50 protein-coding genes (2 of these 50 cut by a window edge) are annotated in these 57,671 nt (G+C 43.9%); 29 read left to right on the top strand and 21 right to left on the bottom strand.

Features of this window, described 5'->3' with window-relative positions; genetic code table 11:
• The 10 genes from IRJ18_RS18715 to IRJ18_RS18670 all read left to right on the top strand — a co-directional run.
• Window positions 1-447: the 3' portion of a sialidase family protein gene (locus IRJ18_RS18715; RefSeq protein WP_194107811.1), read on the top strand. The gene continues 822 nt to the left of window position 1, outside the view; 447 of the gene's 1,269 nt are visible here — the last part of the coding sequence; its start codon lies beyond the left edge, outside the window; the stop codon is at window positions 445-447.
• Window positions 448-531: 84 nt separating this feature from the next.
• Entirely contained in the window at window positions 532-1,701 is a 1,170-nt protein-coding gene (locus IRJ18_RS18710) for a sialidase family protein (RefSeq protein WP_194107810.1), read from the top strand.
• A gap of 83 nt (window positions 1,702-1,784) precedes the next feature.
• Window positions 1,785-5,150 carry a SusC/RagA family TonB-linked outer membrane protein gene (locus IRJ18_RS18705; protein ID WP_194107809.1) on the top strand — a complete coding sequence of 1,122 codons (3,366 nt, stop codon included), beginning with the start codon at window positions 1,785-1,787 and terminating at the stop codon, window positions 5,148-5,150.
• Window positions 5,151-5,169: 19 nt separating this feature from the next.
• Window positions 5,170-6,615 (top strand): RagB/SusD family nutrient uptake outer membrane protein, encoded by a 1,446-nt coding sequence (locus IRJ18_RS18700; protein WP_194107808.1) that lies wholly within the window; start codon window positions 5,170-5,172, stop codon window positions 6,613-6,615.
• 29 nt (window positions 6,616-6,644) lie between these two features.
• The gene (locus IRJ18_RS18695) at window positions 6,645-7,424 is read left to right on the top strand and encodes a phytanoyl-CoA dioxygenase family protein (RefSeq protein WP_194107807.1); all 780 of its coding nucleotides are present in this window, start codon (window positions 6,645-6,647) and stop codon (window positions 7,422-7,424) included.
• Window positions 7,425-7,488: 64 nt separating this feature from the next.
• The gene (locus IRJ18_RS18690; protein ID WP_194107806.1) at window positions 7,489-8,424 is read left to right on the top strand and encodes a dihydrodipicolinate synthase family protein; all 936 of its coding nucleotides are present in this window, start codon (window positions 7,489-7,491) and stop codon (window positions 8,422-8,424) included.
• Window positions 8,424-9,377 carry a 6-bladed beta-propeller gene (locus tag IRJ18_RS18685; protein ID WP_194107805.1) on the top strand — a complete coding sequence of 318 codons (954 nt, stop codon included), beginning with the start codon at window positions 8,424-8,426 and terminating at the stop codon, window positions 9,375-9,377. The genes IRJ18_RS18690 and IRJ18_RS18685 overlap by 1 nt, the downstream gene beginning before the upstream one ends.
• A gap of 118 nt (window positions 9,378-9,495) precedes the next feature.
• Window positions 9,496-9,831 carry an ArsR/SmtB family transcription factor gene (locus IRJ18_RS18680; protein ID WP_194107804.1) on the top strand — a complete coding sequence of 112 codons (336 nt, stop codon included), beginning with the start codon at window positions 9,496-9,498 and terminating at the stop codon, window positions 9,829-9,831.
• A complete protein-coding gene (locus IRJ18_RS18675; RefSeq protein WP_194107803.1) occupies window positions 9,821-10,273 on the top strand; it encodes an SRPBCC family protein in 453 nt (150 codons plus the stop codon). The genes IRJ18_RS18680 and IRJ18_RS18675 overlap by 11 nt, the downstream gene beginning before the upstream one ends.
• 11 nt (window positions 10,274-10,284) lie before the next feature.
• Entirely contained in the window at window positions 10,285-11,064 is a 780-nt protein-coding gene (locus IRJ18_RS18670) for an alpha/beta fold hydrolase (RefSeq protein ID WP_194107802.1), read from the top strand.
• 9 nt (window positions 11,065-11,073) lie between these two features.
• Here the strand turns inward: IRJ18_RS18670 and IRJ18_RS18665 are convergent, their stop codons facing one another.
• The 5 genes from IRJ18_RS18665 to IRJ18_RS18645 are packed head-to-tail and all read right to left on the bottom strand — an operon-like array spanning window position 11,074 to window position 13,751.
• Window positions 11,074-11,730 carry a metallophosphoesterase family protein gene (locus tag IRJ18_RS18665; protein ID WP_194107801.1) on the bottom strand — a complete coding sequence of 219 codons (657 nt, stop codon included), beginning with the start codon at window positions 11,728-11,730 and terminating at the stop codon, window positions 11,074-11,076.
• Window positions 11,727-12,383: an aquaporin gene (locus IRJ18_RS18660; protein WP_194107800.1), complete on the bottom strand. Its 657-nt coding sequence runs from the start codon at window positions 12,381-12,383 to the stop codon at window positions 11,727-11,729. Before IRJ18_RS18660 ends, IRJ18_RS18665 begins: the two co-directional genes overlap by 4 nt.
• A complete protein-coding gene (locus IRJ18_RS18655) occupies window positions 12,380-12,796 on the bottom strand; it encodes an arsenate reductase ArsC (protein ID WP_194107799.1) in 417 nt (138 codons plus the stop codon). Before IRJ18_RS18655 ends, IRJ18_RS18660 begins: the two co-directional genes overlap by 4 nt.
• A 10-nt stretch (window positions 12,797-12,806) precedes the next feature.
• A complete protein-coding gene (locus tag IRJ18_RS18650) occupies window positions 12,807-13,373 on the bottom strand; it encodes a DUF6428 family protein (protein ID WP_194107798.1) in 567 nt (188 codons plus the stop codon).
• A gap of 48 nt (window positions 13,374-13,421) precedes the next feature.
• Window positions 13,422-13,751: an ArsR/SmtB family transcription factor gene (locus tag IRJ18_RS18645; RefSeq protein ID WP_194107797.1), complete on the bottom strand. Its 330-nt coding sequence runs from the start codon at window positions 13,749-13,751 to the stop codon at window positions 13,422-13,424.
• A 169-nt stretch (window positions 13,752-13,920) separates the two neighbouring features.
• Here IRJ18_RS18645 and IRJ18_RS18640 point away from each other — a divergent pair, with 169 nt between their 5' ends.
• Window positions 13,921-14,679 carry a hypothetical protein gene (locus IRJ18_RS18640; protein WP_194107796.1) on the top strand — a complete coding sequence of 253 codons (759 nt, stop codon included), beginning with the start codon at window positions 13,921-13,923 and terminating at the stop codon, window positions 14,677-14,679.
• Window positions 14,680-14,764: 85 nt separating this feature from the next.
• On the opposite strand, the gene IRJ18_RS18635 is transcribed toward IRJ18_RS18640, so the two are convergent.
• The 6 genes from IRJ18_RS18635 to IRJ18_RS18610 form a co-directional block, all read right to left on the bottom strand.
• Entirely contained in the window at window positions 14,765-16,015 is a 1,251-nt protein-coding gene (locus tag IRJ18_RS18635; RefSeq protein WP_194107795.1) for an MFS transporter, read from the bottom strand.
• A 1-nt stretch (window position 16,016) separates the two neighbouring features.
• Window positions 16,017-17,105 (bottom strand): Kelch repeat-containing protein, encoded by a 1,089-nt coding sequence (locus IRJ18_RS18630; RefSeq protein ID WP_228072950.1) that lies wholly within the window; start codon window positions 17,103-17,105, stop codon window positions 16,017-16,019.
• A gap of 25 nt (window positions 17,106-17,130) precedes the next feature.
• Window positions 17,131-18,066 carry a dihydrodipicolinate synthase family protein gene (locus tag IRJ18_RS18625; RefSeq protein WP_194107794.1) on the bottom strand — a complete coding sequence of 312 codons (936 nt, stop codon included), beginning with the start codon at window positions 18,064-18,066 and terminating at the stop codon, window positions 17,131-17,133.
• 230 nt (window positions 18,067-18,296) lie between these two features.
• Window positions 18,297-19,004 carry a FadR/GntR family transcriptional regulator gene (locus tag IRJ18_RS18620; protein ID WP_194107793.1) on the bottom strand — a complete coding sequence of 236 codons (708 nt, stop codon included), beginning with the start codon at window positions 19,002-19,004 and terminating at the stop codon, window positions 18,297-18,299.
• A gap of 95 nt (window positions 19,005-19,099) precedes the next feature.
• Window positions 19,100-20,653: a rhamnogalacturonidase gene (locus IRJ18_RS18615; RefSeq protein WP_194107792.1), complete on the bottom strand. Its 1,554-nt coding sequence runs from the start codon at window positions 20,651-20,653 to the stop codon at window positions 19,100-19,102.
• A 100-nt stretch (window positions 20,654-20,753) separates the two neighbouring features.
• Window positions 20,754-21,110 carry a glyoxalase superfamily protein gene (locus IRJ18_RS18610; protein ID WP_194107791.1) on the bottom strand — a complete coding sequence of 119 codons (357 nt, stop codon included), beginning with the start codon at window positions 21,108-21,110 and terminating at the stop codon, window positions 20,754-20,756.
• Window positions 21,111-21,347: 237 nt separating this feature from the next.
• On the opposite strand from IRJ18_RS18610, the gene IRJ18_RS18605 reads away from it, so the two are divergent.
• The 4 genes from IRJ18_RS18605 to IRJ18_RS18590 all read left to right on the top strand — a co-directional run bounded on the left by IRJ18_RS18605 (window position 21,348) and on the right by IRJ18_RS18590 (window position 25,324).
• Window positions 21,348-22,067: a 3-keto-disaccharide hydrolase gene (locus tag IRJ18_RS18605; RefSeq protein WP_194107790.1), complete on the top strand. Its 720-nt coding sequence runs from the start codon at window positions 21,348-21,350 to the stop codon at window positions 22,065-22,067.
• Window positions 22,068-22,089: 22 nt separating this feature from the next.
• Window positions 22,090-23,823 carry a GMC family oxidoreductase gene (locus IRJ18_RS18600; RefSeq protein ID WP_228072949.1) on the top strand — a complete coding sequence of 578 codons (1,734 nt, stop codon included), beginning with the start codon at window positions 22,090-22,092 and terminating at the stop codon, window positions 23,821-23,823.
• An 11-nt stretch (window positions 23,824-23,834) separates the two neighbouring features.
• On the top strand, window positions 23,835-24,461 hold the full coding sequence (locus IRJ18_RS18595; protein WP_194107788.1) for a gluconate 2-dehydrogenase subunit 3 family protein: 627 nt from the start codon (window positions 23,835-23,837) through the stop codon (window positions 24,459-24,461).
• Between the two features lie 128 nt (window positions 24,462-24,589).
• Window positions 24,590-25,324 carry a LolA family protein gene (locus tag IRJ18_RS18590; protein ID WP_194107787.1) on the top strand — a complete coding sequence of 245 codons (735 nt, stop codon included), beginning with the start codon at window positions 24,590-24,592 and terminating at the stop codon, window positions 25,322-25,324.
• A gap of 106 nt (window positions 25,325-25,430) precedes the next feature.
• On the opposite strand, the gene IRJ18_RS18585 is transcribed toward IRJ18_RS18590, so the two are convergent.
• From IRJ18_RS18585 to cobA, 3 genes are all read right to left on the bottom strand, one after another.
• Window positions 25,431-27,530, bottom strand: coding sequence for a hypothetical protein (locus IRJ18_RS18585; RefSeq protein WP_194107786.1), 2,100 nt, complete (start codon window positions 27,528-27,530; stop codon window positions 25,431-25,433).
• A 78-nt stretch (window positions 27,531-27,608) separates the two neighbouring features.
• On the bottom strand, window positions 27,609-27,962 hold the full coding sequence (locus tag IRJ18_RS18580) for a DUF7009 family protein (RefSeq protein WP_194107785.1): 354 nt from the start codon (window positions 27,960-27,962) through the stop codon (window positions 27,609-27,611).
• On the bottom strand, window positions 27,959-28,696 hold the full coding sequence (cobA, locus tag IRJ18_RS18575; RefSeq protein ID WP_194107784.1) for a uroporphyrinogen-III C-methyltransferase: 738 nt from the start codon (window positions 28,694-28,696) through the stop codon (window positions 27,959-27,961). The genes IRJ18_RS18580 and cobA overlap by 4 nt, the downstream gene beginning before the upstream one ends.
• 308 nt (window positions 28,697-29,004) lie before the next feature.
• On the opposite strand from cobA, the gene nirB reads away from it, so the two are divergent.
• Together nirB and nirD are read left to right on the top strand one after the other, a co-directional pair.
• Complete coding sequence (nirB, locus tag IRJ18_RS18570) at window positions 29,005-31,494, top strand: nitrite reductase large subunit NirB (protein ID WP_194107783.1); 2,490 nt, start codon at window positions 29,005-29,007, stop codon at window positions 31,492-31,494.
• Between the two features lie 78 nt (window positions 31,495-31,572).
• Window positions 31,573-31,923 (top strand): nitrite reductase small subunit NirD, encoded by a 351-nt coding sequence (gene nirD / locus IRJ18_RS18565; RefSeq protein ID WP_194107782.1) that lies wholly within the window; start codon window positions 31,573-31,575, stop codon window positions 31,921-31,923.
• Window positions 31,924-31,925: 2 nt separating this feature from the next.
• On the opposite strand, the gene IRJ18_RS18560 is transcribed toward nirD, so the two are convergent.
• A complete protein-coding gene (locus tag IRJ18_RS18560) occupies window positions 31,926-32,636 on the bottom strand; it encodes a Crp/Fnr family transcriptional regulator (protein WP_317174105.1) in 711 nt (236 codons plus the stop codon).
• A 467-nt stretch (window positions 32,637-33,103) separates the two neighbouring features.
• Here IRJ18_RS18560 and IRJ18_RS18555 point away from each other — a divergent pair, with 467 nt between their 5' ends.
• Genes IRJ18_RS18555 through IRJ18_RS21165 form a run of 4 tightly spaced genes read left to right on the top strand, consistent with a single transcriptional unit; the run spans window position 33,104 to window position 40,919 of the window.
• Window positions 33,104-34,642 (top strand): alginate export family protein, encoded by a 1,539-nt coding sequence (locus tag IRJ18_RS18555; protein ID WP_194107781.1) that lies wholly within the window; start codon window positions 33,104-33,106, stop codon window positions 34,640-34,642.
• 22 nt (window positions 34,643-34,664) lie between these two features.
• A complete protein-coding gene (locus IRJ18_RS18550) occupies window positions 34,665-35,954 on the top strand; it encodes an MFS transporter (protein ID WP_194107780.1) in 1,290 nt (429 codons plus the stop codon).
• 14 nt (window positions 35,955-35,968) lie between these two features.
• On the top strand, window positions 35,969-39,490 hold the full coding sequence (locus tag IRJ18_RS18545) for a nitrate reductase (protein ID WP_194107779.1): 3,522 nt from the start codon (window positions 35,969-35,971) through the stop codon (window positions 39,488-39,490).
• A gap of 1 nt (window position 39,491) precedes the next feature.
• Window positions 39,492-40,919, top strand: coding sequence for a rubredoxin domain-containing protein (locus IRJ18_RS21165; RefSeq protein WP_194107778.1), 1,428 nt, complete (start codon window positions 39,492-39,494; stop codon window positions 40,917-40,919).
• A 76-nt stretch (window positions 40,920-40,995) separates the two neighbouring features.
• On the opposite strand, the gene IRJ18_RS18535 is transcribed toward IRJ18_RS21165, so the two are convergent.
• The 5 genes from IRJ18_RS18535 to IRJ18_RS18515 form a co-directional block, all read right to left on the bottom strand.
• On the bottom strand, window positions 40,996-41,373 hold the full coding sequence (locus IRJ18_RS18535) for a hypothetical protein (RefSeq protein ID WP_194107777.1): 378 nt from the start codon (window positions 41,371-41,373) through the stop codon (window positions 40,996-40,998).
• Between the two features lie 93 nt (window positions 41,374-41,466).
• Window positions 41,467-42,066 carry a tRNA-(ms[2]io[6]A)-hydroxylase gene (gene miaE, locus IRJ18_RS18530; protein WP_317174103.1) on the bottom strand — a complete coding sequence of 200 codons (600 nt, stop codon included), beginning with the start codon at window positions 42,064-42,066 and terminating at the stop codon, window positions 41,467-41,469.
• Window positions 42,067-42,210: 144 nt separating this feature from the next.
• A complete protein-coding gene (gene nadD / locus IRJ18_RS18525; protein ID WP_194107776.1) occupies window positions 42,211-42,786 on the bottom strand; it encodes a nicotinate (nicotinamide) nucleotide adenylyltransferase in 576 nt (191 codons plus the stop codon).
• A 46-nt stretch (window positions 42,787-42,832) separates the two neighbouring features.
• Window positions 42,833-43,402, bottom strand: coding sequence for a guanylate kinase (gene gmk, locus IRJ18_RS18520; RefSeq protein ID WP_194107775.1), 570 nt, complete (start codon window positions 43,400-43,402; stop codon window positions 42,833-42,835).
• Between the two features lie 78 nt (window positions 43,403-43,480).
• Window positions 43,481-44,356: a YicC/YloC family endoribonuclease gene (locus IRJ18_RS18515; protein WP_228072947.1), complete on the bottom strand. Its 876-nt coding sequence runs from the start codon at window positions 44,354-44,356 to the stop codon at window positions 43,481-43,483.
• A gap of 124 nt (window positions 44,357-44,480) precedes the next feature.
• On the opposite strand from IRJ18_RS18515, the gene IRJ18_RS18510 reads away from it, so the two are divergent.
• The 3 genes from IRJ18_RS18510 to IRJ18_RS18500 all read left to right on the top strand — a co-directional run bounded on the left by IRJ18_RS18510 (window position 44,481) and on the right by IRJ18_RS18500 (window position 49,212).
• Window positions 44,481-45,233 carry a hypothetical protein gene (locus IRJ18_RS18510; RefSeq protein WP_194107774.1) on the top strand — a complete coding sequence of 251 codons (753 nt, stop codon included), beginning with the start codon at window positions 44,481-44,483 and terminating at the stop codon, window positions 45,231-45,233.
• Window positions 45,234-45,457: 224 nt separating this feature from the next.
• Window positions 45,458-47,746, top strand: a complete 2,289-nt coding sequence (locus tag IRJ18_RS18505; protein ID WP_194107773.1) for a GH92 family glycosyl hydrolase — start codon at window positions 45,458-45,460, stop codon at window positions 47,744-47,746.
• A 2-nt stretch (window positions 47,747-47,748) separates the two neighbouring features.
• On the top strand, window positions 47,749-49,212 hold the full coding sequence (locus IRJ18_RS18500) for a glycoside hydrolase family 28 protein (RefSeq protein WP_194107772.1): 1,464 nt from the start codon (window positions 47,749-47,751) through the stop codon (window positions 49,210-49,212).
• A 36-nt stretch (window positions 49,213-49,248) separates the two neighbouring features.
• Here IRJ18_RS18500 and IRJ18_RS18495 read toward each other — a convergent pair whose 3' ends face one another.
• Window positions 49,249-50,274, bottom strand: a complete 1,026-nt coding sequence (locus IRJ18_RS18495; protein WP_194107771.1) for a LacI family DNA-binding transcriptional regulator — start codon at window positions 50,272-50,274, stop codon at window positions 49,249-49,251.
• 208 nt (window positions 50,275-50,482) lie between these two features.
• Between IRJ18_RS18495 and IRJ18_RS18490 the strand changes: the two genes are divergently transcribed.
• The 5 genes from IRJ18_RS18490 to IRJ18_RS18470 form a co-directional block, all read left to right on the top strand.
• The gene (locus IRJ18_RS18490) at window positions 50,483-51,373 is read left to right on the top strand and encodes an inositol oxygenase family protein (protein ID WP_194107770.1); all 891 of its coding nucleotides are present in this window, start codon (window positions 50,483-50,485) and stop codon (window positions 51,371-51,373) included.
• A 52-nt stretch (window positions 51,374-51,425) separates the two neighbouring features.
• Window positions 51,426-54,467, top strand: coding sequence for a SusC/RagA family TonB-linked outer membrane protein (locus IRJ18_RS18485; RefSeq protein ID WP_194107769.1), 3,042 nt, complete (start codon window positions 51,426-51,428; stop codon window positions 54,465-54,467).
• 17 nt (window positions 54,468-54,484) lie between these two features.
• Window positions 54,485-56,152 carry a RagB/SusD family nutrient uptake outer membrane protein gene (locus IRJ18_RS18480; RefSeq protein WP_194107768.1) on the top strand — a complete coding sequence of 556 codons (1,668 nt, stop codon included), beginning with the start codon at window positions 54,485-54,487 and terminating at the stop codon, window positions 56,150-56,152.
• Window positions 56,153-56,245: 93 nt separating this feature from the next.
• Window positions 56,246-57,481 (top strand): acyltransferase family protein, encoded by a 1,236-nt coding sequence (locus IRJ18_RS18475; protein WP_228072945.1) that lies wholly within the window; start codon window positions 56,246-56,248, stop codon window positions 57,479-57,481.
• 46 nt (window positions 57,482-57,527) lie between these two features.
• Window positions 57,528-57,671, top strand: the 5' portion of a protein-coding gene (locus IRJ18_RS18470; RefSeq protein WP_228072943.1) for an alpha-N-acetylglucosaminidase. The gene runs 2,067 nt beyond the window's last position; 144 of the gene's 2,211 nt are visible here — the first part of the coding sequence; it begins with the start codon at window positions 57,528-57,530; its stop codon lies off the right edge, out of view.

Here is a 57,671-nt window from a genome sequence, read left to right as displayed (position 1 = left end):
ATACGTAACGACCGTGCAACATCAACGCAGGATTCGGCCCGGCGGGTAGCTTATGGCAGTTTGTCCGATCATTTTCCAACCTGGATATCTGATGCCCATTTGCCCGACCCCAAATGCGAGGGTTCTATTATGCGCTACAACGATCCGAAGCCAAACCGTATCATATTCCTTAATTCGGCAAGCAAAACAATCCGTACGGCCATGCAGGTTAAAATAACTTATGATGAGGGCAGCTCCTGGCAAATTTTCAAATCGTTTACTAACCATGGCACGGGTAAGCTGGGCGGCTATTCAAGTCTGGTAAAAACTTACGATAATAATATTGGCGCGCTGATAGAATACAATGAAAACGATGATATTAAAACCAGGTGGCACATGTCTATCGAGTTTCACAAATTTGGGTTACCGTGGATAATAGGCACCCAAACAGAACCGACGGGATACTAAAAAAAATTTTAACAAATAATTAGTAGTTATGTACTACATAATAATTAATTATTTATACATTTGTTATCATCCAATTATACTATAATGCTTCATACTAAAACAGCCAGAAAAATAATGCGTGTGTGTATTTTTTTAGTAGTGTTTACGCTTGCCTTAAAACCTATGACGGTCAGGGCGGCGAACGTTCAGGCACCAGCTGAAGATGTATTGAACTATATTTATAAACCCGGCGATAATGGCTACGCCTGTTTCCGTATCCCCGCAATAATTACAACTAAGCGCGGTGTACTGCTGGCATTTGCCGAAGGCCGAAAAAAAGATTGCGGCGATTCGGGGGATATTGACCTGGTACTACGCCGATCGGCCGATGGTGGTAAAACCTGGGGCCCCATGCAGGTAATATGGAGCGATTCCACTAACACCTGTGGCAACCCGGTACCTATACAAGATAATAGCACCGGCAAAATATGGCTGATCAGCACCTGGAACCTGGGTCCCGACCATGAGAAGGACATCCGCAGCCAGGTAAGTAAAAAAGGGCGCCATGTATATGTACTTTCATCAGACGATGAAGGCCAGACATGGTCGGCCCCGAAAGAAATTACCAATGATGTAAAACTGCCCGGCTGGACCTGGTATGCCACCGGCCCATGCCACGGTGTACAAATATCGGCAGGGAAATATAAAGGCCGCCTGGTAGTGCCGGTAAACCATGTGGAAGCAGCCTCGGCAAAAAACTTTGCCCACATCATTTACTCCGACGACCATGGCGCTACCTGGAAATTAGGTAACAACACACCACAGGATAAAACAAACGAAACAACCGTTGCCGAACTTAGTGGCGGTAACCTGATGCTGAATATGCGCAACAGCGATCGTGCGCATAAAACCCGTCTCACCTCTGTTAGCGCCGATGGCGGGGAAACCTGGGGCGATGTGCAAACCGATACTACGCTTATTGAACCAATTTGCCAGGGCAGCTTGCTTAACTATGCCATCTCGAAAAAAAGAACTGTTTTGCTGTTTATTAACCCTGCCAGCAAAACTACCCGGTCAAACGTAACCCTAAGGGCCAGTTTTGATGATGGGAAAACCTGGACCAATAGTGTGGTGGTATATCCGGGCCCCTCGGCCTATAGCGATATAGCGGTTTATAAGAAGCAGGTAGCTTGCCTGTATGAGGCCGGTAAAATAAAACCCTATGAGGGCATTGCCTTTAAAACTATACGCTTAAAGCAGCTGATACAACCTTAATAACCAATGCATTCTTTTTAAACCAAATTTATACCTAATTACCAATTAATAATATGTAGTACATCACTACTAAAGCACCAGTTATGAAAAGAAGATTTATTTATTTAATGCTCCTCACCTGCTGCCTGGCTATATGCAAGGCGCATGGCCAGTCAAACACTTTTGCAGTATCGGGGACAGTAACCGATGGCGCCAGGAACGAAACATTGCCCGGTGTAAGTGTAAGTGTAAAGGGCACCACCATTGGTGTAACTACCGATGTAAATGGTAAATACAGTATTAAAGCCCCATCGCCTGATGTTACCCTTGTGTTCTCGTTCGTAGGGTTCGATGCGCAGGAAGTGCCGTTAAAAGGCCGGGCACAATTAAATATTACCATGGCTGCCACCAGTCAGGCGCTAACAGAAGTTGTGGTAGTGGGCTACTCGCAACAAACCCGCGATAAAAACACCGCAGCCGTTTCTAAACTAGATACCAAGCAATTGGTAAATACGGCCAACCCAAGTCCGTTAGCGGCTATACAAGGTAAAATTGCCGGTGTATCTATTCCGTTATCAAATGGACAGCCCGGGGCGGCGCCGGTAAATGTTATTATCCGTGGTGGTTCAAAAACCAACGTATACGGACAGGGCACGGGTAACGCCAATGGTAACCCGTATCTGAATTCGGATGGATCGAGCCCGTTGGTGGTTATTGATGGCGTTTTCCGTACGCTAAACGACCTGAATCCTGACGATATCGAATCGTTGCAGGTAATGAAAGATGCGGCATCAACCGCTATTTACGGTGCACGTGGCGCCAACGGCGTTATTGTGGTGAAAACTAAAAGCGGCAAGTTCGGTTCTGGCAAAGCAAACATCACTTTTAACTACCGCACCAACCGTGAGGTGCCAACCGGCAAACAAAACTACATGTCGGCCGCGCAGTATCTTACTTTAGCTCGTACCACCATTCAAAACACATCCGATCAGCTGAATAAGAGCGATTTTCTTACCAATGCGGCCTTTTCTGCCGGGTATAAAATATTTACCCAAAAAGGCCAGTATGGCATATCAACCTATACCACCGCGCTCTTAAGCAACATTGTAGCGGTTGAAGGCCAGGCTTATGTAGATAACTTACTGGCGCACGGCTACCAAACCATGACTGACCCGGTAAACCCAGCCAACACCCTGTTATTTTATGATAACAATTACCAAAACCTGCTGTGGAACCCCGTTAACACCCAGAATTACAATTTAGGTATAGATGGTGGCAGCCAAACCACCAGCTATAATGTATCGTTCAATTATATTAACGAGCCGGGCACCTTTGCCGGGACTAAGTATAAACGCTACACCGGGCTTACCAATTTCAGCTTTAAAGCCAGTAACAATGTACAGATCAATACCTCTGTAAATTATCAAAACATAATGCCTAATTATGTTAATGGTTACACCAACGATATAGTGAGGGCAACCAGGATTACCCCGCTAATAAGGTTGTTTAAAGACGATGGCACACCAACTACCGGCGAAAACATGACCACCCGTAACCGTTTCCACGCGTTAGCTTACGATAATTTCAAAATATCGACAGAAAGGGTAGTATCAAAAGTTGATCTGGACTGGAATATTACTAAAGGGTTGCATTTCAGGCCGGCGGTATCATACGTAATGACCGATTATAGCAACCAGTTTAACCGCAAGGCTTTCCCCGATGCTATCCAGTTTCCTACACAAAGGCTAAAAGTAGATAGTACAAATACCCAGCGGCAGTTAATGATAGATCAGATATTACAGTACGATTATACCTACAAGGTCGATCATCACTTTATGGTGCTTGCCGGGTTTAACTACACCCAAAACAGCAGTCATTATGTAGATGTAAGTTCGCAGCGCGGTACTAACGATTATATTACTACCATTAGTGAGCCGCCACTTACTACAGTTAACGGTGTTACTGTAACCAACATAATTGCCGCTAATTATGGCACAAGTTCAAGTCTTAATAAAACGGCCAGCTTTTTTGCGCAGGCCGGGTACGATTATAAAGCGAAATACCTGGTAAATGCAACTATCAGGCGCGATGGTTTTTCGAACTTTGCACCTAATAACCGGTATGCAACATTCCCTTCGGCATCTGTAGGATGGAATATTTATAAAGAGAGTTTCTGGAAACCGAACAGCCCGGTAAGTACGCTTAAACTGCGTGGCAGCTGGGGCCAGGCCGGTTCAAGCGATCTGAGTTATACCGATACTTATGGTGGCTATTCAGCAACGGTGTATGATCAGCTGTCGGGGGTACAGCGTGCTAACCTGGCCAACCCTAACCTTAAATGGGAAACCACACAAACCACCGATGTAGCCATTGATGCCGGCTTTTTGAATGACCGCATTAACCTGACCGTCGACTTTTATAACAAACTGACCAAAGACAGGCTTGATTCAAAACCATTGCCTGCCGAGGCGCCTTTTTCGTCAATTATCTTTAATAACGGCACCCTGCAAAATAAAGGGGTGGAAATTGAACTGGGCGCAACAGTGTTACGCATGAAAGACTTCCAGTGGCGTACCAATATTGCCTATGCATACAATGCGCAAAAGATTATTTCATTACCCTATAACGGCCGTTTGAAGAACAGGCAGGGCGGCGGCGTAATTGCCGACCCGGTTACCGGCAAGGATATGGAAGTAGGCGGCTTTGCCGAAGGCGAACGCCCGTATGGCTATTATGCATGGCAGGTAGTAAAAGTTTTCAGTACCGATGCTGAAGCTGCTGCCTGGAATGCAACACATAAGGACCTTATATCAACCACAGCTGGTTTGGCGGTAGGTAAAAAGGCCGGCGATTACCAGTTTCAGGATGTGAACAATGATGGTGTGATAGATAGCAAAGACCTGGTTTTCCAGGGATATAAAACACCAGATGTTACCGGCGGTATGCAAAATACTTTCACTTATAAAAACTTTACCATGCGCTTTAATATGGATTTTGCTTTAGGTCATGTAATCGGAAATGGCAACCTGGGACGTGAGCTGGGCCAGGGCCGTGCCTATAACGAAGGCGCGCCTATTGAAGCTTTAGGTAACGATATCTGGCAAAAACCAGGCGATGAAGGTAAAAAATATGCCCGTTTCTCGTTTGGTGATGCTGATATCGGCCAAAAGAACTTTATAAGACAGGCGGCAAGCGATGTGGGTACAGGCAGCGCATACGGGGCGGACGTTTCTTCCCTAATCACTAAAGGCGATTTCCTTGCCTTCCGCGAACTTTATTTAAGTTATGATCTGCCTAAAAAAATCATCTCAAGAATTAAAGCAACCGGCTTAACCGTGTTTGTAAGCGCTACCAACATGGGTTATGCTACTGCCTACAAAGGCCAAAACCCCGAAACCTATGTGGGCTTCGATCCGGGCGGTTATCCACGCCCTAAAATTTACACGTTTGGCGCTACACTAAGGTTTTAATTTTAATAGCATCATGAAAATGAAAAAGATATTTATAGCAGCAAGCCTGGTGGCTTTAATGCTTACAGGTTTAACTTCCTGCAAAAAGTTATTAGATGTTACACCGCAATCGCAAATAACCGGGCAGGTGTATTTTAAAAACGAAAGCGATTTTGAGCCGTATGTTATAGGCACCTATACTTCTATCCGTGCTTTCGCCAACTCAATTACCTATGGCGAAGAACGCAGCGAGGAACTGATACAGGGGCCGAACTCGCGCCTGTCTACAGTGTGGGCGCAGCAATTAACGCCAACCGTTAATACGCTAAACTATAACGGGCAATACAAAGCCATTGGCGCCTGTAATTTATTGTTAGCACAAATAGAGCCGTTCGCATTCTCGAACGCTGCACTTAAAAACAGGCTGAAAGCCGAGACCCTGTGCCAGCGCGCTTACACTTATTTTTTCCTGGTGCGTGTAATTGGCGATACACCCTTAATGTTGGACCCGATCACGGACGACAACGTGCCATTGCTGCCACGCGCCAAGGCTACGGATGTATTGAAACAAATATTTACCGACCTCGATCTGGCCATCAGCCTGTTTCCGGAGAAAACCTATGTAAACAAATACCGCTTCTCGTACGGCGCGGCCCAGGCTTTAAAGGCCGAAGCCAAATTGTGGAGCGCTAAAGTAAATGGTGGCGGCGACGCGGCTTTGAACGATGCTATTGCTGCCGCGCAGGCTGTTGAAACAACCGGCGTAAGCTTGCTATCCAACTTTGGTGCTATAACAACTACCCGCGCCAATGCCGAGGTAATTATGGCGGCCTATTACCAGCGCGATGAAACCGGGTCAAACTATGGTGTCAATGCGTTGCCTTTCCTTGCTACTGTGCAGGGGGCAGCCAACCTGGATAGTATCCCTTATTGCCTTACTTCTACCTACGGGCAAAGCGGGTATGAGATCAGTTTGAAAAGCCGCCAGTTGTTCAGCGGTTTAACAAGCGATAAGCGTGTGCCCTTTACCTTTATTATTGAGCGCCAGGGTACCGTTCAAAAGAATTTCTGGGTAACCAAATTGCCCGGCAATAAATACACCGACGACCGGGTATCCGACAACGATATTATTATGTGGCGCCTGGCCGATGTTTATTTGATGGAAGCCGAAGCTTATGCCGCACTGAACAATACCACCCAGGCCATTTCCTATCTTAACAAGGTACGCGTGCGTGCAGGCAATGGCAATTATACCGGCGCTACTGATAAAGCTTCGGTTGAACTGGAAATATTTAAAGAGCGGGGGCGCGAAATGTTTTATGAGAACAAGCGCTGGTATGATATTGTACGCTTCCATTTTGGCGGCACCATAAACGCTTATACCTATGTACCAAATCTGGTGGGCAAAACAACGCCGCTGTTCTGGCCGCTATCGGCTACTGTATTGGCGGCAAACCCCAACCTGGTACAAACCCCCGGATATTAATTGAAATTGATAATTAAATATAATGCAGTATGAAAAAGGAAGAGATGTTTAACTATAAAAAGTTAACAGCTGAGGAACTGAAACAATTTAATGATGAAGGCTTCCTGGTACTTAAAGGCGTATTAAAACCCCAAGGGCTGGAGCAGATGCGTAAAGAATGTATGGCAGCTTGGGCAAAGGAAAAAGAAGCATTTGACCCTAATAAAAGCTGGCTGCAAAACTCGCTGCTGGTAAATATACACCACCAGGCGCCAACCGTACGCGATTATTATTTTGATGGCCCAATGGTAGATATTGCTACCCAGTTAATTGGCCCCAATGTAAAAGGCGCTACATCACAGCTTACTTTTAAAATGAAGGGAAATACCAAACCTTTTGGTTGGCACCAGGATAACGGTTATGGCGAATTAGAGCCTTACAATGCTTTAACCACCCTTACCGCGCTTGATGATACCGACCGGGGCAATGGCTGCCTTTGGTTAATACCAGGCAGCCATAAGCAAGGCCAGATAAGGGTGCAGCAAAGCGAGGAACAAAAGAAAAGCCAGTCGGAAATTGTAGTGGAGGCTGATGATAACCTGGCCGTGCCAATGGAAATGAAAGCTGGCGACGCGCTGATATTCAATTGCTGGATGCTGCATAAATCTGACGGGAACTACTCTACCGACCGCGACAGGCGTATCTTGTTTTTGCGCTATGCCGATGCCGACGCTATTGAAGTTTATAATAACGGCAGGCCGCGCTTGGGTAAACTGGTGAGGGGGAATAGTAAATTTGATGAAGTAAAACAGTTCGAGTCGGACATTTAATAACTATATTATTACCAGCGGTTTGATAATGCTGGTAAAGCTTATTTATACTAAACACATATACATGAAAATACAAGGGATTGTTGCAGCCACATTTGCAGCCTTTCATAACGATGGTTCGCTTAATACGGATATTATACCAACACTGGTAGATAAATTGATAGCTGATGGGGTTTCGGGGGTTTATATATGCGGTACTAATGGCGAAGGCCCCAATATGACGGTTGAAGAGCGTATGGCTATTGCCGAAGCTTATGTTAAGGCGGCTAATAAACGGGTACTGGTGTTGGTGCACGTTGGGCATACCTCTATCCGCGAAAGCCGAAAACTTGCTGCACATGCTGCGCAGATAGGCGCTGATGCTATTTCGTCGGTAGCGGCGTTTTACTTTAAACCGGTATCGGTACAAAATCTGGTAGATTGCATGGCCGAAATTGCCTCGGCTGCGCCCCAATTGCCATTCTATTATTACCACATGCCTGCTTTAACAGGTGTAGGGATGGATATGGTGGAGTTTTTGGCCCTGGGCGAAAAAAAGATCCCTAATCTGGCCGGTATTAAATATACCGCATCAACCCTGCACGAATATCAGGCTTGCCTTAATTTTAAGGACGGCAAGTTTGAAGTATTGTTTGGGTATGATGAGATGCTGCTGCCTGCCCTGGTTGTTGGGGCCATAGGCGCCATTGGAAGCACCTATACCTTTGCCGCACCGGTTTATCTGGATATCATTAAAAACTACCGTGAAGGAAATGTAGATGAGGCCCGACAGTTACAGGCCAAAGTTGTCGACTTTATCCGGTGCATTATCAAACATCCGTCCATTGCCGCGCAACGGGCCATTATGAAAATGCTGGGTGTGGATATGGGCAACCCCCGCTTGCCATTAACTTCCTTATCGGATGCTGCTTACCAGCAGTTACAGAACGATTTGAATGATGTCGGTTTTTTCCGATTATTGGCAGATCATTCACAACATAAAACCGTAGCCGCCAATTAATGCAGCATCATAATATTATCGGTCACAATAATTTTAAATACAAGGTAAATGCTGCCTGGGGTATCCCTCCCGGGCAGCAATACCCGGTAAACGATTGCCATGAAATGGTGATGAGTAAAACCGGGCTGCTTTATATGCTGACCAACGAAACACACAACAATATATTAGTTTATAATAAGGACGGGCAGGTTAAAAGTAGCTGGGGCCATACTTATCCCGGCGGCCACGGGCTGACATTAAGCAATGAGGGCGGCGATGAGTTTCTTTACATTACCGATACCGTGCGCCACCAGGTGATCAAGACCACACTTATGGGCGATGAATTGCTGGTACTGGATTATCCTAAAGAAATACCCCTATATACAGCTGCCGATGAATATAAGCCTACCGAGACTGCCATAGCCCTTAATGGCGATATTTACGTAACCGATGGCTACGGACATCAGTTTGTTATTCAATATGATAGCAAAGGCAATTATATCCGCCATTGGGGAGGCCGGGGAAATGAGGCTGATCAATTTGATTGCGTGCATGGCATAGCCATTGATAACCGCGGCGCAGAACCTGCATTACTCATCACATCACGCAATCACAATGCTTTGAAATGCTTTACTATGGACGGAAAATATTTAAGCACCATCCACTTGCCCGGCTCTTTTATTTGCCGGCCTGTTATAAATGGTAAAAACGTTTATGGCGCGGTTTTTCGCTCGGGCACTAACATGAATTTCGGATCAGGATATATTACTATTCTCGACGAAAACAACAAGGTAGTATCCACACCCGGCGGTACTGAACCAGTTTACATGGATGGTGTTTTACAAACTCAATCTAAAGGCGACGATACCTTTGTTCACCCGCATGATGTTTGTGTGGACGAGAACGAAAACCTATACGTTCCGCAATGGAACTCGGGTAAAACCTATCCGGTAATGTTGGAGCGGGTGAAGTAATTAGCGTATCAAATTCTCTCAGTCAATAATCGTTTTCACAAACAAGAAATAAATTTTACATACACTATTGCGCAAGTAAATACTTGCATGTATATTTGCAAGCAATTACTTGCATATTATGAAAGCCAGGCGCGATGTATACCAGGCCATAGCCGACCCAACACGAAGAGCAATCATCAGCATGATTGCTGCTGAGCCCCACAATGTAAACACTATTGCCGAAAAATTTGATGTTACCCGGCAAGCGATATCGCTGCATATTAAAATTTTAACTGATTGCGGCCTGCTTGCTGTGAAACAACGCGGCCGTGACAGATTTTGTGAAGCCCGGTTAGACCGCCTGAGCGAAGTGGCGGCTTTTGTAGATCAGTACCGTCAACACTGGGAAAACAAATTGGATAGTTTAGAAACCTATTTAGATAAACTTAAAAAAGAAAGAAACCATGGAAAATAACACAAAAGACAGGGAACTGCTGATAACCCGGACACTTAACGCGCCGGTTGAACTGGTTTGGGAAGTATGGAGCAAGGCTGAACATATTGCACAATGGTGGGGCCCAAATGGTTTTACAAATACCATAACCAAAATGGACTTTACACCAGGCGGCGAGTGGGACCTGGTAATGCATGGTCCCGATGGGACCGACTATAAAAATAAAAGCGTTTTTACCCAAATAATCCCATTCAAAAAGATAGTTTATGAGCACGTATCATCGCCAAAATTTGTAGCTACTATTACATTTGAAGCGCAGGGTGAACAAACCTTAATTAACTGGCATATGCTGTTTGAAACAGCGGAGCAATTTATTCAGGTGGTAAAAACATTTAAGGCAGATGAAGGCTTAAAACAAAACCTGGAAAAACTGGACACATACTTAATTGGGTTTAAAAGCTAACTTAACTACTTATGGAAAAGCAACAAACAACAGGGCATGCGCCGGTTAATGGTATCAGCATGTATTACGAGATACATGGCGAAGGCGATATGCCTTTGGTATTGATACACGGTGGTGGGTCGACCATTGAAACAACCTTTGGCGAAATTTTGCCCATGCTGACATTGAACCACAAGGTAATTGCGGTTGAATTACAAGCCCACGGCCGCACAACCGACAGGGATACTCCAGAAACATTTGAACAGGATGCCGATGATGTTGCGGGGTTATTGAACTACCTGGGTGTTACCAGCGCCAATATTATAGGCTTTAGCAATGGTGGTACAACTACCTTGCTCCTGGCCAATAAATATGCTCAACTAGTGCATAAAATAGTAGTAATTGCGGGTGCTTATAAACGGGATGGCTTCTTCCCGGGATTTTTTGACTTTATGCCAAACGCTACTATAGACAATATGCCCGAAGCACTAAAAACAGCTTATTTAAAAGTAACCCCCAGCCAGGATGGCTTGTTGAATATGTTTAACAAGGATAAAGCACGCATGGTAAACTTTAAAGATTATAGCCATGATTTGCTAAAGAGCATAAAGGCTAAAACCTTGTTTATGGTTGCCGATAAAGACGTAATATCGGTTGAGCATACCCTGCAAATGTCGCGTTTGGTAGAAGGTGCGCAATTAGTTGTACTACCTGGTACCCATGGCGCGTTTATTGGCGAGGCCGGAACCGCTATACCTGGCAGTAAGTTACCGGGGATAACGGTTGAATTAATAAATGATTTTTTAACTTAACTGTAAAGCTTAATACGCCTTGCGTAAATGATCGGCCAGTTCATCCGGCAAAGGGCTGGCTTCAATCGCCTGCGCGGCTTTTTCTACATCATAAACAAAACGTATAAAATCTACCTTAATATCGTCTTCAATATTCAATAAAACATAGCAGCCCATTGGGTTACCATCTTTGGGTTTACCAACGGAGCCGATATTTATTACATGCTTGTTAGCAATAATGCGATGATAGGGCAAATGCGAATGACCAACGCAAAGCACGTCTGCTTTGGCTTCATTCATCATTTCTATTACATCGCCTTCATTCATGTCTTCCAGCACATACTCGATAATGCTGCGGGTACTGCCATGCGCCAATACAATATTCAAGTGCGTATGCTTGCGCTGATGTTCCAGTTTAATATGTGCAGGAAGTGTATTTAAATAGGTGCGGTTATGTGCCGAAACCAGTTCATAAGCATAACCTTTGGTCTTTTGGTCATGGTTGCCCGCTAACGTAGCTATGCGCCGCCTGCGTATTTCCGAAATGATCTCATTAGGCCAGATGTTATAACCGATCAGATCACCTAAACAATATACAGCGTCGGGGTTACGGCTATCCATATCGGCCAAAAAAGCTTCAAAAGCGGGCAGGTTGGCGTGTATATCAGAAAAAAGCGCGACTTTCATGATCTATTCGAAGTTTCACTGGTTAAATATTTCCACACGGGTATAGCGGTGACGGCGCCAAGTGGCGTAGCCAGCAGGTACACCCAAATATTTTCAAGGTGCCCGGAAACAAGCGCAGGTGCGAACGATCGGGCGGGGTTCATAGATGCGCCACATATTGGTCCTGCAAACATCGCCTCAAGCAATACAACGGAGCCAATGGCTAAACCTGCCATAATACCTTGTTCTTTACTACCTGTAGCGACGTGGATAATTACGAGCATAAGGAAAAAAGTAAGGAGAGCCTCGAGTATAAATGACTGCATGGCGGTACCTGCCGGAAGCGTTGCCCCAAGTAGTTCATTACCAGGGAACAGGAAGCGGAGTACGAGGCTTGCCATAATAGCGCCACCAAACTGGCTGATGATATAAGGCAACAGTTCCCTTACCGGGAAACGCTTCGCTACAGTAAACGCGATGCTGACCGCAGGATTCATATGCGCGCCGGAAACATTGCCCAATGCATAGATCAAACTCATCACAACCAGTCCCCAGGTAACCGCTACACCCACGTGCGTAACCGCTCCGCCGGTTTGCTGGTCTATGATCATTGCGCCTGTCCCGCAAAACACCATAATGAACGTACCGAGAAATTCAGCAAGGTACTTTCTCATTTTAAATGTTCTTGTACAAAATCGCGGGCGTAGGTTTTTATCATATCCCGCACACGGCGAAACTCGTTCATGATCTCCTCGGGTGTTCCGGTTGCCTTAGCTGGGTCGGGAAAATTATAATGGAAGCGTTGTACATTGCCCGGAAAGTAGGGGCAAGCTTCGTTAGCGTTATCACAAACGGTTATCACCATATCAAACGGAATGTGCAGATACTCGTTAACATTGTTGGAGGTGTGTTTGGATATATCTATCCCATCCTCGGCCATTACTTGTATGGCTTTAGGGTTCACGCCATGGGTTTCAATCCCCGCACTGTAAATATTTGCTCTATTGCCGGCAAAATAACGCAGGTAACCTTCGGCCAGCTGGCTACGGCAACTGTTACCGGTACATAGTACTAATATATTTTTCATCACGTTTAATTTAGCAGCAGCCACCGCCCGGTGTACAACAGGCATCAGCAGCAACGGCAAGGTTTATTAATTGTTTTTTTGGTTTTTCGGTGGCAGGAGTACAGCATTCCTCGCCTTTATCATTAGTACCGCAACTACCTCCGCGGCTAATAGCTTTACATTGTACGGCATCCGGGCGCAAATCAATAACCAGGTTTTCGCCGTCAATGATCATTTCATTCGGGAACATCTGGCGGGTATCGAATTCGGAGTTGCCAAATTCTATTTTAACTGTACCCTCCGCATCAAGCGGCAGCATTTTTTCTACAATATCAATTATTGATAGCGCTTTACTTACTTTCATAGCGCGGTACTGCCCGGCTTGCTCAGGTACCCACAGTTGCATGATGATCTCGGTCCACTTATTCATCACCCCGCCGCAATCCACCGATGTGATGGGCGCTTGCTTAATTTCGGTAATATGGTACGATGCATCCACCAACTTATTTTCCGCATACCTGAATTGCAGATCGAGATGGGGATGTTGCAGCAGCATTTGCTTAAATGCCCCCCACTTTATTGCTTCTATGTTATTCATGATCCCTTTATTTAATTGTAATATTACGATATATTAATTCAAAAAATTTTAGCGGCAGTTGGTCTTTAATTGATAATCAGAAAAGAAAGCATTTAGTTCCTTGCCTAATTTGCCCCATACCGTTGGGTTTATGCAATAACAAACGCTCACGCCTTCAATGGTACCCTGTATCAATCCGGCATTTTTCAGTTCTTTTAAATGTTGTGATATAGTTGCCTGCGCAAGTCCTAATTCGTCTACCAGGTCGCCGCAAATGCAGGCATTGGCCTTCATAATTTGCTGCAGAATAGCAATGCGTGCCGGGTGCGCAATTGCCTTCAGCATAATGGCCAGCTGGTTTTGCTCGTCGGTAAATATTTCGGTTTTAGTGGTGCCCATATATTAATCGCAATAATACGATTAATATTTGAAATGCAAATTATTTCTTACAAATAATTATCGCGGGGTTAATAAAATCCCCGCTTTGATTTCCGTCGTACATACCATTAGTTAAAAATAAAACGTTTAAGCTTTTATTAACCTGTTTTATTCACTATCAAAAATCACTATGAAAAAAGCAACATTAATCCTTTTTACCATTGCCATAGTAGGCGGTGCAATAACTACGGCAAACGCGCAATCAACACCCGGCGATGGTTGGTTTAAGCGTAACGTTGCCGGGGCTTTCCAAATTCAAGGCACTTATCGTGAAAGCAAACTTGGTCAGCTAAACGATATTTTAGCTAAAAACAACCTGGCCCCCTTATCCGATAACAATTATTGGTTAAACCTTTCTATGAGCCATATTCATAAAAACTGGCTGTTTGAGGACGGCCTTGGGGGAACCTTTACTTCTGCATCAAAAAACCCTAATAATTTTAAAGTACTTTATAACCAGTTCCAGCTTTATACCAGGGCCGGTTACAATCTTTCAAAAAGCGTAAACTACCGGCTATATCCGTTTTTGGGCCTCAACCTTTCACAAGCCATGCTGCGTATACAGGATAACCCGCGTACACAAAGCACTTCCGATTTTTCAAGCGAGCTGTTGAACAGCACATCCAGTAAAACTTTATGGAATCCGCGCTTTGGATTGGAATTGGGCGGCGGTTTCGATTACATTATCAAACTAAAAGAAAAACAAATGGACTGCTATACCATTCAGCGCAATATTCCAATTGGTTTCCGCATCGGTTATTATTTACAGGTTACCGACAGCAACTGGAAAATTGACGATAATTATAATTTAAATAACGGACCGAACAATAAACAGAGCAACATTTTTGTATCGCTTAACATTGGTTTGGGTTACGCCGTGAAGAAATAAGCGATCGGTTATTCAAAGATAAAAATCCGGTGGTTTTACCGGATTTTTATCTCTTATTATTCATTTTTATTTATTCTTATTCGTTTTATTCCTGTTTTACCTTCATCCGTAATAACGACCACGCCGCTACGATCATCAACACCGCCGAGCCCTGGTAAATGATGGAAAGGCTGATATGGGCATCCATTAACCGGCCGCCAACATATACCATCACCCCGCCAATAATGGTACTTAAAAAATTAAGAAAGCCGTAACCTGTGGCAATATATTTCCCGTCAATTACCTGGCATAAAACCGGCATCAGGTTACTGTCATTCACCCCGCGGGCCAAGCCATACACCATCATGGCCACTATGGCTATCCAAAACACTGTAGTTGATGCCATCAGGAATAGAAAAGGCGCGCCCAAACTAAAGCCTATGATAATCAGATAAATTCGGCTTCGTTTATTGCTGCGGTACCATCTGTCGGCCAGTATACCGCCCAGCAATACCCCAATAAAAGAACCTATTTGCACATAACCCGTGGCGGAAAGGCCCGCTTTGCCAATATCCAATGTAAAATGTTCTTTCAGGAAAGTTGGCAGCCAGCCATAGATCATCCAGTTAACAATACCCAGCACACAGAAATAGAATAACAATACCAGGAACGATTTTTCTGACACCAGCATGCGGATAGTTTGGAACAGGCCTAAGCGTTTTTCTTCAACCCCGGGGTTATTTTCCGCTTCGGCAACATCTGTCAATTCGCTGCGTTTGTTATCCCGTAAAAAATAAATCAACACCAGGCCATAGACCACACCAAACAATCCTATCAATTGAAACCCGTAACGCCAACCCCATATTACCGAGATATACCCCCCAACTCCACCTAATGCCTGTCCGGCATATAAACCGCTCATATGCAGGCCTGTAGCCAGTGATCGCGTTTTGCCTTTGTGGTAATCGGCTATCATAGCCAACCCAGCGGGGATATAACAAGCCTCGCTGATACCCATAATTACCCGGGCTACCAGCATTTCAGGGAAGGAATGTACAAAGCCTGTCCAAAGTGTTACTGCCGACCAAACACATACGCTGAATACGATGATCTTTTTACGCCCATACTTATCAGCAAAGTACCCACCCAGCGGACTTAAAAACCCATACGACCATAAAAACACTGAAGTCAGTAGGCCAAATTGTGCATCGGTAAGTTTAAAATCGGCCACAATAGGGTCGCGCATGGATGCGATGAGGTTCCTATCGAAGTAATTCAGGAATGCTACCAGCCAAAGCAGGCCCACTATTGCCCAGGCATATAAATAGCCTGCTGGTTTTACAGTCTTTTCGGTCATATTATGGTTCAAGATTGTGTGAAAATTTTGCGGTTAATATCCGTGGCGTGCGCACGGCGGGGCGCACCTCGCCACCCGGAAATACGATCATCTCATGCCACATTACAGCTGTAGTGGTTACCGGCGCCCAGATGCTGCCATTTGGGTTTGTATCGGCATCCGGCTTTTTAGCGGTGTGGATAGTACCTGAAACCGACCATGTATCAGTATCGATATTATACTTCAATATTTTGTCAGAAAAGCCCGGATGGTTCTCCTTCAGATTAGCGGCATCATCGGCCAATTTTCCGTCATCCCCTCCGAAAATCAGCAACTCGTTTTTGTTAACAAAAATTGCCGGGCCCGGCGCGGCCACCACGGCATTTGGCAGGTCGGCAACGCGCGACCAGCCCTTGCCCGGAGTATATTTATAGGCATCATTAAGATAACGGCGATGTGCAGCACCGTTTTTGTCTTCCAGATCGGTGCCGCTAAAGAGGTAAAAAGTGTTGTTGGTTTGTCCCGCCACACTCAGCATCCGAGGCGGCCCAGGCCAGGTTTCCAGCTTTTGCCAGGATGATGTTTTAGGCGCACTTAAATTGAGCGACCAAAATATATTAGCAGTGCTTTTATCATCAGGGTGGAGTAAACCGCCTGCAATGTAAACGTTATGCCCCACCAACGTACCGCAAGCATTGGACAGTGGCTGCGGCAGGTCGGGCCATTTTTCTATTTCAATTTTGTTGTTCATATAGCTAATCGCATAAACAGTGCACAAATGCCCCCCGGTGTTACTGCCGCCAATGCATATCAATTTATCGTGATAGGAAATGGATACACCGTAACCCATGGGTTGTGGCAATTTCCCGGCTACCTTCCATATGCCGGTAGATTTATCCAGCACAAATATCTTGTCTGTCCATACCTTTTTTGAACCCGTCCACGGAGCGCCACCATCTGGAAAATTGGCACCTCCGGCTACGATCAACGCTCCGTGCGATGTCCCCGCAAATGATCCGGCAAAACCATGCTCATCAGGAATGGGGGGCAATTCGCCCCAATGTAAAATACTGTGAATTGGGCGCTCCTGCGCAAGGGTGGTTAACGACATAATTATACAAGCGATATATAATAAATTATACTTCATCAAAAAAATATGGGATCATTTGCCGCGCACGTTCACGAACGGCAGGAACTTCACTTTCGGGGATGCCTTTGTATGGCCATCTTAAACGCGTGCCAACCTGATACCAGCCGCCTACTGCTGCCAAAAACTTATCTAACGCCGGGTTGCTGTAACCCTGTTGTTGCAACGGTGCAATACATTCTTTAAAGAATGCCAGGATACTTTTCTCAATCTCCATCGCGGCGTTAATATCGGTATGCATCATTAGCCACCATTGCTGTGCCGCTTTAGGGTTAATACAGGCTACATTTGAATACGCGCCCGAGGCGATGCCGTTAGCCACACCAGTAGCTAAAAAGTGCCCAGGTACAAATATGGATAAGTGTGAAGCCCGCAGTTTCATTTCTTTCACCCACTCCCCATCGCGACTTAAAAGTTTAACGCCAATTATTTGCGGTACCTGTCGTATCAATTCATAATCTACAGGTTGCAATACCCGTTTAGCATGCGGCGGATTATATAATACCAGCGGTATATCGCCGGCAACATCCGCCATTGTATGCAGGTAGTCAAGCATTTCGCTATCGGTAACGGTTACCCAATCAGGGAGAATAATTTGTATAGCATCAGGTTTTAGCGCCACAGCCCGTTTCAATCGCTCTAAACTAATTATGGGTGATGGGTGGCTGGCGCCTATCTGGAAACGCATACCCGCCGCCAAACATTTTTCAGCCAGGATACTGTTTACTGTATCGTACTCTGTTTCTGTTTGATTGTAAAATTCGCCTGCCGTACCGTTTGAATAAATACCATCTACGCCAACAGCAATAAGCATAGCTATTTCTTCAGCCAGTTTTTGATAATTAAAAGTTTCATCATCATTTACCGGCAATAACAAGGTGGCCCAGTTACCTTTTAAATTATTAGCATTTAGTGTTTCTTTCATATATGAAGTTATGCCACTGGCAGGCATCAACATAGGTTTATATCACAAATTTAAATATAAAGTTGTTATGTAGTACATATTAATGCAATAAAATTGTTTGTATACAAAGAGTCCTTCTGAAAGAAGCATCTGGCACAATATCAATTAAGGAACCATGTAAATTCCATTACGTTCATTATGACAATGCGGGTATGCTTTTTTTTGTACAGGAAGGGTAGTAGAGGAAAAGGTTATGATTTCTTCTTCGCCAAGCTATCAAAATGTGGCTTCAAATGCTCGTACATGCCGGCTTTAAAGTCTTCTTTAGTACCGGTTTTTAGAATTTGTACAAGATCTTTATGGTTTACTTTGCCCACTTTGTACTCGTCCCTTTTCTCAAGGGTGGTTACATAGCCAAAAACAGGCATCAGCATTACCTGGAAGCGCTTAAGGGTGTTATTGCCGCTCATTTCATATAGTTTTCCGTGAAAAGCTATTTCATTCTTCACCCTGAATTTATTTTCACCTTCATGGCTTTCATCTTCGGCTATTTTTTCCAGTTCGGCAATATCTTTATCGGTTTTGCGCAGAAAAAGCAGATCGGCCAGTCCCATTTCCAACACCAGGCGCAATTCAAACAAATCCTGTAAAATATGGTCGTCAATAATCAGCGGGTCAAGCACACGTTCAAACGTACCTAATATATCCGGGCGGGCTAATATCATGCCGCGTTTTTTGCGGGTCTCTATCATACCCAGCATGCGCAACCGGCTTAAAGCTTCGCGCACCACATTGCGGCTAACCCCCAATGCGGCAACCAATTCCATTTCTTTGGGCAGGGCATCGCCGGGCTTAAATGATTTTTTTTTGAAGAATTCACGCAGCCGAAGCTCTACTATATCGGCCATGGTCTCGGTCGAGATACGCTCCAGGTCCTTGCTTAAATTATCTACGTCCATATTAGTGTAATCGCAATCACAATAATACAGAATTAATATGTAGAACAAAAGCAAATGTTACTTACTGTACAAAATGGGATGTGTTTTATATTTGATCACTGAATTTCTTTCTTACTTATAGTACCGAGTTTGGTATTGGCGATATTGATACTATTGAAAATATTAAGATTAGTTACGTTGTGTAGCACGAAAGAAGGCACATCTTTTACTTTTTGTGCACGGATGTGCTGAAAATCGGCACCTGTGACATTGTCCAGCATAAACGGCGGGCGTTGGTCTTCGTTAATGTAGCTTACTTCCACATCGTTCATTTTTAAATCGGTAACGTTGCGGATGAAAAAACCATAGCTTGGCAGCACACCAAAGCGGGCAGGTTCGGGATATTCCTTTTCTAACCCCGGCACTTCCCGTTGCGTTTGCTCTTTAGTACCCCCACCGCGATAATAAATGTGGATGTTGCTCAACCTGATATCCTCGATATCATGCCCAGGTATACCGCTGATAATAGCCGACTGCCGCGGGTCGACATTATAAGCCATAATGTTGCTGATAATAATGCGGCGGCAAACCCCTACCGGCGTGCCTTCTGGGCCGCGCATGCGGGCACCCAGGCGTACAAATATGGGAGCATTTACAATATCGCGCATGGTAATGTTGGTGATGGTTACATCTTCTAAAATAGCGCCATCTACAGTTTCCAATGCCAGGCCGCGGCAGTAAACAAATACGCAATTGGAGATGGTAATATTTTTAAACCCACCGTTTGATTCGGTGCCGAATTTAATGCGCCCGGTGGGGCCGCCGCCATTATCGGCTATGCGCTGGTCTTTACGCTGAAAAGTACCATCTAAAAACGAGCCTTCATTAAAACCGCTAACCTGGCAATTGGTGATGGTTACATTTTCAGTGGCCCTGCCGGTATTTAAACCGTAGCTGCTTTTCAGGCAAATGCCGTCATCGTTAGGTGAGTTTACGCTGCAGTTTGATACGCGCACATTCTGGCAGCAATCTATATCCATGCCATCGCGGTTGGTATCCATTTTTACGTTATCAATGGTCATGTTATCGGCACCGGTAGCCAATATACCAAACCAGCCCCCGTGCAAAATAGAAACATCGCGGATGATGATATTGCGGCACATATATAAGGCAATGGATTTGTTAGGGCTCTTATCTTCTTCACCCTTCATTTTATCAATTTTATTACTGCGCGATAACCCCTTGCCCCAAATAGTGCCCGGCCCTAATATGGAAACATCGTGCAGGTGTTCGCCCCATATCAGGCTGTTGTGCCAGTGGCGGTGGCCAAAGTCCTCGTATTCGTTAGTCACAATTTTTTCAGGTTCATCATAGCCTGCTTCGGGTGTAAAATCGGCAGCGATTATGGTCGCACCCTGATCGATATATAACGAAATATTGCTTTTTAAATGAATGGAGCCGCTTAAATAACTGCCAGCCGGGAAGTATACGGTACCACCGCCGTGTTCGGCGGCCGCATCAATGGCTTTGTTAATGCCTTTGGTGTCGATGGTTTTGCCATCGCCTTTAGCGCCATATTCGGTTACGTTATAATCGGTTTTTGTACCCGGCCGCGCAAATGCGCCAATAGCAAAAGTGCAGGCCAAAGCCATAGCAGCAATATTTTTCATTTTCATAAGATAGGGGGTTAGCTGGCTAAATTTCAGAAAAAATTTCCCGTAATTGTCATTGTAACAATTATAATATCCTTTGCAGATATTTAAAGGCGTGTTAATCGCAGTCTATTCCATGCCCAAACCTGATGATATGCCCGTCCGGGTCTTTCACCAGCATTTCGCGCACATACCAGGGCTTATCATCGGGCAAAGAAAGTATGGTTGCGCCACGGGCTTTAATGTCTTCATAAAATTCGTCTACGTTCTCAACAAATACCGAAAGCCATGTGCCGGGGGTGCCCTGGTTGGTTTCGCAAAAAAATATCTGTACCTCATCCCTAACCACTCCGCCGAAATCGGGCGGGTTGCCCCATTCCCATTTTTCGGTAAATCCCAGTTTTTCAGTATAATATTCCAGACTTTTCTGCACATCGGTCGAATAAAGTATGGGGACTGCTTTCTCAAATTTCATAGTTGTAGTTTTATTTCTTAAAAATTGCAATTAATTAGATTGGCTTTCAAATTTATACTGATAACACTTACCAGCTTAATAAATATATAAAACAATACACCAACCCGGTATAAGCAAATGTAATATCTATATGTACATACATAATAGCTATTGCAATAATCAACTTATTTCAGAATATTTGTTTTTAACCATTTATTCAAACCCCGGATGCGCAAAGCGTTCAAAAAATAAATCTAAATGAAAGTAAACGTAATGTACCTGTTGTCATTTGCAATGTTAACATCGGTTGCAATGGCCCAGGCCCCAAATGAATTGACAAAAAAAGAGAAAAAAGAAGGCTGGAAATTATTATTTGACGGTAAAACCACTAAGGGCTGGCATACCTATCTCAGGGATACGGTCGGCTCAAAATGGCAGGTGAAGGATGGCACCCTGGTATTTGACCGCACCAAACCGGCAAACGGTGGCGGCGATATAGTTACTAATAAGGAATATGAAAATTTTGAGCTGAACCTGGAATGGAAAGTAGCCAAAGGCAGTAACAGTGGTATTATATTCGATGTGCAGGAATCGCCAAAGTATGCGGCAACCTACCTTACCGGCCCCGAAATGCAGGTGCTGGATAACATCAGCGCGTCTGATAACAAAAAACAAAACCACCTGGCCGGCTGCCTGTATGATATGGCCGGCGATACCTCTGTTTCAAAACCTATGCCTGTGGGCGAGTGGAACAAAGTGCGTATTATCCAAAACAAAGGGCACCTTACTTTTTACCTGAACGGAATAAAAACCTTTGAAGGCCAGATAGGCAGTGATGAATGGAAGAAAATGGTAGCCAAAAGCAAATTTGCCGGTAAGGACTTCCCCGACTTTGCCAAAGTTGCCAAAGGGAAAATAGCCCTGCAGGAGCATCCGGGATCAAGCGCGTGGCGGAACATCAAAATCAAACAACTCTAATTCCTTATATTGTATGAGCGATATGCAGATCAAAAAATCGTCGACCGTTTACGATGCCATTGTAGTGGGATCGGGCGCCGGCGGTGGCATGGCTGGCTATGTACTGGCCCATGGCGGTTTAAAAGTATTAATGCTGGAAGCGGGCCCCTGGTGGGACCCGGCAAAGGATTCGCAGCAACTAAAAATGCCTTACGAATCGGCACGACGCGGCGCGGGCACCACCCGTCCCTTCGGTGATTTTGACGGGGCCTTTGGCGGCTGGGACCTTGACGGTGAACCCTATACTACCAAAGATAAAACAGAATTTAACTGGTTCCGCTCGCGTATGCTGGGCGGTCGCACCAACCACTGGGGCCGCATATCCCTGCGCATGGGGCCAAACGATTTTAAAAGTCACCATATTGATGGCCTGACTGATGATTGGCCAATAACCTATGATGAGGTAAAGCCTTACTATGATAAGGTTGACCGCATGATAGGAGTATATGGTACTAAAGAGAATTTAGAGAACGAGCCGGATGGTATTTTTTTGCCGGCGCCAAAGCCGCGTTTGAATGAATTGTTCATTAAAAAAGGCGCGGCGAAAGCCGGGGTAAAAGTTATTGCGGGCCGTGGCTCGGTATTAACGGAAGCCTTACCAGGCAATAAAGACCGAGGCGCTTGTTTCTTCTGCGGGCAATGCGGTCGCGGGTGTAAAATTTATGGTGATTTCTCGGCGTCGTCCTGTCTGGTTATCCCGGCCATGAAAACAGGCAACCTGAAAGTGATCCCTAACGCTATGGTGCGCGAGGTGCTAACTGATAAAGAAGGTTTGGCTACCGGCGTAAGCTACGTGAGTAAAGATGACATGCAGGAATACCAGGTGAAGGCTAAGATAGTGATATTGGGCGCCAGCGCCTGCGAATCGGCACGTTTGCTGTTAAACTCAAAGTCGGCACAACACCCGGGTGGCTTGGCAAACAGCAGCGGCATAGTAGGCAAATATTTGCACGATAGCACTGGCGCAAGCCTGGGTGGTTTCCTACCGCAGCTACTTGACCGCAAACGCTACAATGAAGATGGCGTAGGCAGTGTACATATTTACTCGCCATGGTGGCTGGATAATAAAAAATTGGATTTCCCGCGTGGTTACCATATTGAATACGGTGGCGGCATGCATATGCCGGGTTACGGATTTATGAATGGCATACACAATAAAAACGGCCTGGTACCGGGTAAAGATGGCAAGATGAAAGACGCTGGTGGCTTCGGCGCCGACCTGAAAAATGATTACCGTCGTTTTTATGGTACCAATGTAGGCATGGCCGGCCGTGGTACTGCTATTGCCCGCGCGGATAACTACTGCGAAATAGATGATAAAGTGGTGGATAAATATGGCATTCCGGTATTGAAATTCCATTACAAGTGGACCGATGCCGAGATAAAACAGGCCAAACATATGTCGGAAACCTTCCAGGAAATGATGCACCAGATGGGCGGTATCATCACCTCGAAAATTGAAGGCCCCGAAACCAACTACGGATTGGAAGCACCCGGCCGCATTATCCACGAAGTGGGAACCATCCGCATGGGCGACGACCCTAAAAAGTCGGCTTTGAACAAGTGGTGCCAGGCGCACGATTGCAAAAACCTTTTTGTGGTTGATGCAGCGCCGTTTGTGCAGCAGGGCGATAAAAACGCCACCTGGACCATCCTTGCTTTAAGCATGCGTACCAGCGAATATATTTTATCACAACGTCAAAAATTAAACGTTTAATTTTTAAGATCATGAACAGACGTGACTCGCTAAAAGCCCTGGGCTTAACCACCATATCAACAGCGGTATTGCTGGATGCCTGTAAACCAAAAACAGGTGAAGAGACCGGATCGGAAGCATCGGCCGCCGCCCCGGAAGCCGGCCGGCAGCAATGGGAGGTTGACCGGGAGAAAAAATTAATGGCCGATAAATATTTTACCGACCATGAAATGGCTACCATAACTGTGCTGGGCGATATTATTATTCCTAAGGACGAAAAATCGGGCAGCGCATCAGATGCTAAGGTGCCTGAATTTATTGAGTTTATTGTAAAGGATATCCCCGATCATCAGTTGCCCATGCGCGGCGGCCTGAAGTGGCTGGATATGCAGTGCTTTAACCGTTATGAAAAAAGCTTTGTGGATTGCAGTCACGACCAGCAAATAGAAATGGTGACCGAGATTGCCTACCCTGCCAAAGCCAAACCCGAAATGGCACAAGGCGTAGCCTTCTTCAACCGCATGCGCGATCTGACTGCCTCGGGCTTCTTCACCAGCAAAATTGGTATTGCCGATATTGGCTACGTAGGTAACCAGCCCAACAAATGGACCGGCGTACCTGAAGATGTGCTGAAGCAGTATGGAATGGAGAATGTGTAATTCCTGATAATATTACAGAAAGGCCCGATGATTATCGGGCCTTTTTTTATCCCCCTTATAGGGTGATTTTCGCACATTGTCACCAACCGAATTATTAATCCGTTATCTTTAATATCAAAACCAATTGCATGAAAACCAAGTTTATTTTAGCCGCTTTTGCTATGTTAGCCCTAATGTCGTTCACGGCACCAAAAACCGGTGAGGATGTTTTGAAGATAATGTATAACCGCTATGCAGGCAAATGGCACCGCACGCTTACATTCACGCAAAAGACGGAGCGTTTCCGTAACGATTCGCTGAAAAGCACACAAATGTGGCACGAGGCTATGCTGGCGCCCGATAAACTACGTATTGATATTGAACCATTTGATGCGGGCAATAGCATTATCTTCCGTGGAGATTCAACCTACAACTTCCGCAACGGGCAATTGCGTGCTGCAAGCAAAGACGAGAACGATCTGATATTTTTGTTAGGCGGGCTTTATTTTTATACCTGGGATAACGCGGTAGCTAAACTTAAAGCATTAGGCTATGACCTGACAAAAACCTACGAAACCGAATGGAAAGGCAAACAGGTTTATGTTATCGGCGCAAGCAATAAAAACGATATAACCAGCAACCAGCTTTGGGTTGATAAAAAAGATATGTTCTTAGTCCGCATGCTTGAAAAAGCACGCGGCACTACCGAGGAATGTATTTTTGAGAACCATGTAAAAGTGGGCGGCGGCTGGAGCGAAACCAAAGCCAGTTTCTATTTCGGTGGTAAACTATTGCAGGTGGAAACTTATTCGGATTATGCTATGCCGGCTACTTTGGATGAGAAATTCTTTGATCCGAAACAGTATGAGAAGTATGTGAAATAAGACGTCATGCCGAACTTGTTTCGGCATCCCATCATAAGGTCAGTCTGCATATCAACTTTGCGCGTGAGATGCAGAAACAAGTTCGGCATGACGTCATTTAATTTGGTTACGGCAACCTATTCATCCCTTCAACCTTTACCTGCCAGTTACCATCCTGCGGAAAGCCAGGGGCGTTGATATTTGGCGCACCATCCCAACCTGCAGCCATTAGGCCAGCTGCTGCCATAAAGGCGCTGTTTGCGGGTAGATATGCCGGGCAGGCCAATGGTTCTTTCGCGCGCTGCACATGACCATTCTTCAAAAATTTCGCGCCAAACATATCGTTAGCTAAAATATTTACTGCTTTTTGCGGTTCACTTAAGCGCGCAGCTGTAAGGGCGCCTTTGCCAAGGCTCCAGCTGACGAAACTTTTCAATCCGCCACGGTCATATATAGCATCGAAAGTTTTGGTCATTACCTGCTCATTTATCATAGGGGTTTTAGGCAGGTAGCCCAACGCCATGATCATGTCCGAACCACCGCCATTGGGTTCTGTTTCCAGTTCAACATATTTGCCGTTGTTAATAGTTGGACGGGCCAGCTTGGCTAATATATCGTCCCAGTGTTTATCGCGCGGCATACCCAGCCTTTCGCGCCAATCCTGCGCAACTTTAAGGCCGTAGTACCATTGGGTTAATTCAAACGTAGGGTTTTGCGTTTCGTTCTCGGCATTGTGTTCGGCTACGCCTTTTATCGGCGGACCAAGTATATAACGCCCGGTTTTGGCATCCCAAAAGGCATAAGATGAAAGGAACTTGGCCGATTCAAAAACAACCCCGCTGTATTTCTCAAGCGTAGTTTTGTCCTTATGGGCGCGGTATATCAGTTCGGCCAGGTATATAGGGTTGCACTGGTTCCAGATAATAAAAGGGTTAATACTCCCCGGGCTAGGCCTTCCGTCAATCCCTGTCATTTTTGGCCAGCGGGCACCTTCAAAGCCTTCGCTTTTGGCTTGGGCTACCGCAATTGGCAGTATCTTTTTGTACCAGGCAAAGCTGCGTTCCAGCAAATCGGTATGCCCCCATTCGTAAAACTGTGCCACGTGCCACCAGTATACTTCTGAATTATGCTTGCCATACCAGCTAATATGTGTCAAACCCGTTTCCTGCGGCGGGAACGAACCGGCGTAGTTTATCTTCAGCAAGTATTGTGATAACACCATGCGGCGCTCCAGTTCATTCGCACGCGGGTGTTTACTCCCTGACAGGTCGACCGCACCGCCTTTTGTCCAAAACTGTTTCCATGCGTTAGCGCTGGCCATTTCCACAGCGGTAAAAGTTGGCACGGTTGCTTTAGGAATATCGGACGAGAAAGCGCAGGTGATCTGCAAGCTATCAACCCCATTTGCACTCAGCAAAAAGCGATGATCGCCGTCTTGTTTAAAGGAGGCATTACCCTGCCAGCTTATAGTAACGTAGTAAATCGTGCCTTCTATATTTCTTTTTAATAATACACGGTTCGGTGTGTTAGCTATAATAGTAGTTTGGTGCCGGTCGGGTTTAGTCCAATCGAAAGGCGGTTTGTTTTTTATTTTGAAATCGTAGGAATAAGGGAACCGGAAAGCTGTTTTCAAACCACCTTTTAACAGTTCAGATTTGATGGTGAAAGCCACCGTGCTTTGGTCTGGGTGGCAAACAGTTTGCACAGATACAGGTTTTCCGTTTATCTCGTAATTGCTGGTAATTAAGCCCTGCCACAAATCAAGCTTTTGGTTAACATGGCTGATGCCGGTCATATCCAGCGGTTTGCCATCGCCTTGTACTATGCTTATTTGTCCTAACGGTACGGGGTGTGGGTTCTGTCTAAAATATTCACCGGCTGGGCTTTTTTCCTGGCTGGCATACCTAATTTTGCGGCCATGAAAATCGATCTCTTTCATGGCGTCAGCCAGTTTCAGGTTTTCTGTATTAGGGAACGAATGCCAGGTCCAGGTAGATAAAGTTTCCAGCGAGATGCCATTTTTCCAGTAATAATCTTCGAATGATTGCATTCCGGTAACATCGGCTGTAAAGGCAAAATTGCCATTGCCTACAGATAGTGGGGCCAGCGGATCAATCTCATTAACCACAACATTGTGCCGGTTTACCAGCGCGAAGCGATCTATATGCTGGGCGTGGATTGGTAACACATATAAGAATAGGATCCCTGCAATTGTTAAAGCTCTCATTATAAAGGTTGATATAGCTCAAATTTACAATTATAAACTATAACCTATCGCCCTACAAGCCTAAGGATGATCAGTTGATCAATTGCTTATTGCTAATGGATTAGGATAATTATCACTTTGGTCTTCAGCCACGTTATCCAGGCACATAAAGTCCTTCTCAATCAATAAATATAAACCGTCTTCTTTGTTGTCAAACCCTACCCTTTCAGTAGTTGTCCATTCGTCCAACATCCAGCCAGGCATATATAGGGTAATGTTATTATTTTCAAATGCAGCAGATAAGCTACCGCCAATTATTTTTTGCAGCGAGTAGGTTAACCGCGAAGAGCCAAAATCGGTTGTATCCTCCAGGTAGCCCTCCTGTGCAAAGTGCATCACTTCAGACCGGGTTAGCCTGTATCTTAATGAGTCTCCTTTGATCCGTATTTTCATAACTTTAGCGCGTTAATATCTGTTACTTGTCCTATAATAATTATAGCGGGATAGGTTAAGCCATACTGTTTTGCCCGGCCCGGCATGTCCTTTATTTTTCCTTTCGCTATTTTTTGTTGCGGTAATGAGGCGTGCTGAATAATTGCCGCAGGGGTATCACCACGATCTTCTTTGATATAGGTATCTGCAATTACACCAAGTTGTTTCATGCCCATATATATAACTACAGTAGCATTGCTTTGCATGGCAAGTCGCAGGTCTGCAGATAGGGTGCCATCTTTTTTTGTGCCGGTAATTACCCATATCCCCTCGCTTAATGATCGATGGGTAAGGGGTATATCTTCAAATCCAGCCGCCTGCATACTGGTAATACCCGGAATAAATTGGGTTTGTATGCCTAAACTGCGTGCGTAAATTACTTCTTCGTACCCACGACCAAAGATGAACGGGTCGCCTCCTTTCAATCTTACCACCATGCCTTTAGTAAAAGCATAATTAGCAATCATTTCGTGTATAGTTTCCTGTGTAGTGCACTCGCCATAAGGTTGCTTGCCTACATATATCTTTTCGCAATCATCTTTGGTAAGTTTTAATAATTCCTTATTAGCCAGGTTGTCGTAAAGCACCACATCGGCCTGTTGCAATATACGTTGCCCTTTAACTGTAATCAGTTCCGGGTCGCCCGGGCCTGCACCCATAACAATTAATTGAGGTATAGCTGACTTTGTGGACATATTTTACCGTGTAAAAGTATTTTAAATGTATAAAACAATGTTTTTGCTGAAAAATTCAAACGTTGTTTATTGAATACTCTCAAATTTATGGTTTAAAAGTGATTTTCTTAATAAAAAATTGGCAAAAATCATGTTTTATATGAATATATTATTGTTAAAATCATAAAAATTGCCAAAAATTCCGAAAAATGCACGTAATTATTGCTTTTTTGTTCCGATAATTTGTTATAATTGTTACTGTAAATGCATTTGGTCGCAAATTAAGTGTATTTATTATAAAAATTGCTTTAACATTTAAAAGATCTGTTATGTCAAAACCAACCATTATAGTTATTGGCAACGGGATGGTAGGATACAAGTTCTGCGAGAAACTGGTATCTAAAACATCGGCCTTCAACATCATTGTTTTTGGCGAAGAACCACGCCGCGCTTACGACCGTGTACACCTGAGCGAGTATTTTGCGGGTAAATCTGCTGATGACCTTTCTATGTCAACCGGGTCGTGGTATGCTGATCATAATATTCAATTGCATCTTGACGATCCTATTCAGGAAATTAACCGCAATAATAAAACCATCCATTCCTTAAAAGGCATAACCCTTGGTTACGATTACCTGGTACTGGCTACCGGTTCGTCGGCATTTGTGCCCGATATTGAAGGTATTGAGAAAGAAGGCGTATTTGTTTATCGTACCATAGAGGACCTGGAGCTAATTAAAGCCTATGCTGTTAAAGCAAAAAACGGCGCTGTAATGGGTGGGGGCCTTTTAGGCCTTGAAGCGGCGAAGGCTTTAATAGACCTGGGTATAAAAGATGCCCACGTAATTGAATTTGCGCCACGCTTAATGCCCCGGCAAATTGACGCGGCAGGCAGTGCTATGCTGCAATCGAAATTAAGTGAACTTGGTTTAAGTATCCATTTAAATAAAAGCACCGCCTGTATTGCCGGCGATCATAAAATTGAAGCACTGCAATTTAGCGATGATACTTTATTGGCGGTTGATATGCTGGTAATATCGGCTGGTATACGGCCGCGCGATGAGCTGGCTAAGCTGGCGGGTTTGCAGGTTGGTACCCGTGGGGGTATTATGGTGAACGAGCGGATGCAAACCAGCGACGATACCATATTTGCCATAGGTGAATGTGCTTTATATGATAACATGATATACGGGCTGGTTGCACCCGGCTATGAAATGGCCGATGTGGTTGTTGCGCAATTGACGGGTAGCGATAAGGGCTTTCATGGATTTGATATGAGCACCAAGTTAAAGCTGATAGGAGTGGATGTAGCCAGTTTTGGCGATGCCTTTATTGCCGAGCCTGCCTGCCGTACAATTGTGTTTGAAGACACACATAAAGGGATTTACAAACGCATTAATATAAGTAATGATGGCAAACTGCTGTTGGGTGGTATACTAATTGGCGATGCCGATGCTTATAATATGTTGCTGCAAACAGTGAACAATAAAATTGCCCTGCCGCCAAATCCCGAAGATATGATCTTAGGATCGAGGGGTGGTGAGCAAAGCGAGGGTGCTGGCGTAATGAGTTTGCCTGATGATGCGCTGATCTGCTCGTGCGAGGCGGTAAGCAAAGGGGCAATATGCGGCGTTGTGAATGACGGTGCTGCAGATTTGGACACTGTGAAAAAATGTACCAAAGCAGGCACTGGCTGCGGTGGCTGCGTGCCAATGGTTAAAGACCTTATAGCCGGTGCCATGAAGGCAAACGGTCAGTACATTAAAAATGTGATATGCGAGCATTTTGATTACTCGCGCCAGGAATTGTACGACCTGGTGAAAATCAACAAACTAAAAAATTACGACCTGGTTCTTGATCATTTCGGCAAGGGGGATGGTTGCGAAACCTGTAAGCCATTGGTAGCCAGTATCCTTTCCAGCTTGTGGAACGATTTGATAGTAAAACAAGATACGATACAGGATAGTAATGATCGTTATCTGGCCAATATTCAAAAAGGCGGTACTTATTCTGTAGTGCCAAGGATACCCGGTGGTGAGATCACGCCGGAGAAACTTATTGTAATAGGTCAGGTGGCGCAAAAATATGGCCTGTATACTAAAATAACCGGCGGGCAGCGTATCGATTTGTTTGGCGCGCATGTAAGTGATTTGCCGTTGATATGGGAGGAATTGATTGATGCTGGTTTTGAAAGCGGTCATGCTTATGGTAAAGCACTGCGCACAGTTAAAAGTTGTGTAGGCAGCACCTGGTGCCGTTTTGGGTTGCACGATAGCGTATCGTTTGCTATCGAAATTGAAGAAAGATATAAGGGCTTACGGTCGCCACATAAATTAAAAGGCGGGGTAAGCGGCTGTATCCGCGAGTGCGCCGAAGCGCAGAGTAAAGACTTTGGCATTATCGCAACGGAAAAAGGCTGGAACTTATATATCTGTGGTAATGGTGGGTCAAAACCACAGCATGCACAACTATTGGCTGCTGATATTGATAGCAAAACCCTGATCAGATACCTCGACCGCTTCCTGATGTTTTACATTAAAACGGCCGATCCGCTTACACGTACCGCAACCTGGTTAAATAAAATGGAAGGTGGAATGAGCTACCTGAAAAACGTAGTTATCAATGATAGTTTGGGTATTGCCGAACAACTGGAAGAAGAAATGCAGTTGCTGGTTGATAGTTTCCATTGCGAATGGAAAGAGGTGGTAAATAATCCCGACCTGCGTAAGCGCTTTACCCATTTTGTAAATGCGCCCGGCGAAAAAGACCCAACTGTAAAATTCGAGGGTATGCGCGAGCAGGTAAAGGCAACATGGTAGCTAATAGCGAGTAGTAAAATAAAACAGGATATAGTAAAATATTTTCCGACTTGTGCGGAAGAATAAAAATAGACGGATATGGAAACATTAATAGATATAGAATGGGTGCTGGCATGCTATGCGGATGATGTACCCGAAAATGGTGGTGTTTGCATGAAGCATGGCGATGAGCAAATTGCCATATACAACTTTAGCAGGCGCGGCGAGTGGTATGCTACCCAGAACTTATGTCCGCATAAACAGCAAATGTCCCTGTCTCGTGGCATGATCGGCAGTGCAGGTGAGGCTTGCGAGCCTAAAGTTGCTTGCCCGTTCCATAAAAAAACCTTCTCGCTACTAAGTGGCGAATGTTTAAGCGGCGATGATTATAAAATAAAAACATACCCGGTAAAGGTGGCCGATGGGAAAGTATATGTTGGGATAATATAGCCTTATTTTCCTTGCTGCCTCAAAGCGGCAAGGGCATCCTGGTTAACAATAGCTATGCTTTTACCCGAAAGCCTGATGTTTTGTTCCTGAACCATTTCGTTAATTACCCTAAAAACGGTTTCGTAGGTTGCCCCGGCAAACGATGCCAGGTCCTGCCGGCTTAGTACGATATTAATAAAGCCATCAGGAGTGGTGCCAAATTGCTTTTGCAATTTGATCAACGCTCCGGCCACGCGGCCCTTCACGGGCATATGTGCCAGGTCACGCATACGGCGCTCGGATTTACGGAGTTCGCTGGCAAAAAAATTAACCAGCTGGTAGGTCAGTTCGCCATTTACCTTTAAGGTGCTTTCAAAAAACTTCATGCTGATATAACAAACCACCGATGGTTCAAGCGCCGCAGCTGATATAGGATAATTCAGGTTGGGTCCAATGCCACGATGGCCTAAAATGGCGCCATTTTCAGCAAAACGGATAATTAGTTCTTTATCGTTGTCCCACTGTTTATATACTTTAATGTTGCCGCTATATACAAAGTAAATGCCTTCAACAGGCTCGCCTTCCTTAAACAATATATCCCCTTTTTTGAGTTTTATGTTTATTTTATTGGCGCAAATAGCAGGATGCCACTCTTCAATGCAATACTTGCACATAAAACAAGTGGCGGTATCGCAAACCGGGCTATTTTTCTTGACCTTTTTAGCTTCCTTCACGGCGAATAAATTTCTTATTGGGTAAAAGTACTTTTTGTAGGGCTGAAATTAAACAAATACTTACTGGTTTTTTAATATTTTATGATTTTTATAATAAAAATTGAGATTTATTTTATGGTATATTCTAAAAATCGCCAATTTTATATGATATAAATTCAAATTGAGATTGAAAATATGGCATAAATGGGTATTTATTGCTTTTTGTAATTGATTTTTTAATAAAAAATCAGGTTTTATCTATTATTAATCATAAAAATTAAGCGAAGTGCTATTTTTTATTCATTTTTTTCATTAAAATGGATATATTTATAAAAATGAATGGCGCTATTTATTCGATAAACGATAAATATTAAAATATGGAAGAAAAATAAAGGAATATTTTAAAAAAAAGCCCCGCCGGGAGGTCGCATTCCCGGGCAGGGTTAGTCAGTTTTCAATTGCTTTAACAAATTAAAAAACCTTACCAAATGTACAAAAATGTATTTAAAGAATGCAGGGTTGTTCTTTTCGTAACCAGCCTAACCCTGGCTGCATTTTCTGCCAGGGCGCAGTTCACGCTCACGGGGCAATTACGGCCACGGGGCGAACTGCGTGACGGTTACGGCACGCTACAACCTTTAGGCAACAAGGATGCTGCCTTTATTTCTCAACGAACGCGATTGGTGCTCAACTATAAGTCGGGCCACCTTATTTTTCAAACTTCTATTCAGGATGTTCGGCTTTGGGGACAGGATGCATCCTCCATAACTGTTAATGATGGCAACCGCTTAGGGTTGCATGAAGCCTGGGCTGAAATTATCCTTTCCAACAAAAAGGATACCTCCTTTAAAAAATCACCTTTCGATTATTTCGCGATCAAAATTGGCCGGCAGGAAATTGTTTATGATGATGAACGGTTGCTGGGCTCATTAGACTGGACACAACAGGGCCGCCGCCACGATGCCATTGTTTTAAAAGCCATACAAAAAGGCTGGCAAATAGATTTAGGCGCAGCCTTTAATCAAAATACCGATGCCGTAAATTATAATGGCACCTATTATACACCTGCTAACGTACCTGCTACTATAAAAGATAGCAAGGGTAATTTAGTTAATACCCCCGCCGGGATGATCCCATTGATCAATAGTGGAGGGATCAGCGCTAAAAATGGCAGTCCGGCATTATTAAACCCTCCTGGCACTAACGGCCTGAACCAGGATTATAAAGCATTACAATACTTATACTTAAGTAAAAAAATTAATAAAACAAAAGTATCTGGCTTGTTCCTAACCGATCAGTTTGGTAAGTACGTACTCGATTCGGTTAAAAATACTGCCGGTACTGATGTTGGTTATGTATATGGTTACCGCTATAACCAACCAGGCATAAACCTGCGTTATACAACAGGCTTGCTTATTAACCCGGTGTTTGGCGCTAAAAACCAGTTTGCCCTAACAGGCGGCTACTACTACCAGGGCGGGCATGACAAGGATGGTTTAAGCCTGGATGCATCTATGTTTACCTTTTCAGCAGCTTATACATCAGGCGCGCTGGGTTATACCATAGGCTGGGATTATCTATCCGGGAACGATGCTTTTTCAACATCTAAAACCAATCACCGTTTCGACCCGCTATATGGCACGCCCCATAAGTTTTGGGGGCTGATGGATTACTTCTATGCAGGCAGCGGTTCGCCTGCTGGCGGATTAAGCAACCCTTATCTTAAAATAAAATATACATCAGCCAATAAACGGTTTAGTACCGAACTGGCTAATCATTATTTTATGCTGGCGAATGATCAAAAAGACGCGGCCGGCAATGCCATAGATAAATACCTCGGCACTGAGTTTGACCTGACCACAGGATATAAGCTTAATAAGGTTACGCTGGCAACTTTAGGCGTATCATATATGTCGGCCACCCAAAGCATGACGTACGCTAAAAATATCAGTCCGGGCACAGCACATTTAAACCCGGTATGGGCATATCTGCAACTTAATATCACACCAGAATTTCTAAATAAATAATCACTCTCAAAAAAGAAAGATCATGGAAAAGCAACTCACCAAACTCAATATATTTTCGGCAAAAGGCATTCAAATGAAAACCTTCCATATTACATGGCTAATGTTTTTTGTCTGCTTCTTCGGCTGGTTTGGCCTGGCGCCATTAATGCCTACTATCCGTGCCGAGCTGCACTTAACCAAGGCGCAAATTGGTAATATCATTATTGCTTCGGTCGGTTCTACCATTATTGCCCGGTTAATCATCGGTAAGCTGTGTGATACCTGGGGGCCACGTAAAACCGCCGTACGGTTATTGCTTGTCGGCTCGCTACCTGTATTTTTTGTAGGATTAGCACATAGTTACGCTACCTTTTTAATGTTCAGACTGGCTATTGGGGTTATCGGAGCTTCGTTTGTAATTACCCAGTTTCATACCTCTATGATGTTTGCACCTAATATTAAAGGTACGGCAAACGCAGTTACCGGTGGCTGGGGCAACCTGGGTGGCGGAGTTACCAATATGGTAATGCCTTTGATATTTGCCGCTATAGTTGGCTTCGGTTATACACCGGCTGAGGCTTGGCGTTACGCCATGATAGTACCCGGTACTATGATGCTGATAATTGCTTTGCTGTATTATAAATACACTAAAGATACCCCTAACGGAAATTATGATGAGATAGGCTATAAATCTAAATCGACCAAAACAGATTGGTCTGTATTGGCCGACTGGCGCATATGGGCGCTAACCATGGCCTATGCTATGTGCTTTGGTATGGAAGTAACTTTTGATAACGTAGCGTCGCTGCACTTTGTAGATAACTTTCATTTGTCGCAAAGTTCGGCCGGTTTCTGGGCAGGCATATTTGGCTTCATGAACATTTTTGCCCGTGCATTAGGCGGTATCGTATCCGATAAGGTTGGTAAAAAACATGGCCTGCGTGGTAAGGGCTTATTACTGGCCGGCGTACTGCTTTTAGAAGGCTGCGGACTATTGCTTTTTGCGCAGTCGGGCAGCTTATTGGTAGCAATTGTTTCTATGTTGTCGTTCGCGCTGTTCCTTAAAATGTCAAATGGGGCAACTTACGGTATTGTACCGTTTGTTAACGAAAAGAATGTTGGACTGGTAAGTGGTATAGTAGGCGCAGGCGGTAACCTTGGCGGGATGCTGTTTGGCTTCCTGTTCAAATCATCTGCCATAACTTATGTACAGGCCTTTACCTATATCGGTTATGCTGTAATTGTAGTGGCGGTAATTGTATTTGTTACCCGGTTCCGCAAGCAAACAGCTGACGAAAAACAATCCGCATCAAGTATTGCCGCCGCCGTTTAAAATAAAGTATAAGCATGCAAACACCCGGAAAGAACACTCAATCGCTTACGTCTACCTGCTGTTATTGCGGGGTTGGCTGCGGCGTGGTTGTTAATAAGGAAAAGAACGGGGAAATTACCGTTGCCGGAAATAAAGATTACCCCGTTAACAAGGGAATGCTTTGTAGCAAAGGGATTAATCTGCATTATACCGTTAACGATAAAAGCGACCGGCTACTGTACCCGCAAATGCGTTACAATAAAAGCATGCCTTTGCAAAAGGTAAGCTGGGATGATGCGCTTGACCGTACAGTAGCCGTTTTTAAAACCTTTATTGAAAAATATGGGCCAGATTCTGTAGCTTTTTATGCTTCGGGGCAATGTTTAACCGAGGAGTATTATGTAGTGAATAAGCTAATGAAGGGGTTCATTGGCAGTAATAATATCGATACCAATTCGCGTTTGTGTATGAGCAGCGCGGTAGCTGCTTATAAAATGGCCCTGGGCGAGGATAGTGTGCCCCTTTGTTATGATGATATTGAACTGGCCGATTGTTTTTATGTCACCGGCGCAAACCCGGCCTGGTGCCACCCTATTTTGTGGCGCAGGGTAGAAGCCCATAAGGCAGCTAATCCTAATATTAAAATTATTGTAGTAGACCCGCGGGTAACAGATACCTGTAGCCTGGCCGATCTGCATTTGCAGATTAACCCGGGAACGGATATTACATTGAACCATGCTATTGGCCGCTTATTAATTGAAAATGGGGATATCGATATCGACTTTATCCGTAACCATGCGGAAGGTTTCGAGCAATACAGTGCGCTGGTTTTTAAACGTACACTGGCCGAATCGGCAAAAATATGCGGCGTAAGCGAACGCGATATGCAGCTTGCTGCAAAATACATTGGTGAAGCCAAAGGTTTCATCACTATGTGGACCATGGGATTGAATCAAAGCACGGTTGGTGTAAATAAAAATCTTAGTCTTATAAATCTCAATTTAATAACCGGCCATGTGGGTAAGCCAGGGTCGGGACCTTTATCACTGACCGGGCAGCCCAATGCCATGGGCGGTCGTGAAGTTGGCGGACTGGCCAACCTGCTACCTGCGCACCGCGACTTAAAAAATCCGCTGCACCGCGAAGAAGTGCAGAAATTTTGGCGAGGCAAAAATATTAAGCCCGAACCGGGCTTAACTGCTACAGAAATGTTCGAGGCGCTGGATGATGGACGCCTGAAAGCTATCTGGATTATGTGTACCAACCCGCTCACCAGTTTGCCTAATGTGCGGCTGGCCGAGCGTGCCTTAAAGAAGGCTAGGTTTGTGGTTGTGCAGGAAGTAAGCAATAAACCAGAAACCTTGGCTTACGCCGACGTTATTTTACCCGCCGCTGCCTGGGCTGAAAAAGAAGGTACCATGACCAATTCTGAGAGGCGCATAAGTTACCTGAATAAAATTATTGAACCCCCGGGTGAAGCTTTACCCGATGCAGAGATCATATGCCGCTTTGCCCGTAAAATGGGTTATCCGGGATTTGATTTTAAAAACAGCGAAGAAATTTATGCCGAACACGTTAGGTTAACCGCTAAAACCAGTATAGATATTAGCGGGCTGGACTATGATGTGTTAAAAGGATCGTCGGTACAATGGCCTTATAAAAAGAAAAGTAAGCCAGCGGGGACCGAACGCCTGTTTGCAGATAAAAAGTTTTATACACCATCGCAAAAAGCTATTATCCATGCCGTACCCGACGCCTTTTTCAGTGAGCGGACAGATAATGATTACCCGTTTGTACTGACCACCGGCCGTATTCGCGACCAGTGGCATACCATGAGCAAAACAGGCAAAGTAAATAAGCTGAACCAGCATTTAAAGGAATCGTTTATAGAGATAAACCCCTATGACGCTGCCGGCTTAAAATTGAAAGAAGGTGATGTAGCGGTTATTTCCTCGCGCCGTGGCGAGGTGCGTGTGAAAGCTAAGCTGACTACACAAATTAAGCCCGGGGTGGTTTTTTTACCGATGCACTGGGGGAAAATATTAGGGAATGATTTACACCGGGCTAATAATGTCACCAATAATGCGGTTGACCCGATATCCAAAGAACCCGACTTTAAATATTGCGCTGTTCATATTGCTAAATATAAAAAGCCTTTCCAACGCATTGTAGTTATAGGCGCCGGTGCCGGTTCATATGGTTTTGTGAAATCGTACCGTGAACTGAACCCTGCCGACCGCATTACTATTTTTAGTAAGGAGAATTTCCCTTTCTACAATCGGGTAATGCTGCCCGATTACATCAGCGGCGAACAGCAATGGGAACAATTGGTGAAAATGAAGGACTCAGAAGAACCGGCCTATAATATTAACTTGCTGCGCGGTGTAAGTGTTGAAAAAATTGACCGTGAAGCAAAGTATGTTATTGATTCGCGGGGGATCAAAACTCCGTACGATGTGCTGATCATAGCTACCGGTAGCCGTGCCGCTATGCCTAAAAATGTGCCATCGTTGCCAGGAATATTTAGCATGCGCAGCCGCACCGATGCCGATAATTTTAAGAAACACCTGAAGAAAAACGGGCATGTGGTAATTGTAGGCGGTGGTTTATTGGGTTTGGAAATGGCGGCATCGTTACGCGAAATGCAGGTAAAAGTAACCATCGTTCAGCGTATCTCGCGCTTTTTAAACCGTCAGTTGGATGTGCTGGGCAGTCAGCTATTGCACGAAGAAATGGTTGATCAGGGCTGCGATATTTACTATGACGATGAGGTTCAATTATTTTATGGTCGGTCAAAGTTAACAGGCATTGGTCTGCGCAGCGGGCGCAAAATCGATTGTGATGCCATGATCATAGCCATAGGTACCACACCCAATTTGGAACTGGCCCGCGAATGCGGGTTAACGTGTAAACGCGGCGTGGTGGTGAACGAGCGTTTGCAAACCAACGACCCGGATATTTTCGCGATAGGTGAAATTGCCGAATTTGAAGGTACGCTATACGGTATTACCGCCGCGGCCGAGCAACAAGCGGCCGTGGTGGCCGGCTACCTGAATGGCGATATTGCGAGTTACTATAAGGGCAGCCTGTTTATGAATATCATTAAAATACATGGGTTTGATCTGTGTAGCATCGGTTTACCCGAATGCCCTGATGAACCGGGATATGAAGAGGTGGTGTTTATTGATAAAGCTAAGCGGTATTATAAAAAATGCATCATTCATCAGGACAGGCTGGTGGGAGCCATATTAATTGGCGATAAAAGTGAATTCCTGGAGTTTAAGGAACTGATTGCCAACAAAACCGAATTAAGCGAAAAGCGGTTGCAACTGTTACGCAGCGGCAGCAAAGCCGACCCTGTTTTAGGTAAGCTGGTGTGCAGTTGCAATAATGTGGGCAGCGAGAACATCAACAGGAAAGTGGCCGATGGCTGCGATAATATGAAAGATCTGTGCGCTGCTACTGGTGCCGGTACTGGTTGCGGATCGTGCCGGCCTGAAGTAAAGCGCCTGCTGGAAGAAGGGTTGAAAAATATGATCTCGCAAAAGGTAGCATAATATGGAGCATCTCATTAAAATAAATTTGCCGGGTGGTGTTGTATCGGCGGGCGATCTTTACGAGATATTGGTGATTGCTGAAAATGCAGGTGCCCGGCATATCCGTTTTGGTAACCGCCAGCAATTGTTTTTTACCATTAATGGTGATGAACTGGAGGATATGGAGCTGGAAATGCTGCGGGCAGGTATTGCTTATGAGATTGATGCCGATAAACACCCCAATATCATTAGTTCTTATATATGCGATACCATTTTTAGTCACGAAAGCTGGTTACGCGAGGGTGTTTACAAAGATATTTTCGATCTGTTTACTTACCGTCCACAGTTAAAAATAAACCTGATAGACCGGCACCAGACCTTTATCCCGTTCTTTAGCGGGAATTTTAACTTTATAAGTTCGGACGTTAGTAATTACTGGTACTTGTATATCCGGTTTCCAAAGACCAGCCGGTTTTATTGCTGGCCGTCGCTTATTTACTCAGACGATATTCCATCTATCAGTAAAAAGACCGAAGACGTTATCCTGAAAAATAAAGCCCTTTTTTATGATGTACCGCACATTGATGAACAGCTTTTTTTCGAGAAAATGACCAAGGGTTCAGCCATGCCTATGCAGCCACTGATTGCGCCGCTTCAATTACCCGATTTTTATTTGCCCTATTACGAAGGCTTTAACCGTTATGCCAACAAATATTGGCTGGGTATTTACCGCCGTAACGAACTTTTTGAGATACCGTTTTTAAAAGATATATGTAACCTTTGCCTTAAAACCAGGATAGGGCAATTGTATACCACACCCTGGAAATCGATCCTGATAAAAGGCATTGAGCCGGACGACCGCAATGATTGGGGACTTATTCTTGACAGGTATCGATTAAATATTCGTCATGCCTCAAACGAATTGAACTGGCAGATAGAAGATATGTGTGAAGAAGGGCTTACCTTAAAACAACAGCTGGTACGCGAGTTTGAAGAGGCAGACCTGCGTACCTATCGTTTAAGTTTTGCCATAAAAACGCAACCCAAAACTGGTTTGCTGGGCTCCATTATTATAAAAACGCAGCCATCGGGCACGTTCGAGATATTGCACACAGTGGATTTTAATCCGAATTCAAAAGAATATATTTCTTATAAAAGGCGTGTTAAAAGGATAGATCTGGTTCAGCAACTGATTGAACTATGCAATAGCTATTATAATCTTTCGCAAAATAAAACCAACCTACTGGTACCGGTAATTAATGAAACCGAAGAACAGCCTGCAATTGATACCCTGCTTTACCAATGCATGCATTGTATGACAATTTATGATAAAACCTATGGGGACCAACAAAATGGAATATCCCCGGGTACATTATTTACGGATATAAGCGCCTACACCTGCCCGGTTTGCGATGCCGATAAAGATAGTTTTACGTTGCTGGAAAGATAGTAGTTTAAAGTGATGACTAATTAATTGCCGCTTATCGGTAACAATTTCAGTATTACGCTACTGTAGGGGCTGGGGCTTAAAACATACTCTTCACGGATACCTTAACCTTATAAGGCACGTTATTGTATGATTGGAAATCGTAAGTGTTTTCTATCAACAAGCTATCGCCGGGTGCAATGGTTTTACCCGCACCACTTGATGTTTCAGCTACAATATCGCCGACTTTATCAATATACTTAGCCTGTACCATAAAATTTTCGGCTTTGGTTTTACCCAGGTTCTTAACCATCGCCGAAACATAATAGCTTCCCTTAAATTTATTAAAAGTATCGCGCAGGCTGGTAATGGTAAGGCTATCGCTGCCTTTGTCGTTAATCAATTCGGTTTTATGAGGTTTCTCGCCGCAGGCGTAAAGCAAAGCCAGGGGCAGGCAAAATATCAGGAGTTTTTTCATTTATCTAAGCTTAATGCTGAAAGCATAAAGCTAAAAGAATTTTAGCACTTGTAAAGAAAAGCTTTAAGCTTTTACCCTTCTGCTTAGGCTTCCTTACCCGTGTATGGTTTCGTTTTTGCCGTAGTTTTGTATCACTTCGGCTTCATATTCCAGGAAATCTTTCCAGCGCTTGTCTACATCAACCTCAACGGCATATTTTTTAGCCAGGCGAATGAACATAGAATAATGTGTCGCCTCGCTGATCATTAACTCGTGATAGAATTTAGATAGTTCGACATCATTAATGTTTTCAGAAAGCACCTTAAAACGCTCGCAGCTGCGGGCCTCTATCATAGCTGAAAACAAAAGGCGGTCTATCAGTTGTGCTTCGCGGCCACCGCCTATGATGATAAACTTGCGCAGTTCGTTCACGTAATCATCTTTGCGCTCACGGCCCAGGGTAAACCCACGTTCAATAATAATATCATGCACACGCTTAAAGTGGTCCATTTCCTCCTGCACCAATAAGGCCATCTCCTGTACCAGGTCAGATAGGTTGGGGTTTTGTACGATCAGTGTTATGGCGTTACTGGCAGCTTTCTGCTCGCAAAAAGCATGATCGGTCAGTAATTCTTCAATATTACTTTCCACCACATTTTTAACCCATAGCGGGTCGGTAGGTAATTGCAGTTTCAGGATGGTTTTTTCGCTCACGGCGTAAAGTTAGGAAATTGTAATGGCGATTTAACCACAGAGGTCACAAAGGACAACCACAGAGTACATGGAGTTAGAAGGATTTAGAAATCCCTTAGTGATCTCCGTGTAAAATCTCAGGGTACTCTGTGGTTGAATTTAAGCTTAATGTTTATACAAACTCTTACTATCTATAAACTGTAGAACGGGATCGGGGACAAAATATTGGATGTTCTTACCCTCTGCTAATGATTTGCGGATGAAGGTGGCCGAAAGCTCCATCTGTGGTGTCATAGTGATGGTTACTGACGGGTGCGATGCCAGTTCAGCATTCTCATAACCGGGACGGGGATATACAAATACGCGATAATCGCGCAGGATAAGCTTGTAATTTTTCCATTTATGCAAACTGGCTAAATTATCCGACCCCATAATAATGGCAAATTCATGCTGGGGGTACTTTTCTTTCAGATAGGTGAGGGTATCAATGGTATACGATGGTTGGGGGAGCTTTAATTCCACATCGCTTACTTTAATGCTGTCCGAATTATCGGTAGCCAGTTTGGCCATCTCCAGGCGGTCGTAGGTATTAACCAGGTCGCCATATTTTTTAAACGGGTTTTGTGGCGAAACTACCAGCCAAACTTTATCAAGTTCGGTATAGTTGGCCATATAATTGGCAATAATTAAATGCCCGATATGAATTGGGTTGAACGAGCCGAAAAATAAGCCGATCTTCATGATAGTTTTGCAGTTGTTAGTTTGTAGTTAGCAGTATAATTAACCGCTAACTCAAAAAAGACTTAACCAATTCTTCCGCCTCTTTGCACGCCGTATCAAGATCGTAATTTTTAAGGATAATATCAAATTGCGGAGCGTAGTTCAATTCCTTTTCAGCTTTGTCAAAGCGCTCCTGCAGTTTTGCATCGCTATCAGTGCCACGTGCAGACAGGCGTTGTTTCAATACGTCTAACGATGGCGGCTGTACAAATATAGCCAGCGCTTGTCCGTCGTACTTGCGTTTCAGGTGCATACCGCCTTCCACATCAATATCAAATATTACGGTTTTACCTTTGGCCCATATGCGTTCAATCTCTACCCGCAGGGTGCCATAAAAAGTACCCGAATAAACTTCCTCAAATTCAACAAATTGCTTCTTAGCTATACGGTGCAGAAATTCTTCTTTGCTTATAAAGTAATAATCCTTTTTATCAACTTCATCGCCCCTCGGTTCGCGTGTAGTGGCCGAAATAGAAAACTCCAGTTCAGGGATTTTTTTAAGCAGGTGGTGTACAATGGTTGTTTTACCTGCCCCCGATGGTGCCGAAAATATGATGAGTTTGCCTTCTTTGGTCATTTGTCATTCGTCATTCGTCATTGGTGTCGGCCCGTAGTCGAAAGGAATACCTAATGACTAATGACCAATAACCGATGACTATAATACATTAAGGAGTTGTTCCTTTATCTTTTCAAGTTCTTCTTTCATGCCTACAACCAGCTTTTGTATGCCGGCGTCGTTAGCTTTTGAACCTATGGTATTTATTTCGCGACCGATCTCCTGCGATATAAAGCCCAGCTTTTTACCATTGGCATCGGCACTTTGCAGCGTTTCGAGGAAATAATTGCAGTGTGTGATAAGCCTGGTTTTTTCCTCAGTGATATCCAGTTTATCAATGTAATAGATCAATTCCTGCTCCAGGCGGTTCTGATCAACAATTTCCCTGCCCACGGCATCAGCTAAAAACTGGTTCAGGCGTTCGCGTATTACAGGTACACGTTTCGGCTCTTCAACTTCAATGGCTTTAAGGTTGTTTAAAATTAAGCCTATGCGGTATTTCGCATCCTGTTCTAAAACAATGCCTTCATCAGCGCGGAACTGCTGAAAGTTTTTTAAAGCCTGCTGAAAAGTTTTTTCTACTATCTTCCACTCTTCTTCAGATACGCTATCCTCATCAAACCGTACTACATCTGGTAACCCCAGTGCCAATTGTAATAAATTGCCCGATGGCTCGTTTAAATCTATACTAACAGCTTTAAGCTGATCGAAGTATTGTTTAAGCAATTGGGTATTTATACCAGCGGCTTTTACGGTAGCATCAGTTTTTTCGACATTGATAGAAAGGTTAACTTTACCCCGTTCAATTTGCTTATTGCATTCGGTGCGCAGCTGAAATTCCTTATCCGAAAAATTTTTAGGGATACGAAGAGAAAGTTCAAGAAACTTACTGTTCAGGGATTTTATTTCAACAGTATATTTTGTTGTGCCCGAGTCAAAGCTGGCGGTTCCATACCCTGTCATGGATTTTATCATGCGCAAAGATAGGAAATATATTTGTGATGACGTTTAATACGCTGATAGTGCGATGTGGATAGTTTAACATTTTTTAGCAATTGAAGTGTTTTACAATTATTATGTTTACGGTGGGAATAACACGATGCTTTTAAAATATAAAATAGGGATACTATTACTAACCATTTGCGCCTTTTGTTTTAATGCTAAAGCCCAATTGGTGCATGATATCAGTGGGTTTGTTTGCACAAAGGGTACATCTGTACGCGTAGCACAGGTTAAAGTGCTTAATAAACGTACCAGCGCTTTTTTAATGACAGATGACCTGGGCAGTTTTACCATTAAGGCCGCACTTGGCGATACCATTGAGTTTAGTAAAGACCAGTTTACTACAGTTAAAACACCGGTTATTGCCTTAACCGATATGGTGATGTTTTTGCAGCCGGTGGTAATGCTGCAGCAAGTGAATATACAAGGGCAAACTAAGCAGCAGGAGTTAAACAGCATTATGAACGATTATCGCAAAAAGGGGGTTTATTATAACGGCAAACCATCTGCTTTGTCTGCAATAAGCTCTCCGATAAACGCTTTGTATTCAATTTTTGGTAAGGATGCCCGCGATGCCCGCCATTTTGCTGAAATGTCTAAAAAAGATGAGGAAGCTGCGCAGGATAACCGCAAATATAACAGAGCACTGGTTAAACGAATCACCAATTTGCCGGATGATGAGGTAGGTAAATTTATGGATGCCTTCAGGCCGCTACACGATGATTTGATGAAATGGAACGATTACGAGGTGATCAACTATATCAAAACTTCGTATGAGAGTTATAAAAAATACGGCGTAACCGTTTTACCGAAGCTAACGGCACCGGCAGGGACGCCGGATAAACCATAAATTAATTTACAAGCCCGGCCACAAGCCGGGCTTTTTGTTGATATACGAATCGAAATAGTGAAGTGAATTGATATGGTTCTTTGCTTCTTAAACGATTTCGTAATTAAATTACATCGGTTTTTAAATTAAAGGTTGCTTAGTTAATACATTCGTGCATCAATTATAATAGGTAATCTGCATAGCCAACCAAAGTTTTCCGGCAATCGTTTCACAGTTAGCATAAAATGAAGAATAAATACATATTGATTATTTATATAGCCAGTATGGCCGTTGCCACTAAATTGCGCGCGCAGGATATTGTTTCCTATGTGCAACCTTTGTCGGGTACAGCACCGGCAACAACCAGGGCTGCTTTAAAGCATGGCAACGGCACCGAGTTAAATGCAAATACCATCCCTGCGGTAACGCTCCCTTTTGCCATGACGCAATGGACCGCGGAAACCCGGCAATCAGAAACTAAATGCCAGCCGCCCTATGTGTATGCCGACAAACAACTTACCGGTTTTAGGGCTACCCATTGGTTAAGCGGTTCGTGCACGCAGGATTATGGCAGTTTTACAATTATGCCGCTTACCGGCCATCTTAAAACGTTAGCAGCTGAATACCGTACCGGTTTTTTGCATGATAATGAGGTGACAACACCTTATTATTACCGGTTAAGCCTGCCATCATATAACTTACTATCAGAAATAACCGCTACACGGCGTTGTGGCATGCTGCAATTTACTGCTCAAAAAACGGATAGTCTTTATTTATTGATCACGCCAAACAGCGACCGTAACGAAGGTTTTATAAAGGTTGATACAAAAAAAGGCTTAATATGGGGATATAACCCCGCCCATCGTATTTACCAGGGTTGGGGGAAGCCTGCGGGGTTCAGCGGATATTTTGTCATACAAGTTGAAAAAGGGATCTCTTTATTTGGGATGTATACGGGCAACCGTAGGATTAAGGCAGATAGCCTTAAAAATGAGAAGGATATGGGGGCTTATATTGGCTTTAAAATGCAGCGGGGCCAAAAATTACGCATCCGGGTAGGCACATCCTTTAGTAGTTTGATGGGTGCGTTCAATAATTTGCAGGCTGAAATAAAAACATGGGATTTTGAAGCGCTTATGGCGCAAAACAAAAGGATATGGCAAAAAGCACTGAGCCAGGTAACGGTACAAACACCTGACCAGCAGCATAAACGGATATTTTATACCGCTATGTACCACAGCATGCAATTGCCACGCTTGTATAATGATGTAAATGGCACCTATCCACAGTTTTCGGGCAATTACAAAATTGATCGCATAATTGGTGGCGAGTATTTTGACGATTTTTCAATGTGGGATATTTATCGCGCCCAACTGCCCTTGTTCGAGGTTTTGAAGCCCGGTCTCATTAATAATTGCGTACAGTCTATGATCCTGAAAGGAAAACAGGGGAACTGGCTGCCCATTTTCCCCTGCTGGAATAGCTACACTGCTGCTATGATTGGCGACCACGTAACCGCGTTTATTGCATCGGCCTGGGTGAAAGGCATCCGTAATTATGATATAACATCAGCGTACCGGCTCATGCGTCAAAATGCTTTTGACACCCCGGGCGAAGTAGATTATAAGGATGGAAAAGGCAGGCGGGCGCTCGCATCGTATCTTAAATATGGGTATATACCGTTAGAAGATTCTGTGCCTGAGGCTTTCCACAAAAAAGAACAGGTTAGCCGCACACTGGAATACGCTTATGATGACTATGCCCTGAGCCGCGTGGCTGCAGATTTAAACAAGAACGCCGATAAAGAGGCCCTTTTAGCCCGGAGTTTTAATTACCGTAATGTTTTCGATCCATCGGTAAACATGGTTAGGGGCCGTTATACCGACAAAAGCTGGTACAAACCTTTCAGGCCGGCATCTAAAGAGCCTTATATTACCGAGGGGACCCCCCAGCAGTACACATTTTATGTACCACAGGATGTAAAAGGGCTTGCCAAGTTAATGGGTGGCCCGGACAAGCTGGAAACTGCGTTGGACCGGCTTTTCGAGTCGGGAGAATACTGGCACGGCAATGAGCCGGGACATCAGATACCTTTTATGTATAACTATACGGCATCGCCCTGGAAAACGCAATTAAGGGTTAAGCAAATACTGGAAGATGAGTATACCGACGGGCCAGGTGGCCTTAGCGGGAATGATGATGCCGGGCAAATGTCGGCATGGTATGTTTTAAGTGCTTTAGGGTTTTATCCTTTAAACCCCGTTTCCAACCAATACTTATTAACCACTCCCTTGTTCCGGCAATATAGCATCCGGTTACCTAATGGTAAGCATTTTAAAGTACTCACGCATACACAATCAAACGATGCTGTGTATATAGCCTCCGCTAAATTTAATGGCAGGCCTTATAGTAAAAACTATATTACTCATAACATGATAAAGAACGGGGGTGTTTTAGAACTATTTTTAACCCATACGCCCAATAAAACATGGGCTGCCCAACCAATTGATCAACCCTCATCATTAACCCCATAACTATGTTAAGCCAATATTTTAAAAGTTATGCGCCATTAGTATTCCTCGTGCTAATCGGAACACAGTTGTTTTCTCAGAAGAAGCAGTATCGCGATTTTTATATTACCGATTATGGGGCAATTGCCGATAAAAGAACAGACAATGCTATAGCTATTCAAAAAGCGATAGATGCATGTGCCCAAGCAGGTGGCGGACGGGTTATAGTACCTACCGGACTGGAATTTATGAGCGGCCCGTTCAATCTCAAATCTAATATAGTATTTGAAGTAAACGGGCGTGTACTTGCAAGCCCCGATGAGCATGTTTACAAAAAAAGTGCTTTCAGGGATAATAAAGGTGAAGGCACCATTTGGATAGGAGGTGAAAACTTAAGTAATGTCACCATTTGCGGTACAGGGGCGCTGGATGGCAATGGAATTAGTTTTATGGGGGCTGAACTGGAAGACTCGTATGTATTAAAACCCTTTAATATAATAGATCCCCGGCCACATTTGTTAACTATCGTGGGTGGGCAAAATATTCGTATACGCGATTTGGCTATTCGTAATTCTGCCTATTGGACGGTGCACCTGGTGGGATGTAATGATGTCGCTATCGATAATATTACTTTGCTTAACAGTGTAAAAGTGCGGAACAGCGATGGTATAGACCTTGACCACAGTAAGAATGTGCGCATCAGCAATTGCTATATCGAATCGGGGGATGACTGCATCTGTTTAAAAAACAGGCGCGAATATGAGGAATTTGGCGCCTGCGAAAATATTACGGTTAGCAATTGCACCATGATGTCGCGGTCATGCGCCATTAAGATAGGTTCAGAAAACATGGACCGCATTAGCCATGTAGTGGTTAATAATTGCATTATTAAAAATAGCAACCGGGGTATTGGGATCCAAAACCGGGATGAAGGCACCGTAACTGATGTAGTTTTCTCTAATATTATAGTCGATTCGCACTTGTTTTCTGATGTATGGTGGGGAAAGGCCGAGCCTATTTATGTCACAGCATACCGACGGGCGAATGGTAATAACAAAGATGCTAACTGGCGCTTCCCGAAAGGAAAAACCGAAGGCAGCGTAGGTAAAGTAAGTAATATATACTTCAGCAATATTAAGGGGATAAGCGAAAATGGTATTTATGTTGGTGCCGAATCTGCCGACAAAATATCGGGTGTTGTATTTGACCAGGTAGACCTGCTGATTAATAAAACCACAGCCATACCTGGCGGCGTGTATGACCGCAGACCGGCAAAGGTAAACGGGTTGCTCGCCGCAGGCACATCGGGCTTTTATTTAGATACCGCAAGTAATATTACTATACGGAACAGTTCGGTAACCTGGGGAAACAGCCTGCCCGTTTACTACAAGCATGTGTTAGAGGGCCACGGCGTAAAAAACCTTAAAACAATTAACCTGGATGGACAGGCGGCCTTTCCGGCTAAATTACAAGCTATTATAAAAGACTGATAGTTAAAGGACTTCCCCAGGTGCCAATATAGTTACCTAAACTTCGCTTACATAGCCAGTGGTAGAATTCCGGATGTTAAGCGTTGAAGGAATAACCGCACATTCTTCTTTTAATATTAAGGTGTTGTTTTTTAAAAGTTTAAGCAGCACGGAGGCCGCGGCCCTTCCCATTTCAAAGGCTGGTTGAGTAATAGTGGTTAAAGTGGGGTTAAGTATAATAGCCGAAGACTGATTGGAAAAACATACTACTTTTACCTGGCGTGGAATATTGATATTTAGTTGCTGGCAAACCAGGTAAATTTCGGTTGTTAGCTTTTCTACAGTAGCCAATATGCCATCAGGGCGGTTATTCCCCTGCATCATATCTTTTATCAATTGACAATTATGCATAGGGTCTTCTGTGCAATCAATAGTTTTACAATCATCCTCATTTAGTCCATATTCGGTTATAGCTTTTTTAAAGCCTTTGCTGCGCTCAGAAATTATTGATAAGCTATTCGATACGGATAGTAATACAATTTTACGGCAGCCCGCCTCAATTAAGTGTCGTGTAGCATTATAACCACACTCAAAGTCGTTAGTGGTAATTTTAACCGCATCAATTTCTTCGCAAACCCGATCAAAAAAAACAACCGGAAGCTGGCGGTTAAATTCCCTGATATGATCGATCGAATCGGTCTCTACCGTTACAGACATAATAGCTCCGTCAACCCTCCCGCCGGCAAGCGCGTTTAAAATAGCCTTTTCCCTTTCAATTTTTTCGTGTGTTAAATAGATCAGTGTATGATAACCTTTTGCCAACGCTACCTCTTCAATGCCATTTAAAGCCTGTGAAAAAAAGCTGTCAGCAACTTCGGGGATCAATACGGCAATTGTTTTGCTTTTATTTCCCCTAAGGCTGCCGGCATAGGCGTTGGGCACATAGTTAAGTTCTTTGGCCAGCGCAAGTACGCGCTGTTTGGTATTTGCGCTTATTTCATGGCTATCGCATAAGGCTTTCGAAATTGTAGCGGTTGACAATTGTAATCGTTCGGCAAGTAGCTTTATCGTTATGGCGCTCATAAAGTATAATAAATCAATAGAATTAAGGGCTTGCCTTGTTTATTTACGAAATCGTTTACGTAAATATTATTACTACATAATAATATATGAATAACTATTTTATTGAACTTCGCATATAAACCAATAATTGTTTGTAGCAAAATAGTCTACATGCCGATAACTGTCAATATTACAATATTAATAGTAAAACTAAACATAATTTGTCATTATGCATTCAAACAACAGCTCTTTAGCTGGCGAGAACCGTGGCCCGCTTTCCAGCCTTGAAGATTGGGACGCCGATCTGCTTAAGCGCTATCCCGACCCATCAAGTATTAATGAAGACAAAAAGGCCGAGGAGTTCCGCAATTACCAGGCAACCGAAAAAGATGGTGTACGTGAGTTTTACCGCCTTAATCACACATTCCAAACGTACGAATATGTAATGGCCAAAAAAGCGGATTTTTTAAAGTTTGATAAAAAAGAAATGCCTATATGGGCTGCGTTCGACTTTTTAAACCAACTTGTTGATGACTCAGACCCTGATACAGACCTTGACCAGATGCAGCATTTGCTGCAAACATCGGAAGCAATAAGGAACGATGGGCACCCCGATTGGATGGTGCTGGTTGGGCTGATACATGATATGGGTAAGGTATTATGTCTTTTTGGCGAGCAGCAATGGGCTGTAGTAGGCGATACTTTCCCCGTAGGCTGCGCTTTTTCTGATAAAATTGTTTATCCAGAATTTTTTGAGCTTAACCCTGACCGTTACAACACCGATTATAACACCGAACTGGGGGTTTATACCCGTAACTGCGGTTTAGATAACGTACACATGTCGTGGGGGCACGATGAATATGTTTACCACATGATGAAAGATTATATCCCCGAACCAGGGCTATATATGCTGCGTTATCATTCTTTTTATGCGCAACACCGCGAAAATGCCTACAACCATTTAATGAGCGGGCACGATCAGGAAATGTTTAAATGGGTAAACCTGTTTAACCCTTACGATCTGTACTCTAAAAATCCCAATCAAAAAAGCTGGGATGAATTAAAACCCTATTACGAAGATCTGCTGGCAAAATACCTGCCTGCTAACCTTAAGTTTTAAAATCCGTATACCAACAACCAACCAATTTAATATGAACCAAATTTACTAAATTATGAGATCAAGCCTTAATTTCAACAAGAGCACGTGGCTACGTTTGCTGCTCTTACTATGCCTTATTAACTTGTCTGTTACATCTTTTGCACAAACCGACAGCCGGATTACCGGCTTGGTAGTTGACAATAAAGGAATGTCAATCCCCGGAGCAACAGTAGTGGTAAAAGGCACTACAAAATCGGCATCTGCAGGTATCGATGGAAAATTCAGCGTGGTGGCAAAAGCCGGTGACGTACTGGTATTTACTTCGGTAGGTTATACAACAAAGGAAGTGGCCGTTACTACAGAAAAGTATTATAAAGTTACACTGGCCGAAGCCAATACGGCCATTAATGAAGTAGTAGTGGTAGGCTATGGTACCGCTACCCGAAAAACTTTGTCAAGTTCTATTACCTCCGTGAAAGCGGAAGATTTAAACAAAGGCGCCATAGCGGATGTTGGGCAATTGCTGCAGGGTAAAGTAGCGGGCTTAAATGTTACCGCCAGTGGCGACCCTAACAAACCGGCCGCGGTAATTTTACGCGGTGCATCAACGGTGAATATGCCGGGCGCGCCTTATTATGTTATTGATGGTGTTCCCGGCGCTGAAATCAGCGCTATTGCCCCCAGCGACATCGCCACTATCGATGTATTAAAAGATGCCGCCGCTACCGCCATTTATGGTAACAGGGCTGCCAGTGGTGTAATTATGATCACTACCAAACGCGGAAAAAAAGGTGTAACCCAGGCAACCTATAGCGGGTACTTTGGCACCGAAAAGGTGAGCAACACATTAGATCTGATGAATGCCGATCAGTTACGCTCGTTTATTACCGCTAATAGCTCTGCTTTTTCGCCAAATGATGATAAAGGGGCTAATACCGATTGGATGAAAGCGATAGAACGTTCAACGGCGTACTCACACAATCACAACTTGTCGTTAAGCGGGGGGACTGAGCACAGTACTTACAGCGCCAGCTTAAACTACTTTAAAAAACAAGGTATCCTTACTGAAAGCTCGCTTGAGCGTGTAATAGGCCGTTTAAATTTAGAGCAGTATGCTTTAAATGATAACCTGAAATTTAGCCTTAACGTTTCAAACTCATCAAGCAACTCCATCAACGAGCCTTTGCAAAACGTTGTGCTGCTACAGGCAGCCAAGCACTCGCCGGTATCGCCGTTGTACAATACGGATGGCAGTTATTTTGAAAACCTTAATAACACTGGTTATTTTAACCCGTTGGCTATAGTGGGTAATGCACAGGACGAAACAAAATTGAATATATTGTTAGGCAGCTTTAATACCCAGTTAAAATTACCATTCAACTTTACTTATAATGTTAACTTGTCGTACCAGCGTACCACATCGGCACATGGCGAATATTATGGCAGCTATTTTAGCAAATACCCAACATCAAACTTTTACAACAATCCCGATCCTGCCATTGGCGTGGCGCACACGCTTATTGGTTCGTTGTTCGGTGCAAATGGATCGGCCATAAGGTCTAACTTAGAAAATACTACAAAGACGCTGGAAACCTTCCTTAGCTGGAAAAAACAGCTGGGCAATCATAACATTGAGGCAGTGCTGGGCTACGCTTATCAGGACAATAGCCTTGGGGATGGGTTCAAAGCATCGAGTACAAATTTCCCTACCGATTATACCGGCTATTCAAACCTTAGCTTAGGTAACCCTTATGCCATTGCAAATTATCGCATTAATGTAGGTGACGACCTTACCTATAGTAAATATTTAATGATATCTGATTTTGCAAGGTTAAACTACAGCTATAAGGATAAATATCTGTTCCAGGGTTCGATACGCCGCGATGGTAGTTCTATTTTCGGAGCTAATAACCACTGGGGTTATTTCCCATCGGTGGGTTTGGCATGGCGTATTACACAGGAAGACTTCATGAAAAACCAAACCCTGTTTAGCGATTTGAAATTGCGTGCCAGCTATGGAGAAACAGGTAACTCCGCAGGCATTAATGCATACACAGGGCAATTATTTTATGTAGCGGCAGGTACTTATTATAACAATGGTGTACAGGCTTCAGCTTATACCCCCTTTCAGGGTTCAAACCCTGATTTAAAATGGGAGAAAATAGCTACTAAAAATATCGGTATTGATTTTTCCATTTTAAACAATAAACTCTCTGGATCGGTAGATATATATGATAAAAACACCACTGGTATGCTTTTCAGGTACAGTGTTCCTCCGGCACTTGTTCCTGGTGGTTCAATCACCGCAAATGGCGGCAGTATCAACAACAGAGGTATCGAAGTTACTTTAAACGTTTCGCCAGTTAACGCAAAAGATTTTACATGGTCAAGTAATATAAGTATGGCCTACAATAAAAACAAAATTACCAGTTTAAAGGGGATTTACGGCAACCCCGACTCGGTACGGTATTCTGATCCAGAAGGTCCAGGCCAAACCAATGCTACACTGCAGTTGCTTAAAGTGGGTTACCCTATCGGCCAATTCTTTACCTTAAAATATGCAGGTAAAGATGCCACTGGCAATTCTCAGTTTTACAAAAAGGATGGCACTACCACTACTGCGCCGGGCATAGGTACTGATTATTTTTACTTAGGCAATGCACAGCCGAGTGTTATTATGGGATGGAACAACACCTTCAGATATAAAAACCTTGATTTGAATGTGTTTATCCGCGGCACTTTTGGCAACAAGATATTTAATGCTACCCGTGCCGATCTTTCTTACACGGCAGGTGCGGCTACAAGCAATATCCTGAATAGTGCAGCTAACGATAAGATCTCAGATACCCGTAACTCTTATTATTCAGATCGTTATATTGAGAATGGATCGTATGCCCGTTTAGACAACGCCACACTGGGCTACAATTTTAAAGCCCCTTTTAAAAATGTCAGTAATATCCGAGTATACACGTCAGTAAATAATTTGTTTACCATAACCGGATACAAAGGAATTGACCCTGAAATTAACCAGGGCGGTGTAGCGCCGGGGATAGATTATAATAACTTCTATCCTAAAACACGCACCTTCTTATTCGGTGTTAACGTATCATTTTAAAAAGAAATTTTAAAGACATGAAAAAGATATTTTTTGGAATAGCAAGCCTGTTTGTACTGGCTTTTATATTCTCTTCCTGCCACAAAATTGAAACGCCGCCAACGGCTGAACTTACACCCGACGTTTATCCGCTAACCGCGGCGCAACTTTCTTCAGCAGCTGGCCCAATATACATTAGTTTAAGAAGCGACTATCAGGGTTATTGGTTTTTACAAAGTTGCTCTACCGACGAAGCTGTACTCCCCATTTTTGCTACGGATTGGATAGATGGCAACAAATACATGGAGCTGCACCGACACACCTGGACAAAGGATAATGCCTGGGTAGCCGGCGAATGGAGCTATATGACCAATATGATAGGAACTGCGAACCAAACCATTTCGGTTATCAAGGCGTCGGCACCTGAAGGCGCGGCCAAAAACACCAGCCTTGCTGAATTGAAGACCATGCGCGCGCTGGCCTACTTTATGATGTTGGACTGCTATGGTAACGTTCCGCTTGATACGCTGTATGGCGCTACCGATTTAAAGACCAATAGCCCGCGTGCTAAAGTGTTTACTTATATAGAAAGCGAGCTTAAAGCGTCGATACCATATTTAAAAACAACAACCGGGACAGCTACTTATGGCTTACCTACGCAGTATTTAGCTTATTCTATATTAGCAAAAATGTATTTAAATGCCGCTGTTTATACAGGCACTGCACGTTATGATGACTGTATAGCCGCTTGCGACAAGATTATTAGCTCGGGATTATACGCCATTGAGCCCGCGAGCACCTATTTGCAAATGTTTTACCCCACCAACGGACCCGGGCAAAAGGAATTTATTTTTGCTATTCCATTTGATGCTTCAACCTCTAATGGCTATTGGTTCCCGGCAAGGTACGACCTGAACCGTAACTTAGGTATCCGTTATCTGTATTCAGGATCTACCTCCGGTGGTATTACCGACCCGATCATGAACCAAAGCAGCGGCAGCGGCCTGAATAATGTGAAACCAAGCGGCCCACGTATGACCACGTCTGAGTTTTATGCTTACTTTAACGACCCTAACGACGTGCGTAACAAGCAATGGTTAACCGGCCTGCAATACTGGCCTGACGGGCAACCTATTATGGTAAATACAACCAATTTGGGTTACAATCAGTTTTATACCGGAGCAAGTCCCGCTGCATCTTATACCTATCAGTTAAATTTAACACCGCTTACTACTTCCCGTCTGGGTGCAACATCTTACGATTTGGGTAAAGATGAAATTGCCTGGAACACAGGGTACCGTAACATTAAATATTTACCGGATTACACCAATACCATTAGCCGTAACCAAAATAACGATGTACCTATATTCCGTTATTCAGATATTGTGATGATGAAAGCTGAGGCTATTTTCAGAGGAGGGGCTCCAACTTTGGGTGCTACTGCATTATCGCTGATCAACTCTGTTCGCTCTAACCGTACTACTTCGGCTGCATTAACAACACTTGCACTTGATGATATTTATGCCGAACGTTGCCGTGAGTTTACCTGGGAAGCCTGGCATCGTAACGATATGATCAGGTTTGGTAAATTTGAAACAAGCTATGGCTTGGGTAAAACCAATACCGATACCTATCGCCGTATCTTCCCTATACCAAGCACTGCAATGGCTACCAATCCAAACCTGGTACAAAACCCTGGCTATTAATTGGGTTTAGCCTATAAAAAACCTCCGGTGAAAAGTTTTCGCCGGAGGTTTTTATTAACCTGCTTATTTTATTTGAATGTATCTTAGCACATCATGATGTCGGCTTCATTAACAACTTCTATTGACAACCCTGTAAAAAAGCAGCCCAGGCTACTATCGCTTGATGCCTTGCGCGGCTTTGATATGTTTTGGATAATTAGCGGCGAGCAAATATTTCAGGGTATTGCCAGTGTGATACAAGCTAAATACAATTTAACACGTAATGCTGCCAACTGGCGCATAAATACCGATGAACGATTGTCGATATCTGAGCGTTTAATGGTTGGCGTTAGCAACCAGTTTCATCATTCGCCATGGAACGGTTTTACGTTTTACGATCTCATATTCCCGCTTTTTATATTTATAGCAGGCATTTCCATGGCATTTTCTTATGGGAAGCCCCTGCCGCAATCAAAGGCGGAAGCTAAAGCAATTACATGGGCACGCTATCAACAACTTTTTAAACGGACCTGCCTGTTAATACTACTGGGTATGGTGGTAAACGGCTTATTAAAGTTTCAGGGGTATGATCAGACACGCTTTGCCAGCGTATTGGGGCGCATTGGCCTCGCTTGCTTTTTCGCCGCGATAATTTATCTGAACGCGTCATTCCGCTGGCAGTTAGTGTGGTTTGGCCTGATTTTGTTAGGATATTGGATGTTAGTAGCTTGGGTGCCTGTACCGCATTATGGCGCAGGGGTATTAAGTCCCGCCGAAAATCTTCCAGCCTATATAGATCAGCATTTTTTGCCGGGAAAATTACACCGGAAAGTATATGATCCCGAAGGATTGCTTTCTACAATACCAGCTATTGCTACGGCTATGATGGGCTTATTCACCGGCCGTTTTTTACAATGGGAGGCAGATAACAAGCTATCGCCGGTTAAAAAAATGCTGATCATGTTTGCTACAGGTATTCTTTTAGTAATAACAGGCTTGGTTTGGAATATTAGTTTCCCCATCAACAAAACGTTGTGGACCAGCTCGTTCGCCATTTATGCTGGCGGTTGGAGCTTGTTGTTATTTTCCGTTTTTTACGGTATTATTGACGTTGCCGGATACAAAAAATGGTGCCAGCCCTTTGTTTGGATCGGCACTAATGCCATACTTATTTATGTAGCTACGGAAGGGCTGATAAATTTTGAATTTACCTCGCAATATTTATTTGGCGGTATTATTAATAAAATGCCGCAACCATGGCACCAGGCAGGGATATGGATTGGTGTATTATTAATAGAATTGTTGTTGATGCGTTTTTTATATCGCAAAAAAACATTTTTAAAATTTTAGTGACTAACATCAACTATCTAATAGTTATTGATAAACATATAGCATTTTGAAAAACCTATTATTTACGTTTGGTATCTTATGCCTGGCCTTTAGTGCAAAGGCGCAGCTAACACCAGCAGCAGCAAAAGAGCTGGTGAGCCGCATACTACCACAACATGCAAATGCTTTCAAGGTTGAACCTATCTGGTCG

The sequence above is a fragment of the Mucilaginibacter boryungensis genome, assembly GCF_015221995.1.
In the GTDB taxonomy this organism is placed as follows: domain Bacteria; phylum Bacteroidota; class Bacteroidia; order Sphingobacteriales; family Sphingobacteriaceae; genus Mucilaginibacter; species Mucilaginibacter boryungensis.
Note: the sequence above shows the minus strand (reverse complement) of the source record. Positions and strands in the feature narration are given on the sequence as shown.

Coding starts and splice junctions, on each gene's coding strand:
- IRJ18_RS18670 (WP_194107802.1), top strand. CDS start 10,285: ATGGAAAAGCAACAAACAACAGGGCATGCGCCGGTTAATGGTATCAGC.
- gmk (WP_194107775.1), bottom strand. CDS start 43,402: ATGACCAAAGAAGGCAAACTCATCATATTTTCGGCACCATCGGGGGCA.
- IRJ18_RS18665 (WP_194107801.1), bottom strand. CDS start 11,730: ATGAAAGTCGCGCTTTTTTCTGATATACACGCCAACCTGCCCGCTTTT.
- IRJ18_RS18545 (WP_194107779.1), top strand. CDS start 35,969: ATGCAAACACCCGGAAAGAACACTCAATCGCTTACGTCTACCTGCTGT.
- IRJ18_RS21165 (WP_194107778.1), top strand. CDS start 39,492: ATGGAGCATCTCATTAAAATAAATTTGCCGGGTGGTGTTGTATCGGCG.
- IRJ18_RS18595 (WP_194107788.1), top strand. CDS start 23,835: ATGAACAGACGTGACTCGCTAAAAGCCCTGGGCTTAACCACCATATCA.
- IRJ18_RS18615 (WP_194107792.1), bottom strand. CDS start 20,653: ATGAAAAATATTGCTGCTATGGCTTTGGCCTGCACTTTTGCTATTGGC.
- IRJ18_RS18515 (WP_228072947.1), bottom strand. CDS start 44,356: ATGATAAAATCCATGACAGGGTATGGAACCGCCAGCTTTGACTCGGGC.
- IRJ18_RS18550 (WP_194107780.1), top strand. CDS start 34,665: ATGGAAAAGCAACTCACCAAACTCAATATATTTTCGGCAAAAGGCATT.
- IRJ18_RS18705 (WP_194107809.1), top strand. CDS start 1,785: ATGAAAAGAAGATTTATTTATTTAATGCTCCTCACCTGCTGCCTGGCT.
- IRJ18_RS18490 (WP_194107770.1), top strand. CDS start 50,483: ATGCATTCAAACAACAGCTCTTTAGCTGGCGAGAACCGTGGCCCGCTT.
- nirB (WP_194107783.1), top strand. CDS start 29,005: ATGTCAAAACCAACCATTATAGTTATTGGCAACGGGATGGTAGGATAC.
- IRJ18_RS18680 (WP_194107804.1), top strand. CDS start 9,496: ATGAAAGCCAGGCGCGATGTATACCAGGCCATAGCCGACCCAACACGA.
- IRJ18_RS18610 (WP_194107791.1), bottom strand. CDS start 21,110: ATGAAATTTGAGAAAGCAGTCCCCATACTTTATTCGACCGATGTGCAG.
- IRJ18_RS18505 (WP_194107773.1), top strand. CDS start 45,458: ATGAAGAATAAATACATATTGATTATTTATATAGCCAGTATGGCCGTT.
- IRJ18_RS18485 (WP_194107769.1), top strand. CDS start 51,426: ATGAGATCAAGCCTTAATTTCAACAAGAGCACGTGGCTACGTTTGCTG.
- IRJ18_RS18645 (WP_194107797.1), bottom strand. CDS start 13,751: ATGGGCACCACTAAAACCGAAATATTTACCGACGAGCAAAACCAGCTG.
- IRJ18_RS18605 (WP_194107790.1), top strand. CDS start 21,348: ATGAAAGTAAACGTAATGTACCTGTTGTCATTTGCAATGTTAACATCG.
- IRJ18_RS18695 (WP_194107807.1), top strand. CDS start 6,645: ATGAAAAAGGAAGAGATGTTTAACTATAAAAAGTTAACAGCTGAGGAA.
- IRJ18_RS18480 (WP_194107768.1), top strand. CDS start 54,485: ATGAAAAAGATATTTTTTGGAATAGCAAGCCTGTTTGTACTGGCTTTT.
- IRJ18_RS18710 (WP_194107810.1), top strand. CDS start 532: ATGCTTCATACTAAAACAGCCAGAAAAATAATGCGTGTGTGTATTTTT.
- cobA (WP_194107784.1), bottom strand. CDS start 28,696: ATGTCCACAAAGTCAGCTATACCTCAATTAATTGTTATGGGTGCAGGC.
- IRJ18_RS18590 (WP_194107787.1), top strand. CDS start 24,590: ATGAAAACCAAGTTTATTTTAGCCGCTTTTGCTATGTTAGCCCTAATG.
- IRJ18_RS18630 (WP_228072950.1), bottom strand. CDS start 17,105: ATGTCGTTAACCACCCTTGCGCAGGAGCGCCCAATTCACAGTATTTTA.
- IRJ18_RS18510 (WP_194107774.1), top strand. CDS start 44,481: ATGCTTTTAAAATATAAAATAGGGATACTATTACTAACCATTTGCGCC.
- IRJ18_RS18660 (WP_194107800.1), bottom strand. CDS start 12,383: ATGAGAAAGTACCTTGCTGAATTTCTCGGTACGTTCATTATGGTGTTT.
- IRJ18_RS18500 (WP_194107772.1), top strand. CDS start 47,749: ATGTTAAGCCAATATTTTAAAAGTTATGCGCCATTAGTATTCCTCGTG.
- IRJ18_RS18535 (WP_194107777.1), bottom strand. CDS start 41,373: ATGAAAAAACTCCTGATATTTTGCCTGCCCCTGGCTTTGCTTTACGCC.
- IRJ18_RS18655 (WP_194107799.1), bottom strand. CDS start 12,796: ATGAAAAATATATTAGTACTATGTACCGGTAACAGTTGCCGTAGCCAG.
- IRJ18_RS18580 (WP_194107785.1), bottom strand. CDS start 27,962: ATGAAAATACGGATCAAAGGAGACTCATTAAGATACAGGCTAACCCGG.
- IRJ18_RS18625 (WP_194107794.1), bottom strand. CDS start 18,066: ATGAAAGAAACACTAAATGCTAATAATTTAAAAGGTAACTGGGCCACC.
- IRJ18_RS18635 (WP_194107795.1), bottom strand. CDS start 16,015: ATGACCGAAAAGACTGTAAAACCAGCAGGCTATTTATATGCCTGGGCA.
- IRJ18_RS18650 (WP_194107798.1), bottom strand. CDS start 13,373: ATGAATAACATAGAAGCAATAAAGTGGGGGGCATTTAAGCAAATGCTG.
- nirD (WP_194107782.1), top strand. CDS start 31,573: ATGGAAACATTAATAGATATAGAATGGGTGCTGGCATGCTATGCGGAT.
- IRJ18_RS18675 (WP_194107803.1), top strand. CDS start 9,821: ATGGAAAATAACACAAAAGACAGGGAACTGCTGATAACCCGGACACTT.
- IRJ18_RS18600 (WP_228072949.1), top strand. CDS start 22,090: ATGCAGATCAAAAAATCGTCGACCGTTTACGATGCCATTGTAGTGGGA.
- IRJ18_RS18495 (WP_194107771.1), bottom strand. CDS start 50,274: ATGAGCGCCATAACGATAAAGCTACTTGCCGAACGATTACAATTGTCA.
- IRJ18_RS18555 (WP_194107781.1), top strand. CDS start 33,104: ATGTACAAAAATGTATTTAAAGAATGCAGGGTTGTTCTTTTCGTAACC.
- nadD (WP_194107776.1), bottom strand. CDS start 42,786: ATGAAGATCGGCTTATTTTTCGGCTCGTTCAACCCAATTCATATCGGG.
- IRJ18_RS18640 (WP_194107796.1), top strand. CDS start 13,921: ATGAAAAAAGCAACATTAATCCTTTTTACCATTGCCATAGTAGGCGGT.
- IRJ18_RS18690 (WP_194107806.1), top strand. CDS start 7,489: ATGAAAATACAAGGGATTGTTGCAGCCACATTTGCAGCCTTTCATAAC.
- IRJ18_RS18620 (WP_194107793.1), bottom strand. CDS start 19,004: ATGGACGTAGATAATTTAAGCAAGGACCTGGAGCGTATCTCGACCGAG.
- IRJ18_RS18585 (WP_194107786.1), bottom strand. CDS start 27,530: ATGAGAGCTTTAACAATTGCAGGGATCCTATTCTTATATGTGTTACCA.
- IRJ18_RS18475 (WP_228072945.1), top strand. CDS start 56,246: ATGATGTCGGCTTCATTAACAACTTCTATTGACAACCCTGTAAAAAAG.
- IRJ18_RS18700 (WP_194107808.1), top strand. CDS start 5,170: ATGAAAAAGATATTTATAGCAGCAAGCCTGGTGGCTTTAATGCTTACA.
- IRJ18_RS18685 (WP_194107805.1), top strand. CDS start 8,424: ATGCAGCATCATAATATTATCGGTCACAATAATTTTAAATACAAGGTA.